Here is a 53,166-nt window from a genome sequence, read left to right on the forward strand (position 1 = left end):
TCGGCGACTGGGTGATCGCGATCGGCAATCCGTTCGGGCTGGGCGGCACCGTCACTGCCGGCATCATCTCCGCACTGCACCGCGTCACGGGCCAGGGCGGCGCCTATGACCGCTTCATCCAGACCGACGCGGCGATCAACAAGGGCAATTCGGGCGGGCCGATGTTCGATTTGAGCGGCAACGTCATCGGCATCAATTCGCAGATTTTCTCGCCTGGCGAGGGCTCGGTCGGCATCGGCTTCGCCATTCCCGCCGAAGAGGCCAACCCGATCGTCGCGACGCTGATGAAGGGCGGCGCGATCAAGCGCGGCTATCTGGGCGTCGGCCCCCAGCCGGTCGACGACGACATCGCCGCGTCGCTCGGCCTGACCAAGGACCAGGGCGAGATCATCCGCAGCGTCGAGCCCAACCAGCCCGCGGCCAAAGCGGGGATCAAGCAGGCCGACGTGATCCTCAAGGTCAACGGCAAGGACGTCAACCCCGACCAGACGCTGAGCTACCTCGTCGCCAACATCGCGCCCGGCGCGACCGCGCGGCTCGACGTCATCCGGGACGGCAAGCCGATGGTGATCAACGCCGTCGTCGGCACGCGCCCCTCGGAAGAGGAACTCGCCGCCCTGACCGATCCCAACCGCGGCAACGGCGAGGTGCCCGGCGGCCCTACCCAGAGTGGTCCGCAACAGCACGCCGCGACGGACCTGCTCGGCATCCAGGTGATGGCGATCACGCCGCAGATCGCGCAGCAACTCGGCCTCGGCACCGGCGTGACCGGCGTGGTGGTCACCGGGATCGACCCGTCGAGCGATGCCGGTGCCAAGCTCCAGCGCGGGGACGTCATCTCGTCGGTCAACCGCACCGCCGTGACCACGCCGACGCAGGTGGAGGCGGCGGTGCAGGCAGTCAAGACGCAGGGCCGCACGTCGGTGCTGCTGTACGTCACGCGCCCCCGCCAGGGCGCGCAATATGTGCCGGTGAAGTTCAAGAGCTGAGCCGGCGCATTGATCGAGCGGCGGCCGGTTGCTTGCCGGGCCGCCGCTTTCGCGCCATATCGCCGCGTGATTACCGCAAGGGGCGCGCATGACCGATCTGACGAGTATCTTCATCGGCGCCGGGCCGGGCGGCGCCAAGCCGCAGGCGCTCGAACTGAAGCGCGCCAACCGCCACGGCCTGATCGCGGGCGCGACCGGCACCGGCAAGACGGTCACCATCCAGGGCTTGATCGACGGGCTCTCGGCGGCCGGCGTGCCGTGCTTCGTCGCCGACGTGAAGGGCGACCTGGCCGGGCTGGCGATGGCGGGTTCCGCGACCGCCCGGACCCACGACATCTTCGCCGCGCGCGCCGGGGAGATCGGCGACACCGCCTGGACATATCGCGACAATCCAGTGCAGTTCTGGGACCTATTCGGCGACCAGGGCCACCCGATCCGCACCACCGTCAGCGAGATGGGGCCGCTGCTCCTGGCGCGGCTGCTCGACCTCAACGAGGTGCAGGAGGGCGTGCTGACGATCGCCTTCACCGTCGCCGACAAGGACGGGCTGCTGCTGCTCGACCTCGACGACCTGCAGGCGATGCTCGCCGAATGCGCCGCCCGCGCGGACGAACTGACCATTACCTACGGCAATGTGGGCAAGCAGTCGGTCGGCACCATCCAGCGCTCGCTGCTCCAGTTGCGCAGCCAGGGGGGCGACCACTTTTTCGGCGAGCCGGCGATCTCGATCCAGGATTTCCTGGGGGTCGACGACAAGGGCCGCGGGATCGTCAACATCCTGGCCGCCGACAAGCTGATGCAGAGCCCCAAGCTCTATTCCACGTTCCTGCTGTGGCTGCTCAGCCAATTGTTCGAATCGCTTCCAGAGATCGGCGACCCCGACAAGCCGAAGCTCTGCTTCTTCTTCGACGAGGCGCACCTGCTGTTCGACGACATCCCCAAGGCATTGGAGGACAAGATCGAGCAGGTCGTCCGGCTGATCCGATCGAAGGGCGTCGGCGTCTATTTCATCACCCAGAATCCGATCGACATCCCCGATACCGTCGCCGGCCAGCTGAACAACCGGGTCCAGCACAAGCTCAACGCCTTTACCCCGCGCGACCAGGCGGCGGTGAAGGCGGCGGCGACGACGTTTCGCGCCAATCCGGGGGTCGATGTCGCCACCGTCATCACCGAGTTGAAGGTCGGCGAAGCGCTGGTCTCGCTGCTCCAGCCCGACGGTGCGCCGGCCCCGGTCGAGCGCACGCTGATCGCGCCGCCTGCCAGCAGGGTGGGGCCGATCACCCCGGACGAGCGCAAGACGATGATCGAGACCGACGCGATCGGCACCAGATACGACAATCTGGTCGATCGCGAATCGGCCGAGGAGCTGCTCAAGGCCAAGTCGAGCGAAGCCGCCGCCGCCGCCGCCGAGGCCGCCGCCAAGACCCAGGCCGGCAAGGATGCCGCGGCCAGGGCCAAGGAGGATGCGCGCACCGCCAAGGAAGCCGAGCGCACCCGGATTGCCGGCGAACGCCAGGCCGCCGCCGAAGCCAAGGCCGCGGCCAATTCGCCATGGAACCGCGCGATCACCTCGGCGACGCGCTCCGCCTCGTCGGCCGCCGGTCGCGCGGTGGCGAATGAGGTGTCGAAGGCGGTGTTCGGATCGTCGCGCAATGTCGGCGGCAGCGTGATCGGCGGGCTGGTGCGCGGCGTGCTGGGCGGCCTGTTCAAGGGGCGGTGACCCTCGCCCGCATCCTGCGCAGCATCGGCGCCGTTCTCTGCGGGTTTGTCGCGGTGATCCTGTTGTCGCTTGGCCTCGACGAGGCGATGGGGGCGAGCGGCGTCATCCCGCGCGGCGCGATGGTGGCGCCCGCGCTCACCGTGCTGGCGCTCGCCTGTCGCGGCGTGATCACGATCACCGGCGGCTGGCTGACCGCGCGGCTGGCCCCCGCCGCTCCCCTGCGCCACGCGCTTGTGCTGGGGATGACTGTCGCAGGTTTCGCGACGTTGGGCGTGTTCGTCACCTGGAACATGGCACTGGGACCGCATTGGTATCCCATCGCGCTGGCCGCGACCGCGGTGCCGCTGACGCTGTTCGGCGGCTGGTTGCGCGCGGCGCGTTGGTTCCCGAGGGAAACGGGTCTAGGATCGGGGCGATAGGAGACGCCGCATGGACTCGTTTGCCCCCCAAACCGACTGGACCGCCGCCAGCGAAGCCGAACTGGACGGCGTCGTCGAGCTGCGCCGCGCAATCCATCGCGAGCCCGAAATCGGGCTGCACTGCCCGCTGACCACGGCCAAGATCAAGGGGGCGCTTGCCGGCCTGCCGCTGGAAATCCACGACAGCAAGACGACTACCGGCTTCGTCGCGATCCTGCGCGGCGGCGACAGCAACGGGCGCACCGTGCTGCTGCGCGGCGACATGGACGCACTGCCGATGCAGGAGGAGACCGGCCTGCCGTTTGCCTCGACCATCGCCAACGCCATGCACGCCTGCGGCCATGACGCGCACAGCGCGATGCTGGTCGGCGCGGCGCGCGCCTTGTGCGCTCGGCGCGATCAATTGCCCGGATCGGTGGTGTTCATGTTCCAGCCCGGCGAGGAAGGCTATCACGGCGCGCGCTTCATGATCGAGGACGGCCTGCTCGACATAAAGCGGTCCGATGGCGCCTTTGCACTCCACATCATGCCCAACGCACCCGCCGGGCAGATCGTCAGCCGGGCAGGCCCGCTGCTCGCCTCGACCGACGCGCTCAACTTCACCGTGCGCGGCAAGGGTGGGCACGCCGCCATGCCGCACGACGCGATCGATCCGATCCCCGTCGCGTGCGAGATCGTCACCGCGCTCAATACCTTCGTTGCGCGCCAGATCCCGGTGACCGACCCATGCGTGCTGTCGATCACCCGGATCAGCGGGGGATCGGCGTACAACATCATCCCCGATGCGGTGACGATGCTCGGCACGCTGCGCACGCTGTCGGCAACGACGCGTGCGCGTGCGCGTGATGGACTGCAACGCGTCGCCGAACTGGTCGCGATGGCGCATGGCTGTTCCTGCGAGGTGCGGATCGACGACGGCTATCCGGTGACGATGAACGACCCACGCGCGATAGACCTGGTCCGCGACATCGCGATCGGGCTGGGCGGCGAGGACGCGTGGCAGACGATGCCAACGCCAATGATGGGCGGCGAGGATTTTTCCTACGTGCTGCGGGAAATGCCCGGCGCCATGGCATTCATCGGCGTGGCCCCGGCGGGAGCGGACGATGTCGGCGTGCGTCCGCCGCTCCACAATACGCACATGACGATCGACGAATCGGTGATGGCGCGCGGCGTGGCGATGCATTGCGCCTTTGCCGAGCGGTTCCTGGATGCCGGATTCGGTTGAGTGTCCGTTTGCAAACTCGCTAACAGCGAGTTTCGGTAGTCAAACGCGCTCTCAACGCGTTTCAAACAGGCTCCTGGGTCGTCCCGTATCGGGTGGCAGTCCATTGTCAGATCGATGCGCTGGCGGAACTACCATCGGGCGAAAACGTATTTACCCCGGACAGCGGCCACGGGCGCCGCTGGTTTGGAGGAAGCAGCATTTTTCTGCTCCCTTGGGCAACAGGAGTATGTGAAATGGGCCTAATCATCCTTCTCATCGTCGGCGGCGTCATCGGCTGGCTGGCCAGCATCGTCATGCGGACCAATGGACAACAGGGCATATTCCTGAATGTCGTGGTCGGCGTCGTCGGCGCGGTTCTTGCCGGATATCTGATCTCACCATTGTTGGGCATCGCGCCGATCACCAGCGACGGCCGGCTGGTCGGATCGATCCCGTCCCTGCTCGTATCGTTCCTGGGCGCGGTCGTCCTGCTGGCGATCGTCAACCTCGTTCGTCGCGGATCGATCCGCTAATCTTGCCACATCATCGTAACGGAACGGGCGGTCCCTGGCGGGGCCGTCCTTTTCACGTTCAGGCGATCTGTGTCAGGCTCGCATAGCCGAGAGCCAGCAAGCCCAGCGCGCCCGAGGCGCCGCACAGCAGATAGCCGACATATTCGACGCTTCGTGGATTGGGTCGCTGCAGCCGCTGGTTGCGCGAGGCGCTGCTCAGTACGAACGAGGTCAGCAACCCATATGTGAAAACCGCAATCTCGGCCATGTTCCACTCGCTCTTTCACCAGGAGCCCGCTCCTGTTACCGCATCGCAGCAAAAACCTACCGGCGCTTTACTGACAAGTGGTTACCGCCCTCGGCGCGATGACCGGTGGCCCCGATCCGGCGATCGGAGCGGAATACCCCTGCAAAAATCCACTGTTACGGACAGCACTTTTTGTGCCACCGTACCGCATGATCCGCCACCGTACACACCCAGCCGCATCCTCTTCCGCCCAGCAGCGGCGGTGACTATGCCCTCGCGCCTCATCGCCGCCGAACTGACGCTGCGCGGCATAGCGCTTGGCGGCATCATCACGTTGCTGTTCACTGCCGCCAATGTCTATCTCGGACTAAAGGTCGGGCTGACCTTCGCGACGTCGATTCCGGCCGCCGTGATCTCGATGGCGATCCTGCGCTATCTGCCGGGCGCGACCATCCTGGAGAACAACATCGTCCAGACCGTCGCGAGCGCGGCGGGCACGCTGGCGGCGATCATCTTCGTATTGCCCGGCCTGGTGATGATCGGCTGGTGGCACGGATTTCCCTATTTCCAGACCGCGCTGATCACCGCGACGGGGGGCATTCTGGGCGTGATGTTTTCCGTGCCGCTGCGCCGCGCGCTCGTCGTCGACACCGATCTGCCCTATCCCGAGGGGGTTGCTGCCGCCGAGGTACTGGAGATCGGCGCCGGAACCCGCGAGGGTCAGGAGGAAAGCCGGCGCGGACTGCTGGTGCTGGTGTGGAACAGCATCGCCTCGGCCGGATTCGCGATCGCCAGCCAGACCAAGCTGGTGACCGACACCGCCGCGACCTATTTCCGCGTCGGGGCAGGCGTGACCGGTGTTTCCGGCAGCCTGTCGTTTGCCTTGCTCGGCGTCGGGCATCTGGTCGGCATCTCGGTCGGGATGGCGATGCTGCTGGGGGTGGCGATCGGCTGGGCGGGGCTGCTGCCGGTCTTGACCGCCTACCAGCCACAGGCCGGCGACCTGGCCGCCTGGGCCAATGCGGTCTTCCGCAAGGACGTGCGCTTCTTCGGCGCCGGGGTGATCGGCGTATCGGCGATCTGGACGCTGGTGAAGATCGCCGGGCCGGTAATCGGCGGCATCCGGTCGGCAATGGCGGCCAGCGCCGCGCGTCACGCCGGCGAGGCACTGGCGCTGGAGGAGCAGGATTTGCCGATCAGGACCGTGGTCGTCGTCTCGGGACTGGTATTGCTGCCGATCATCTGGCTGCTGTGGGACGTGCTCAGGGGCGGTGCGCTGGCTGGGTCGGCGGTGATCCTGATCGCCGGCGCGTTGCTGTTCATCCTGGTCATCGGCCTGATGATCGCGGCGGTGTGCGGCTATATGGCGGGGCTGATCGGGGCGTCCAATTCGCCGGTATCGGGGATCGGCATCCTGTCGGTGCTCGCCTCGGCGCTGCTGCTGGTCGGGCTGTTCGGCCAGCATCCCGGCGCCGATACCACAGCCGCGCTGATCGCCTATGCGCTGATCGTCACCGGCATCGTGTTCGGCGTGGCGACGATCTCCAACGACAACCTTCAGGATCTCAAGACCGGGCAATTGGTCGGCGCGACGCCGTGGAAACAGCAGGTCGCGTTGATGATCGGGGTGGTGTTCGGATCGATCATCATCCCGCCGGTGCTCAACGTGCTCAACAGCGGGATCGGTTTCGTCGGGGCACCGGGCGCCGGGCCCAACGCGCTGGCGGCACCCCAGGCGGGGCTGATCTCGGCACTGGCCAAGGGCGTGCTGTCGGGCGACGCCAATTGGACGATGCTCGGCTGGGGCGCCGCCGCCGGGGTCGCGCTGATCGTCCTGGACGAAATACTGGGGCTGCTCAGGCTGCTGCGCCTGCCGCCGCTCGGCGTGGCGCTGGGCATCTATCTGCCGATGGCGGTGATCCTGCCGACGGTGGTGGGGTCGGTGCTCGGCTGGTCCTACGATCGCTGGGCGCGGCGGACCGCCAATCCGGAAGCCGCGCAGCGCATGGGCACGCTGACCGCGACCGGGATGATCGTCGGCGAGAGCCTGTGGGGCGTCGCCTTCGCGCTGATCGTGTGGCTGACCGGCAAGGACGCGCCGCTCGCGCTGGTCGGCGCCGAGTTCGAGACGGTGGCGCTGTTCGGCGGAACGCTGGTGTTCGCGGCGATTGCGGCGTTGTTGTACCGCTATGCGCGCGTGGCGGCGCGATAGGCCGGCGGCACCTGCAGCGAGTCAGCCCGGCGCCCCGGCTTTCAGCGCCTCGACCAGTTCGCCGATCGCCACGAACGCGAACGCGACCGAGCTGTCCGCGACGCCATAGGGCAGGAACAACACGTCGCCGTGCCGGATCGCGCCGCACGAATAGACGACGTTGGGCACATAGCCTTCGCGGTCCTGGTTCTTGGCCGCCAATAAGGGATCGACCGTCCGTCCGATGACCTTGGTCGGATCGTCCTTGTCGAGGAGGACCGCGCCGATCGAATATTTGCGCATCGCGCCGACGCCGTGGGTCAGCAGCAACCAGCCCTCGTCAAGTTCGATCGGCGGCCCGCAATTGCCGATCTGGACCAGTTCCCAGGGATAATGCGGGGTCAGGATGCGGACCCCCTCCTCCCAATGCGTCAGCCGGTCCGAATCGAGCAGGTACAGATTCTCTCCATCCTGCCGCCCGATCGCCAGATAGCGGCCATTGACCTTGCGCGGGAACAGCGCGATCCCCTTGTTGCGTGCGGCGGGACCCGTCATCGGCACCAGGTCGAACGCGCGGAAATCCTTGGTCCGCATCAGTTCCGACTGGATCACCGAACCGTTATAGGCGGTGTAGGTCCCCAGCCATTCGGTCGTGCCGTCCTCATGCGCGAACTGCACCAGCCGCAGGTCCTCCAGCCCCTTTGACTGGGCATCGGTGATCGGGAATATCACCGTTCCCGACAACGTCGAATCGCGGTGGCGATGGACCGTCACGGGGCCGGCGGGGACATGCTCCTCGTCGCTGCCGCGAACGTCGGCGGCGGTGGCGAAGGGCGGCTCGGGGGCAAGCTTGAATTCATTCTCGGAGGTGATGATGCCTTCGCGGAACGCGACCGACGAAATATGCCCCTCGCCCACCGCGCGCAGCGACATCAGGATCCGCATAGAGCCCTTGGGCATGCCGGTCTGGTCGAAATGCGGCACCGCGCTGGGGTTCATCAGCGCGGCGGCGGCATAGCTGTATTCGTGGCAGAAATAAGCGCCGATCAGCTGGCGCTTCTCGTCGCCGATCTTGCTGCCGTCGAGCTTCATCTGCCCTTCGACCTCGTCATAACGGGTCATGAAGACGCGCCGCGTCTGCCAGTGCCGCGCCTCGAAATCCTTGAGCACGATGTCCAGCTCGTCGCGCGTTTCGGCGGGCGACATTCCCATCACTTCACCGATCAGCCGTTCGGTCCTGCTCGATGCGCCGTTGGGTCCCCAGCCGATATGAAAGGGACGAACGACGACACGCGACGGATCGGCATGCAGCCGGAGACTGTGGTGGTAAATTTCAAGCAACGGACGCCCCGCTTGTAACCCTGGTTCAAGCGGCGGCGCGAGCGAGGCTACGCGACGGCGCGGCCTTTCCCTGCCACGGTTCCGGCGCGCTTTCCAAGGGCAGAAATGGCACAGGAAGCCAATTGCAGCGCCAAAATGGACTCCGCGCCCTGATTGCGATTGACGCCCCCGGGCATCAACCCGTCGAAACAGCCGCCATCGGTGCCGCTGGCGAGCGGCAGGTCAAGATCGTTGCCGCCCAGATACCAGCGATAGGCGCGCGCCGCCTCGTCGACCCAGCGCCGGTCGCCGGTCGCATCGAACGCGGCCGCGCATGCCTCGATCGCCGCTTGCGCTTCCAGGGGCTGCTGATCGAACGGCAAGGGGTCGGCATAGGAACGGCCGAAGCTGTCGGTGCCGACGGCGCGGAACCGACCCTCGGGCGACGTCTGTCGCGCGGTGATCCAGGCCAGCGTGTCCAGCCCGACGGCGGTCCAGTCGGGACGCCGCATCGCCATGCCGGCGCGGATCAGCGCCTCGGGCAGGCGCGCATTGTCATATGCCAGGACGATCTCGAACCATTCCCATTGCGGCCGCCGCGCGGCATCGACCAGCGCGACGAGCTGATCGCCGAACCGCTCGAGGATCGGCCGCGCCCGCCGGTTGGCCGGATCGGTCTGCAGGATCGCGGCGGCGCCCAGCATGGAAAAGGCATGTGATCGCGGACTGCCCAAGGCAAAGGCAAGCTCGGCGGTCTCGTCGAACAGGTTACGCGCCCAGTCGCGATGCTTGGCCTGGATGGCGTCGCGCGCGGTGATGCCGAGCGCCCACAAGGCGCGGCCGTTCGAATCCTCGGATCCGCAATCCTCGCACCAGCTACGATCGAAATTCATGAAGTTGCGGAAGCGTCGCACGTCCGGATTCCAGGCATATTGGACGAACGATGCATAGACCGTCGTCCACCGGTCGCGCACCGGCTCGGCAATCCCCTGGGCCTGAACCATCAGCATCAGCGCGCGCGCATTGTCGTCGATACAATAACCGTGGCGGCGATCCGGCACCGAATAGATCGAATGCTGGAGGATGCCGGTGCCGTCGCTCATCCGCTCGACTGCCGTGATGTTCACCGCCAGGGGCGCAAAGGGGCTGGGCAGCGCGGATCGGCGCGGCCGTGCGGCGACGATACCATCGATCGCCTCGACCGCCGCCTCGACCAGACGTGGCCAGATCATCGTCCGGCCGCGATCATAGGCCCGCGACGACAAAGCATGGCGCTCCGCGTCATCAACCAGCAGCCGGCCGATCTGCCACGCAAAGCCGGCGACGTCGCCGAAATCGACGATCACGCCGCAGCCGTCGGCCAGGATTTCCGTCGCGTGGATATAGGGGGTCGATACCACTGCCTTGCCCACGCCGACGGCGTAGGACAAGGTCCCCGAGGTGATCTGCGCCGGATTGGTATAGGGCGTGACGTAAAGGTCGGCGGCCTGCAGATAATCGAGCAGTTCGTCATGCTCGATGAAGCCATCGATGAAGCGGACATGATCGGCGACCCCCAATTCGGCGGTCAGGGCCTTCAGCCGGTCACGATATGCCTCGCCCTCCTGCGCGATAAGGTGGGGATGTGTCGCGCCGAGCACGACGTACAGCGCGTGCGGATTGGCCTCGACGATCGCCGGCATCGCCGAAATGACCGCTTCGATCCCCTTGTTCGGGGCGAGCAGGCCGAAGGTGAGCAGCGTCTTGCGCCCTTCCCAGCCGAACTGCCGCTTCATCGCGTCCGGTTCGACCATTGCCCGGTCGGGTACGCCGTGCGGGATCATTATCACGGTGCGCGGATTCGCATCATAGACCCGGATCAGGATCTCGCGGCCACGCTCGGCCATGACGATGACCTTGGCCGCGCGGGCGAGCAATCCCTCCATCACCCGACGCTCGTCGGCATTGGGATGTTCGAGAATGGTATGCAGCGTCACGATCAGCGGCACCGACACGCGATCGGCCAGATCGAGGATATACTCGCCCGCCGGTCCACCAAAGATGCCGTATTCGTGCTGCACCCAGATCGCCTGGACGCCGCTCGCCTCGATTTCGCGCGCAATAGCCAGATAGGCGGCGCGGTCCTGCTGGACGATCGTTCCGGTGACCTGGGGAGGATAAGGATAGCTCTCCGGCCGGTCGTCCATAGCATAGACGTCGACGGCAAGGTCGGGGAAGCGATCGGCCAGTGCGAAATAGGTATCGGTGGTATAGGTGGCCAGGCCGCATTGACGAGGAAGGAAGTTACCGATCAGCGCAATGCGTTTTACCGCGGGATTAGCCACCTTCGCGCTCATTTCCATTCCTTCGACCAAGTTCGTCCCCAAGCGTGCAGGTCACGTTCGGGATAACGACCTAGCATCGATATGGTTGCGGGAATGCTGCGCTGCAATAAGATATGTGCCGACGTGCGTCATTCCGAGCGGGTTTCAGCCCCGTCCGCGATATCCCGGTACATCCTGTGCAGGCAGCCACATTCCCTCCGGGGGCGGCCCCGATTGCCAGAATATGTCGATCGGCATACCGCCGCGCGGATACCAATAACCACCGATTCGCAGCCAGATTGGCGACATCTCCGCGACCAGGCGTTCGCCGATGCCGACCGTGCAATCCTCATGGAAGGCGGCGTGACTGCGAAAGCTGCCGAGGAACAACTTGAGCGATTTGGATTCGACGATCGTCGCCGCAGGTGCGTAATCGATTACCAGATGCGCAAAATCCGGCTGGCCGGTCACCGGGCACAACGAGGTGAATTCAGGCGCGGTGAACCGGACCATATATGGGCGCCCGGGGCGGGGATTGGGGACATAATCGAGGACCGCCTCGGCTGGAGTGGCGGGCAGCGTGCTGGGTCGGCCGAGATATTTTGGCGTCGTCATGGACGGCATATAAGCCGTATCGCCCGGCGCGTCACCGGCGGTGCCGGGGAACACAGCACGACTTTTGCGGCATGGATGCTCGTCCCGCTCGACGGTCTCGTGGCGTGGGGCTAGAGCGCTGTCGCCATTCCGGGGCATGCCGCGTTGAGCCATCAGGGAATGCCGCGTTCGGCAATCAATGGGAGAATTTCATGGACGCGCTGGTAACGACCGAATGGCTGGCGGGCGAACTGGGCGCAGGCGACCTGCGGGTGGTCGACGCGACCTATCTGCCGGCGCTGCCCGGCGGCCCGAACGACGATCCCGCGACCGATTACGCAGCGGCGCACATCCCGGGCGCGGTGTTCATGGACCTCGCCGACCTGGCCGACACCAACACCGATCTGCCGTCGATGCTGCCGCCACCCGAAAAGTTCGCCAGCCGGATGCAGTCGCTCGGCCTCGGCGACGGCAGCCGCATCGTCCTTTACGACAATTCGCTTTATCGCACCGCCGCGCGTGCGTGGTTCATGCTGCGGACATTCGGCGCGCACGACGTCGCCATCCTCGACGGCGGCTTCGCCAAGTGGCAAAAGGAGGGACGCCCGGTGGCCGCCGGCCGGGATCAGCTGCGCCATCGTCACTTCACCGTCTGGGCGGACCGGAGCGGCGTGCGCGACCTCAACCAGATGAAGGCGAACCTCGACAGCGGCGCCGAACAGGTGGTCGACGCTCGCTCGCCCGCGCGCTTCAGCGGCGAGGAGCCCGATCCGCGCCCGGGAACCGAGGCCGGCCACATTCCGGGATCGAAGAACCTGCCTTATGGCACGCTGTTCAACGATGACGGGACGTGGAAGACGGGGGAGGCGCTGAAGGCCGAATTCGTCGCCGTGGGCATCGACCTGGCCAAGCCGGTCGTCACCACCTGCGGCTCGGGCATCACCGCATCGGTGCTGGCGTTCGGCGCCCATCTGCTGGGCAACGAGGCGGCGGTCTATGACGGCAGCTGGTCCGAATGGGGCGCCGATCGGTCGACGCCCAAGGCGACCGGCGCGGCATGAGCCATCCCGCATGAAAGGCGACGGGCGGGACGATGATCGCGACGCGACGCGGGTCGTCGTCGCGGGGCGCCGACCGGAATGGACGGGCGGCATCGTCAACACGCCGGTGTGGCGGGCGTCGACGATATTGTTCGACACCGTTGCCGACCTGCGCGCCGCCGGGCGCCGCGACACCGATCGCCAGCTGATCTACGGCCGGCGCGGCTCGCCGACGCAATGGACGCTCGCCGATGCGCTGACCGCGCTGGAGCCCGGGGCGGAGGGCACGTACCTCTATTGCTCGGGAATGGCGGCGGTGGCGGCGGCCTTGCTGTCGGTAGTGTCGGCGGGCGACGAAGTGCTGATGGTCGACACGGCCTATGACCCGACGCGGGCGCTGGCCGACGGGCTGCTCCGGACGCTGGGCATCACGACACGTTATTACGATCCGCTGATCGGGGCCGGGATCGCCGACCTGATCGGCGAGCGGACCCGCGCGATCCTGATGGAGAGCCCGGGCAGCCTGACCTTCGAGGTTCAGGACGTGCCGGCGATCGTAGCCGCGGCAAAGGCGCGGGGGGTAGCCACGATCCTCGACAACACCTGGGCCACGCCGCTGCTGTTTCCGGCGATCGGCCGGGGGGTCGACCTGGTCGCGCTGGCCTGCACCAAATATGTCGTCGGCCATTCCGACGCGATGCTCGGCGCGGTCATCGCGGGACCGGGTTGGTATCGTCGCCTGCGGCGGATCAGCTATCAGATCGGCCAGTGCGCCAGCCCCGACGACGCCTGGCTCGGCGCGCGCGGGCTGCGCACGATGGCGGTGCGGCTAAAGCAGCATGGCGACAGCGCGCTGGCGGTCGCCCGCTGGCTCGCCGGCCGGCCGGAGGTCGCGCGCGTCCTGCACCCCGCTCTGGCCGATTGTCCCGGCCACGAGGTGTTCGCGCGCGATTTCCGCGGCGCTTCGGGGTTGTTCTCCTTCGCGCTCAAGGACGGCGACGAGGCCAGCCGCGCCGCCTTCATCGACACATTGCGGCTGTTCGGCATCGGCTATAGCTGGGGGGGCTTCGAAAGCCTGGCGCTGCCCGTCGATCCGGCCAGGTTCCGCACCGCGACGAAGCGCGATTTCGGCGGCGCGCTGGTCCGGCTTCACGTCGGGCTGGAGGACGTTGCCGACCTGATCGCCGACCTTGACGGCGGTCTTGCCGCGTTCCGGGCAATACTGGCGCAAAGATCGTGATGCCGGCCGGCCGCTGACCGCAGCAAGGCCCTCCACTGTGGCCGCGGCGCAACATCGTTGCGCTATCGCGACGATTACGGATCGTTTGGTGTTGTACATTGCATGGTGTCTTGTCAAAGGGCCTCGCGGTGACTGGATTGACGGCCCGGCCGACATATGGCGTCGCGGACAGAGGCTGGACACGCACCGAGGCAGGAGGGGCGACGACGCCATCTTCCCGTTCGAAAGGAATACCATGCGCTTTTTCCATATCAGCCTCGGCGTGATCGCGGTTGCGATCGCCGCTCCCGCCATGGCGCAGGAAGAAACCGCGCCTACCCCGACGTTCACTTTTACCGGGAACGTCACCGCAATCAGCGACTATCGCTTCCGTGGCCTGACCCAGACCAACGAGGATCCGGCCGTGCAGGCGACGGTCAACATCAACCACAAATCGGGCCTGTATGCCGGCGTCTGGACCTCGACGATCGATGGCGGCCGCGACGGCAGCACGCCTGCCTTGACCGGCTATGGCGGCGCCGAGGTCGATTTGTATGGCGGCTTCACGCGGACGCTGAAGGGCGGCCTGGGCTTCGACGTGGGTCTGCTCTATTATTATTATCCGGGCGGCGTGAAGACCCTCAACACCGACTTCTTCGAACCCTATGCCTCGGTCAATTACACGATCGGCCCGGTCAACGCCAAGGTCGGCGCGGCCTATGCCTGGGGCGGCCAGTCGGGCCTCGACTTCACCTCGGGCAGCGATGACAACATCTATGCGTACGGGGAACTCGCCGCCGGCATTCCGACCACGCCGCTGACCCTCAAGGGCCATCTCGGCTATACCAAGGGCTCGCTCGGCCTGGTCAATTTCGTCGGCAGCGACGACAGCTATTTCGACTGGTCGGCGACCGCCGAAGCCGCCATCGGCCACGTCAAGGTCGGCGTCAGCTATATCGACACCGACATTTCCAGCGCCACCGGGACCTTCACCAAGGGATCGCGGACCGGTTCGGTGCGACGCTTCGACCGGTTCGACCAATTCTACGGCCGCGGGTCGACGGTGCTGGGCTATGTCGGGCTGACTTTTTAAGCGTTCTGCTTGAAATGTGCTGCGGCACGTTTTGCGGTGCCGGCCGCTCCCCCTCCCGGCCGCCCACATGGTATCCTGATGGGCGGCCGGGTGGGGGAGCGGGCCGGCACCGCACGAACCTCGCTCTTCCGCGAGTTTCCAAAAAAAGTCGGGGCGGCCTCGCCGCCCCGATATCCCCATCTTCGGCGAGAGCGGCCAGGACACCGGCCCAAGCGAGAGGTAATGTTGTATCCTCTTGTCGTTGCGGCTAGATCAACCGCGATGACTGCGATGATTCGCCCTTTCCGCATGGCGCTGCTCGACCGGTATGCGATCGGCCTGTCGGGGCTCTGCGCGGTCCATTGCGTGGCCAGCGCGGTGCTGGTCGCGCTGGCGGCCTCGGCGGGCGGCCTGTTGCTCCACCCTTTGTTCCACGAGGTCGGGTTGACGCTGGCGATCGGGCTGGGCGCCGTGGCGCTGGGGCGCGGGGTGGTGCGACACGGCGCCATGATGCCCGCGGTCGCCGGTTCGCTGGGGCTGGGCATGATGGCGGGAGCGATCAGCCTGCCGCACGGCGATCCGGGCGAAACCATGTGGACGATCTTTGGCGTCGCGCTGCTCGCGCTCGGCCATGAACTGAATCGTCGCGTGGCCCGCTGACCTGCCGCATCGGGACGGCGTCCTCGGTCGCCTTATTGCCTCAACGCGCGTGAGCGCCTAAATCATTGCCGTGACTGCCCACCATCATCACCGCGAACCGTCCGGTGTCCAACTGGCGACCGTGGCGCAGGCGACGCTTGAACGATCGGGCGAGCAATGGACGCCGATGCGCGCCAGCATCTTCGGCGCGCTGGCCGCGTTCGATCGCCCCGCCTCGGCCTATGACATCGCCGAGGCGGTCTCGAAGATCGAGGGGCGCCGTGTCGCCGCCAACAGCGTCTATCGCATCCTCGACCTGTTCGTGGGCACAAACCTGGCGCGGCGTGTTGAAAGCGCCAATGCCTATATCGTCAACGCCCATCCCGATTGCCTGCACGACTGCATCTTCCTGGTGTGCGATCATTGCGGACAGACCGTGCATATCGACGATGATCGCATCGCCGGCACCGTGCGCCGCGCGGCCCAGGCGACGGGCTTCCTGCCCGAACGGCCGGTGATCGAGGTCAGGGGCAAATGCGCCGATTGCAATTGACGCGGCTTTCGTCTCCTGGGGCAGCCGATACCTGATCCGCGTCCGTGAAGGCGCCGCCGGCCTGGTTCAGCCCGCTGGATCAGGCGCCAACGCCTTGCCCATGCGTACCCCCGGCACCGCCACGCCGCGATCGGCCATCTTGTCGACCCGCTCGATCGGCCGATAGCCGCATGCGATGTAAAGCGGCTCGCCCGCCAGCGTTGCCATCAACTCGGCGCGCATGAAACCGGCCTCGCGTGCGGCGGCTTCGTTCGCCGCCAGCACCAGGCGGCCGATGCCGCGACGAACATGGTCGGGATCGGTATACATCGCGCGGATCCGCGCCGCGTCGCGCGCCGGATCGAGCAATGCCGCATCGCGCAATGCCGAATTGTGGTCACCACCATACAGCGTCGCGCGATAGCTCCAGCCGCCGCAGCCGACGATCCGCCCGGCGCCGTCCTCGACCACGACATAGGTCCGGTCGGCGATCAACTGGGTGTCGAGACCCATGCTGAAGCGGCTGGCCGCCACCTGCTCCGGTGTCAGGAACGCGTGCTGCAGGGTGAAGATCGCGCGATCCATCAGCGCGGCGATCGCGGCAACATCCTCCTGGGTCGCGATGCGGACGACAAACGTCACTGGCGTATCGACCTCGCAATCATCAGCCTGCACCCCAAACAGCCTGGCCAGCTTTTTCCAATGATCAAGCGGCGCCGCGGGTCTTTGTCGGCGCTTCCGCCGCCGCCTCGCTGGTCACCGGATCGTTCCGGTGGGGCGGGCGCGTCGTCAATATCCGGTCGGGTGCTGCGTCCATCGTCCGGCACACCACGTCGAACATGTCGCCGTCGATCCGGATCTCGTTGATCGCAGGCGGGCTGGTCCTGATCCGCTCCGACAAGGTCCCCGCCCCGATCATCCGCACCGTGCGGCCATTGACCGGGTGAGCGATGTCGAACGGGTCATGGACGTGCCCCGTCAGCACGGCGTCCACCCCGACCGCCGCCAGCGCCGCGAACGCCTCTGCGCCGCGGTGCGTCTGCGCCGACATCCGGGTATGCGGCTCCACGAGCGGATGGTGACAGGCGACGAACACCAGCCGATCCTTCGGCACCGCTTCGACCAGCGCGAGCGTTTCGGCCAGCGCATGCCGGCTGACATAGCCCTTCGACCAGTTGAGCCGCCATTGCGCGCGCGCCGTGGTCTTGAGCGGGACGATCGATACACCGGGCAGGTCGAGCGGCCTTTCGACCAGCCGCTCGACATCCTCGAACCGGCGATAGGGATGGAACATGCGTGCTATCGGATTGAAATAGGGCAGGTCGTGATTGCCGACCTCGACCGTAACCGGCCGCTCCAGCCCACGCAGCCAGGCGAGCCCCGCGGCGAATTCGCGCCGCCGGGCACGCATGGTCAGGTCGCCCGTCATCACCACCGCGTCCGGCGCCTCGGCGGCGACCAGCGCGTCGAACCAGGCGATCGCCGCGACATCCTCGCGTCCGAAATGAACGTCGCTGACATGGAACAGCCGGGTCATGGCGCGTCCTTTCGGGTGGCGATGAACTGCTTGCCCGTACGCCCGGTGGCAATCGTCGTGCCGGGCGCGAGGTCGATCGGTTCGCCGTCGAACAACGCGAGCACCGGTTTCTTTTCGGCGATGCGCAATTCGGTCGCACGCACTTCTGTGACCGATCGCGCCGCCACCCAGTCGCCGGTCATCCAGCTCCAGCCCAGTTCGGCGATCGCGCGGAAATCGCGCGCGTCGATCGCGGCGACCTCCAGCCCGTCCGCGTCGGCGCGGACCAGCACCGCCTGGGCATGATGGGTGAGGCCGGGCGCGCCGGTGACGCGGATGCCGTGGCCGAAAGTGCGGCGCCAGGCCCCCCGCATCGACGCGAACAACCCCTTGATCTTGCCCTTGCGGACGATTTCGCGCGCGCGATACCAGCTTGCCGCCGGGCCCAGGATCAGCCCGACCAGCGCGCGGTGCGGCCCGGCCTCGACATAGGGGAGCGCAATCCGCTTGCCCGCGGCATGCGCCAAGCCGACGATCTCCGCCGGATCGAGCGACTCATGGAGCATTCTGGCCAGCATGTTCATCGTGCCGCCGGGCAGGATCAGGATCGCGCCGTCCCATTCGGCCAACGCGCAGACCGCGGCGTTGATCGTGCCGTCCCCGGCAAACAACAGCACCGTATCGGCGCCCGCCTTGTCCAGCGCGGCCGGCTTGGGTAGCGTGTCGTCGGGAAAATCGGTGCGGCCGACCATTTCCAGCCCCGCCTCGATACAGACGGCGACGATCGCCTCGGCTTTCTGCGCGTCCGACGAGCCCGAATGGGGATTGGTGATCAACCACAGCTTGTGCATCATCCGGCAACGCACGACGCGGCCGATCGCCCCTTTGTCAATCGGGAATATCCAGCGTCACGCGCGTGCCCGTTGCGTCGCTGACGGAGGAGAGCGTCCCGCGCGCCTGCTGGGCGAATGCCTCGATCAGGCGCTGGCCAAGACCGCCGTCACGCCGCGACGCCGGCTGACGCTCGGGCATCCCGACGCCGTCATCGGTCACCATCAGCCGCCAGCCCGCGCCGCTTTCATGCCGTCGCCAGGATACGCCGATCGTGCCGCTATCGCGCCCGATGAAAGCGTGCTTGGCCGCATTGGTGACGAGTTCGTTGATTACCAGGCCCATCGACACTGCCCGGTCGCGGCCGACCGGCGCCTGGTCGGCGTCGCAGGTCAGCGTAACGCCGCCGCGCAACAACAGGGCGTCGGCCAGCGCCCCGCATAATTCGACCAGGTAATCGCGGATGTCGACCATCTCCGCCTGGCCGTTGCGATAGAGGTGACGGTGGGCGCGCGCGACGCTCTCGACCCGCATCAGGGCCGAAGTGAGGGCCTCCGCCGCCGCCGGCTCGGTCACGCGCCGCCGCTGGATATCGAGCACCCCTGCGACGATCGCGAAATTGTTCTTCACGCGATGATCGAACTCGGCGAGCAACAGGTCGCGCTCGGCGATCTCGCGGTCGCGTTCCTGCGTGGCGCGCCGCACCGCACGGCGGAACAGCTCCGCCAGCGCCACGGTCAGCATCGCCGTCGCCAGGATGGCGAACAGCGTCGACGATGGGCTGGCGACCGCGGCGGCGGCCGGCGTCCCTCGATAGGCGGCGAAATAGGTGTAGAAGACCGTGATCGCGGTGGTCAGCAATCCGGATTGCCATCGCCCGAACAGGGTGGCGACCATGATCGCGGGAAAGACGAGCGCGAAAATCGCCGATCCAGGCGCAATCGCATTGATGACGATACGGATGATCGTCGCCGCAGCGGCGCACAGCAACGCAAAGGACAATTGCGTCACCCAGCGCGGCACGGTCGGCGCCAGCCGGTCGGGCAGGTCGAGCTCGCCAATCCTTGCCATGCCGGAAGGGGACATCGCCGTACCGCGCACAGTCAAGCCGGGAAAGCTCGATCTTGATTCCGATCAATCAAATGAATGTTCCGGGCCGATTTTCCAGCGAGGTCGACGATATATTGCCACGCCACCCGGCCCGAGCGCGCGCCGCGCCGCGTTGCCCAGCCGACTGCATCGGTGGCATCGAACGGCAGGTTGAACGCGCGGGCATAACCCTCGACGATGGCCAGGTAGGCGTGCTGGTCGACCCCATGGAATCCCAGGCTCAGCCCGAACCGGTCCGCCAGCGCGAGCTGATCGTCCACGCTGTCGCGCGGGTTGATGGCGCTTTCCTGTTCGGTGATGTCACGCGGGACGAGGTGGCGGCGGTTGGCGGTGACGACCAACCGCGCATTGTCCGGCCGCGCCTCCGCCCCGCCCTCCAGCAGCGAGCGCAACGCGCGGGCCTCGCCCGCCGTGTCGAACCCGAGATCGTCGAGAAACAGCACGAAGCCGCGGTCGATGCCCGCGATCCGGTCGAACAATCCGCGCAGGTCGCTCAGCGCGCCGACCTCGATCAGCGCGATGGCGCCGCCGGCCGCCTGGGTCGCGGCGACCGCGCTCTTGACCAGCGCCGACTTGCCGGTGCCGCGCGCGCCCCATAACAGGATGTCCTGGGCGGCATGTCCCGCGGCCAGCCGCCCGAACTCGGCGAGCACCGCCGCCTTCTGCGCCTCGACGCCCAGCAGCAGGTCGATCGGCAGCGGCGCGAAATGCCGCGCGGCGACCAGCCCGCCGTCGCGCGACAGATAAGCGCGATGGGCAGCCGGATCGGCGTCGGGCGGCAGTGGCGGCGCGATCCGCTCAAGCGCGGCGGCGATACGATCAAGCGGGTCGCTCATCGCGTCCGCCTCTGGCATGCCTGCCGCCTGCGGGCAATCAGCCGAGCGTCCCCAGCAACGCCTTGGCCGCAGCGCGATCGGCAAAGCCGGGATCGGCGAGCGCCACCCCGACCTGCGCCTTCGCCTCCGCCTTGCGGCCCAGATCGGCGTAGATCTGCGCCAGGTGCCAGCGCAGCCCGGCATGGTTCGGCGCCAGCTTTACCGCCTTCTCCAGCAGATCGGCGCCACGAACATTGTCGCCCGACACGTACAGCGCCCACCCATAAGCGTCGGTCGCCACCGGGTTGAGCGGGGCAAGGCCATAGGCCGCCTCGGCATAGCCCAGCGCGTCGTCGACATCGCCCGCGCCGAGATGGGCATAGGTCAGCTCGGCCAGCATCCCGGCATCGCGCGATCCGATCCGCGAGCGCAAATTCTCCAGCGTGTCGATCGCCGCCGCCCAGTCGCCGGCCGCGATCTGCCAATGCGCGGCCAGCCGCAACGCGGCGACGTTTTCGGGATGCTGGTCGAGGAACAGGGCGAGCACCGTCGCTGCCTCGGGCCGGCGCCCGGCATGGTCGAGCGCGTCGACCGCGCGGAGCATCGTCGCCTCGTCGAAACGGATGTCGGCGGCCTTGCGATAGGCGTCGGCGGCCGCGGCATAGCGGCCCATCACCATCAGCGTGTCGCCGACCAGGAGCTGCGCGGCCGGCGCGCCCGGCCCGGCATCGCTGAGCGCCGTCGCGGTGCGCAGCGCGTCGTCGAGCTTGCCGGCATCGATCAGCCCGCGCACCAGGTTGACCGCCGCCGCCGGATCGCCCCGCTTTACCGCCACCGAGCTGGCCAGCACCGCCAGGCCGTCGTCGGTGCCGAACGGGGCGGCGCCGTCGCGCAGCGGCCAGGCCGAGCGGTCGAGGTATCTCGCCGCCCAGTCGCGTTCGCCGGTCGCCTCGAACGCGCGGCCGACCAGTGCCAGCGTATAGCTGTCGGCATCGCCGCGCAGCGCCACCGGCCGCAGCACGTCGAGCGCGCCGCGCGCATCCCCCGATCGCAGCAAGGCGGCCCCCAGCAGTCGCCGCGCGGTCACGTTCATCGGCTGGCGGCCCACCAGCTCGCCCCATTTCTCGATCGCCGCCTCATCGCTGCCCGCCGCGAAGTCGAGCGTCCCGCCGAGCAGCAGCGCGCCGGGCAGATGGTCGATCGCGCCCCCGGTCCGCTGCATCAGGCTGCGGGCGAGGTCGTACTTCTCCGCCCGCGCCGCCAGCACCGCCTGGAGGTAGAGCGCCTGCGGGCTGCCCGGCCGCGCCGCCAGCGCGCGCCGCGTCGCGTCGAGCATCTCCGGATAGCGCCCCAGATCGCCGAGCGTCGCGGCATATTCGATCAGCGCCGGATGGTAATAGGCATCGCGGTCGAGCGCCGCGCGGAACCACGGCAGTGCCCCGGCCAGCCCGAACTGATCGCGGATCAGTTCGCCGCGCAGCGTCAGCGCCGCCGGATCGGCCGGATCGATCGCCACCGCGCGCTGCGCCGCGCCGGCGGCGCCATCGACGTCGCCCAGCGCATAGCGCACCCGGCCGAGATCGCACCACGCCGCCGCGTCGCCGGGTGCTGCGCGCACCAGGTCGCTCAGCAGCGCCAGCGCCTGCGGCTTTTTGTCCAGCGCGGACAGCGCACGCGCGGCGACCCGGATGGCATAGCCGCCAAACCGCGGATCGGCCTTTGCCGCTTCGGCCAGGGCGCGGCGATTGTCGCCCTGGAGCAGCCAGGCATGGGCAAGCAGCTGGTGCCCGCGCTTCATGTCGAATCCGGTCGCCCCGGCGCGGTTTAGCTCGGCCTCCGCGCCCAGGCCGTCGCCCAGCGCCAGGAAATCGCGCGCGAGCACGGCATGCGCCAGGCCCCAGCCCGGATCGGCGGCGACCGCGCGCTGCGCATGCGCCCGCGCGGCGTTGTAATTGCCCGATTTGAGCAGGCCCAGGCTGATCGCCAGCTCGGTTCGCGCGGTGGCGGCATCGGCCCGCGCGGGGCCGGCCAGCCCGATCGTCAGCGCTGCCGCGGCGGCGACCGCGATGGCGGCGGCGGCCAGGGTGGTGAGGCGTTCATGCATGGAGATCATAGCTCTTCAGGAGGTCGTAGAGCGTCGGGCGGCTGATCCCGAGCAGCTTGGCGGTATTGGAGATGTTGCCCTCGGCCCGCGCCAGCGCGTGGCGGATCGCCTTGCGGTCGGCGATCTCGCGCACCGCCTTCAGGTTGATCGGTTCGGGCGCGCCGCCGCTCTCAAGGTCGAGGTCGGCGGCGGTGACCAGCTTGCCGTCGGCCATGATGACCGCGCGCTTCATCCGGTTTTCCAGTTCGCGGACATTGCCTGCCCAGCCCCAGCCGTCGATCACCGCCAGCGCGTCGGCGGACAGGCCGGTGACCGGCCGGCCCATCGCCTTGGCGTGCCGGTGGAGGAAATGACGCGCCAGCAGCGCCGCGTCGCCCGGCCGTTCGGCCAGTCCGGGGATGCGGACGACGATCTCGGCCAGCCGGTAATAAAGGTCCTCGCGAAACGACTGGGCGGCGACCATCGCGTCGATGTCGCGATGCGTCGCGCACACGATCCGCGTGTCGATCGCGATCGCGCGCCGGCCGCCGATCCGCTCGATCACGCGTTCCTGCAGGAACCGCAGCAGCTTCACCTGCAACGACAGCGGCACGTCGCCGATCTCGTCGAGGAACAATGTGCCGCCATCGGCCTGCTCGATCTTGCCCTCGATGGTCTTCACCGCCCCGGTGAACGCCCCCTTTTCGTGGCCGAACAACTCGCTTTCCAGCAGCGTCTCGGGAATCGCCGCGCAGTTGATCGCGACGAATGCGCCCTTGCGCCCGCTCGCCTCGTGCAATCCGCGCGCCAGCACTTCCTTGCCCGTGCCCGATGCGCCCAGCAGCATTACAGACACGTCGGCGGCGGCGACCCGCTCGATCATCCGCGTGACCTTCAGCATTTCGGGCGCGGCGGTGATCAGCCCGGCAAAGGCGGTGGTCGCGGGCGTCGCCAGCCGGCGATTCTCCGCCTCCAGCGCGTGGACATGAAAGGCGCGGCTGACGATCAGGCCCAGCGCGTCGATATCGATCGGCTTGGCATAGAAGTCCCAGGCGCCGGCGCCGATCGCGTTCAGCGCGCTTTCGCGCGCGCCATGGCCCGACGCGACGATCACCTTGGTATCGGGCTTGAGCTGGAGGATCTGGGCGAGCGTGGCGAACCCCTCGCTGGTGCCGTCGGGGTCGGGCGGCAGGCCCAGGTCGAGCGTCACCACCGCCGGCTCCTCGGCGCGAACCGCGTCGATCGCCGAGGCGCGGTCGTGCGCGCCGACGACGTCATAGCCGTCATAGGCCCAGCGCAACTGACGCTGGAGCCCCAGATCGTCCTCGACGATCAGCAGCTTCTGCCCGTTCATGCCGCCTGCTCCAGCGGCGGCGCCGCCGCCCCCGCCGTCGCCCCCGCCAACGCCAGCGCCAGCGTCAGCGTGAAGCGCGTGCCTTGTCCCTCCGCGCTGGCTACCTCCAGAATGCCGCCCATCGCCTCGATCAGCTGGCGCGCCTCGAACGCGCCGATCCCGAACCCCCCGGGCTTGTTCGATACGAACGGGCGGAACAGGCGATCGCGGACGAACGCCGCGCTCATCCCCAGGCCGCGGTCGCCGACCTCGATCAGCAGGCGGCCCGGGGCCTCGGCCACGCTCAGCGTCACCGGCATGTCGGCGGCGCTCGCCTCGATCGCGTTCTGCACCAGATGGCCCAGCGCCTGTTCAAGCCTGGCCGGATCGGCGATGGCGAACAGGTGATGCGCGCCGGAAACGATGACCGGATGCGGCCGCCGCCGGGCCACGCATTCCAGGAGCGGCACGATCTCGACGGCGACCGGCGGGTCGACGCGACCCGCATGATGCTGCGAAAGACGCGCGAGCAGGTCGTTCATCCGTCCCGCAGATTCCTGCAGCGTGACGACCATGTCGGCGCGGAACGCCGGGTTGTCGGCATGGCGTTCGGCATTGCGCGCCACCAGCGTCAGCTGGCTGACCAGGTTCTTCACGTCGTGCATGATGAACGCGAAACGCCGGTTGAACTCGTCGAACCGCTCGGCATCGGCCAGCGCGTCATGCGCGCGGGCCTCCGCCAGATAGCTCGCTACCTGGCGACCGGCCATGCGCAGCAGGTCGTAATCCTCCCAGTCCAGCGCGCGGTCGATCGGCGGGCGGGCCAGGACGATCGCCCCGATCAGCTGGTCGAGATGGATCAGCGGCACGATCGCCCAGCTCGCCGGCTGGTCGAGGATCCATTGCGGGATCGCGCTGCGCTCGGCGGGGTCGCCACGCCCCGCGCGCAAGGGGTCGAGTTCGACGATCCGGCCGTCGCCGGCCAGCCGCCGGGCAAGTTCACCGCCACCGGCCGGCGATGGCGGGGCCGCGTCCCACCGCCAGCCGGCGCCCGGCACCAGCGTCGCCCCGTCGGCGACCAGCAACAGCCCGGCGGGTGAATAGGTGACGTCGGCCACCGCCTTGACGATACGCTCGTCGAGCGGCGCCGCGCCCTCGCCCGGCGCGCCCAGCGTCTCGGTGAAGCGGGTCCATTCGGCACGATAGTCATAGCGGTGGCGGAACAGGTGCTTGGCAACCTTGACCTTGACCCATGCCTTGAGCTTGGGGGTCGACAGCAGGGCCAGCAGGGCGGCGGTCGAGCCGAACACGAATGCCGCCTCGATCTGGCGCGCATGGGCGCCGCCGACCGCATCGATCGTCGACAGGATCGCGATCGTCGCCAGCGCATAAAGACCGAACCCGGCGATCGACAGCGACTGCCACGCCACCGACCGCGACAATTTGAGCGTCCAGTCGCCGTTGCGATGTGCGGCCACCGCGAACAACGGCACCGACGCCACCCGCGCCAGCCCGCGCAGGGCGATGACGTCGGCTGGCCGGACATGGGTAAGGTAATTCGCCGCGCCCACTGCAAGATCGCTGGCCCACAATATCGCAAGCGCCCCCAGGGCCAGGGGAATGCCGCTGCGAGCCTGGGGCCGCACGGCCATGTAAAGGTGGTTGACCAGCACCAGCGCGCCGACCGCGACCATCATCTTCAGGGCCAGCCGGGCGTCGCCGATCGCGGTCGCCGCGGCATCGCCGGGAAAGGCGGTCTCGACAATGGCAAGCGCCATCGCGGTGATCTCGACGGCCACGACCACGCCATAGATCATCGCGATCGCCTGGTTGCGCCGCTCGCGCTCGGCGCGCCGGAACAGGGCGAACATGAAGCCCAGCCACGCCAGCTGGCGCAGCCCGTCGATCAGCCGCGTCGCCAGGTCCTGCTGGTCGATTCCCGCCACCGCCAGCGCCGACAGCGCCGACAGCGCAAGCGCCAGCGTGAACGCCAGCCGCGGCAAGGTCGTCGTCGCCTGGCGCAATTGTGACAGCGCCAGCACGGCGAACAGGATCGCGGCGAGCGCATGGCCCCACAGGATCAGTCCGTCGACCATTTCAGCGCGCCCCTTCCGGCCACAGGACGACGCGAATCGTCTGCAGCAGGATCAGCAGGTCCAGGAACGGCGAATAATTCTTGGCGTAATAGAGGTCGTATTCCAGCTTTTGCCGGCTGTCCTCGATCGACGCGCCATAGGGATAGTTGATCTGCGCCCAGCCGGTGATGCCGGGCTTCACCATGTGGCGCTCGGCATAATAAGGCAGCTGCTGCTCCAGGTCCTCGACGAATTGCGGGCGTTCGGGACGCGGACCGACAAAGCTCATCTCGCCCTTCAGCACCGACCAGCATTGCGGCAGTTCGTCGATCCTGACCTTGCGGATGAACCGGCCGATCCGCGTGATGCGCGGATCGTCCTTCTCGGCCCATACCGCCCGGCCGGCGACCTCGGCGTCCTGGCGCATCGACCGCAGCTTGATGCAGTCGAACCCGGTGCCATAGCGCCCGACGCGGCGCTGGCGATAGAAAGCGGGACCCCTGCTCTCCAGCTTGATCGCGATCGCGATCACGGCGACCAGCGGGGCCAGCAGCGCCAGCAGGGCCAGGCTGGCCGCGACGTCGAACAGGCGCTTGAAGATGCTCGACAGCATTCGCCCCGACGAGAAACCGTCGGAAAAGATCAGCCAGCTGGGGTTGACGCTTTGCAGGTCGACGCGGCCCGTCTCGCGTTCGAGGAAGCTCGATATCTCATTGACATGGACCCCGGTGGTCTTGATCCGGAGCAGATCCTTGAGCGGCAGTGCATTGCGCCGCTCCTCCAGCGCCAGCACCACCTCGCTGGCATTGAGCAGGACGACATGGTCGGCCAGATTGTAGATCGCGTCGCGCGCAATGGCTTCGGGGATGACGCGGTTGGCTTCGCTCATCGAGACATAGCCGACGACGACGAAGGCCGATTGCGGCTGCGCGGCGAGCGCCTTCAGGCGCGCCGCGCGCATGCCCGCGCCAAGCACGACGATGCGCCGCTTGAACACATGGCTGCCCAGCATCTTGCCCAGCAGGATCCGCAACCCGATCATGGCGGCAGCGGCGAATCCCATCGCGTATAGCAGGTTGGACCGCCAGAAACTCAGCATCGGCGACAGGAAATAGACGGCGGACAACAGGATCACGCCCAACGATATCGCCACCAGCAACCGCGCGGTGGCGCGGCGCAGCGACTGCAGCGCATCCGCCCCATAGACCCCGACCGCGATCATCGCGACTTCCAGCGCGGCGGCGAAGATCAGCAATTGCGGCAGCCGGTTGCCGATCGGGTCGACCCTGCTGCCGAGCTGGTGCAACCGCACGACATAGCCCAGTTCCGCCGCGCCGAAGAGCAGCAGGATGTCGAGCAGTCCGAGGAACAGGACCGCATAGGGGACGTAGTGCTTGAACAGCCTGATCATCGCCCTCGCCCAGCCGACACGCGGTGCGTGTAAGGATTTCCGACACGGTCATCGGCGGTGTCGCAGCAATTGACAAATAAAGCCTGAACGCATTCTGGTGGCGCCGCGTTGGCCCTCCCCCCCAAGGCGGCCCGCCTCATCCTGCGCCGGGCGACAGAGGATTTCAGATGACCGATGCCACGCCGATCATTCCCGTCATCCTGTCCGGCGGGTCGGGCACGCGGTTGTGGCCGATGTCGACCCCCGAACGGCCCAAGCAGCTGCTCGCGCTGACCCACGAGCTGACGATGCTCCAGCTGACCGCCTCGCGGGTCGCCGGGGAGCGGTTCATGCCGCCGATCGTCGTCGCCAATGCCCGTCACGCCGACGAGGTCGAAAGCCAGCTGGCGTCGGTCGGCAGCCCCGCGCAGGTGCTGATCCTGGAACCCATGGCACGCAACACCGCGCCCGCCATCGCGCTCGCCGCGCTGGCGGCGGGCGATGGCGCCGCGGCGCTGCTGGTGATGCCGTCCGATCACGTCATCGCCGATCCCGATTCCTTCCATGCCGCGATCCATGCCGCGCTGCCGATGGTCGAGCAGGGCTGGCTGGTGACCTTCGGGATCGATCCGCAGTCGCCGGAGACCGGCTATGGCTGGATCAGGATCGGCGAGCCGATCGCGCCGCGCGTGCACCGGGTCGCCAGCTTCGTCGAAAAACCGCCCCGCGACCGCGCCGAGGCCATGCTGGCATCGGATGATCATGCGTGGAACGGCGGTATCTTCCTGTTCCGCGCCGACGTTTATCTGAATGCCCTGTCCACCCACGCCCCCCCCCTCCTGGCGGCGAGCCAGCGGGCGATGGCGGGGGCGCGGCACGAAGGATCCCGCCTCTATCCCCAGGCCGAGGCGTTCGCCGCCTCTCCGTCTGATTCGATCGATTATGCGGTGATGGAAAAAGCCGAGCGCGTGGCGGTGGTGCCCGTCGCGATGGGCTGGAGCGACCTCGGCAGCTGGGATGCGCTGCACCAGATCAGCACCTGCGACGCGGCCAACAACGTCTGCCGTGGCGATGTCGTCGCGATCGAGAGCGAGGGCTGCCTGGTCCAGGCGGACGGCGTCCGTGTCGCGCTGGTTGGCGTCACCGACCTGATCATCGTCGCCAACGGCAAGGATGTGCTGGTCCTGCCGCGCGGCCGCAGCCAGGAGGTCAAGAAGCTGATCGAGGCGATGAAGGAATGACGGCGGCATCCGGCACGATCACCGCAAGTCCGTCGATGATCGTCACCCGTCCGGCCAGCGCGCCCGATGCTCGACCGTCAAGCAGGACGTAGAGCCGAGATCGATCGATCCGGCCCGCGCGGAACGCCGCGGCATCCGCATCCAGGCGCGCGGCCACCGCCGCCGGTTCGCGCGAGGCATAGAAGTACCGCAAGAGCACCGGACGAGGCGCGGTGATCGCCCGCCATGCCAGTTCCTCCACCACAGCCTTTTCGCGATCGGAACGGATCGGGTAAAACTCTATCGCAGATGCCCGGTCGATTATCGACTGCCAGCGCGGATCGCGCGTCCGCAGGTAAAGTCGATGGTCGTCGGCGCGCGCGCTGGTCGCGCGCACCGCGGCCAGCATCGGCGCAAGGTCGATTACCTGGAGAGCCAAGGCGCCCCCGATCATCAGCGCGCCGCGCGGCAGGCGCGCAACGATCACGACCGCTGTCAACGCGATGACATAGCCGACCGGCCAGAACAGGCGGCCGGCGGCGCGCACCGGATCCAGAGCGTCGCGCAATCCAGCCGCCACCGGGATCGACGCGATCACCTGTCCGCGCCAGATCAGATGCGGTCCGATCGCGATCAGGGCAAACGCGCCAAACGCCGGAATCAGCCACGTCAACGACAGGCCGGCGGACCGGCCGCGCCCGAAAAGAAGGGCGATCACAGCCAGGGCGACAAGCACGAGCATACCGGCCCCGAGATAGTTGAACCCCTCGAAACCCTGCGCGGGTGAGGCGGCCACGCCCGGCAGCAGTGCGGAATAATCCGGGTTACCAGGGTTCCACAGCCCATCCAGCGCAATGCCAAAGCGGCCGTAGGTGCCGCTCGATACCAGGGACTGCCCGATCAGCCCAAGCCACCAGGCAATTGCCAGGACGGATGCCGCCACTGCGCCCGCCGCGATCATGATCGATGACCGATCGCGGTGAAGGATGATCAGGCGAATCACGGCGCTGGCCCAGATCGCGCCGGTCATCACCGCCAGATAGGGATGGATGAGCAGAGAGACGCCGATGACCGCCATCCACCAGGCGGGCTGCTTTGCGCGGGTTTCGTCGACGAAGATCCATAACGCCCACAGGATCGTCCAGTGCGCACAGAGATTGACGTGGCCGTAGCGCGCAATCAGCGTGGGACTGAACGATACCAAGGCGGTACCCAGGAACAACGCAAGTGGATCGGCGACATGACGTCGGAGCAGAGCGTTGGCGAACGCCACCTGCAGCACCACGCAGACCAGCAGCCACCACCCGATGACTTGCCAGTCGGCCGGCAGTCCCAGCGGCCTGCATAACAACCCGAGCAAAGGATTGCTGTCGGTCAGCGACAGCGGCAATCCTTCGGGTGCCAGCAGCAAGGGATTGTGCAATGCCGGCCACGATCCGCCGCGCAGATAGGCCGCCAGTCCGATTGCGGTCTGGCCGCGGTCGCTGCCGTCGAGCAGCCACCCGACATTGCGCACATCCAATATGGCCGGGTGCATCCATGCCACGAAGATGACGGCCGCCAGCGCGGCTAAGGACAATTGCCGGGCGGCGAAACGATCAATCGCCATGAATAACGTCATTCGCGCGCCAACGCACCGCGCTATCCGACGAGCGCCTCGCACGCATCAAGCGTCTCGCGAAAGCGCTGGATGATCGCCTGGTACGGTGCCGAAACTGCCATATCGAGCCCGGCCCGCTTGAGAACATCGTACGGATAATCGGACCCGCCCGCCTTGAGCACGCTCAGATAATTGTCGCGCTCCTTCGCGCCGCCCTTCAGGATCGATCGCGCGAAATAGGACGCCGCAGAGATACAGGTGGCGTATTGATAGACATAGAAGCTGTTATAGAAATGCGGGACATACGCCCATTCCGAGGCATAGGTGTCGGACACCGCGACGTTCGGCCCGTGATAACGCTTAAGTAGATCAAGATAGATCGTACTGAACTTTTCGCCCGACAATCCCTCCCCCGCTTCCGCCTTGTCGTGCACGGCGAGCTCGAATTCGGCGAACATGGCCTGGCGGTAAAAGGTGCCGCGAATGCTCTCCAGCTGCTGGCCGAGGTAGAACAGCTTCTCCTGCTTGGTCCTGGCATTCGCCACCATGTGGATGGCGAGCAGTTCCTCGTTGCAGGTCGAGGCGATTTCGGCGGTGAAGATCGAATAGTCCGACTTTTCATAGACCTGGCTCTGGTTGGCCAGCAATGTGTGCATCGCATGGCCCCATTCATGGGCATAGGTCGTCATCCCCTCATAATTCTCGCCCAGGTTGAGCAGCAGATAGGGATGGACGTCATACGCCGCGCCGGGGTTCATGTACGCACCCGATTTCTTGCCCGGACGGGGCAACGGGTCCATCCATTTACCCGCGGTCACCTTGGCGAACAGCGCGCCATATTCAGGACCGAGCGGCTTCACGGCCTCGATCGTGGTGGCCCGCATCTCGGGCACCGTCACCTTCCTGTCCAGCGCGACCAACGGCGGGTAGATGTCGTAATAGGCCATGTCGGGCAGCCCCAGGAGCTTGCGGCGAAGCTCGAAATAGCGGTGCAGTTCGGGCAAGCCCTTGTTGGTCTCGGCGACCAGCGTGCGATAGACCATCTCGGGCACGTTGTTGCCCGACAGCGCATGGGCAAGCGATGTCGGGTAACGGCGCGACTTCGCCTCGAACACGTCGGCTTTGACATGGCTGAGATAGGCGGCGCCCAGCGAATGCTGGAACTTGCCGTATTCGGCCCAGAACGTGTCGAACACCAGCTTGCGGTCGGCGCGGGCCGGCGCGTCGCGGTTGAGCGTATAGGCCTGGTCGTCCAGCCGCACCTGCTTGCCGGTCGACAGCGTGACCGTCGGCCAGGGAATATCCGACGCAACCAGTTGCTCGCGGATGTCGCTCGGCCCGCTGAACGGCGCGCCGGTTCCCGCCATCAGCAACTCGCCCTCGGGGGACAGGATATGGGCCGACAATCGCGCGATGTCGCGCAGCATGAAATCGAACCGGCGCCGCAGCGTGTCGTTGACCGCGATGAAACCCTCGATCCTCGGCTTGCCGAGCGCCAGCAGCTCCGGCGCGGCCCAGGACGCCGCCTCGCCCAGGGCAGTGAACATGTCGATCGCCTGCGCCTGCCGTTCCTGGTTGGCGGATATGCGGAGATCGGCATCGGCGTTCAGGCTGGCATAGGCATAGATCCGACTGGCGGCGCGCTGCAGGTCGGATTGCGCGGCAAGGAACCTGGCCAGCGTATCGGCACCGGCGCCCAGCCTGCCCTTATAGGCGGCGAGCGTGGGTAGGTCCGCAAGCACCTTGCGCCGCGCTGCGTCCCAGGCGGCGTCAGTGGGATAGAGGTCGGCAAGATCCCATTGGGCGCCGCCAGCGCTGCTCTGCGCCCAAGCCGGTATTGCCGTGAACGTGCCGGCCAGGATAATGGCGGCGATCGTTTCGCGACGGGAAAATTGGGGCATGGACGGACTCCGGATCAACAGGAGTCCAACTCATCGCAATCACCCCGACGCGCGGCAAGAGCTAAAGTCCCGCGGTCAGATCGCCCATGCGATCAGCGCCGCCACGACAACCCACATGGCGAGCGCCACGACGGATCCGATCACTAGGCCACGCATCACCTTGGTCGATCCCATCCGGCGAGCCAGCGAAACGCGGCCGGCATGAAGTGGCTCGGGCGTTTTCAGCGAGTAGCTGGCTGGCGGGGCAAGATGACCATGAAGCTCGGCGTTGCTTACCATGCGACCTCTCCTTAACCGGTCGTTAATTGACCTCGATCAACACGACGCTTGGCAGCGACGGTCGTTCCATAAGGACGCGATCGGCCGCTATTCCGTAGCGGCAGCCTTGCGCCGTCCGCGCTTTGGCGCAGCCGCAGCCGTTTCCTCGGTCGCCGCCGGCGCGGCCGTGGCTGTCCGTGGCTTGCGGCCCAGGCCAATGCGCTTGGCCATGTCACGCCGTGCCGCTGAATAGTTTTCCGATACCATCGGGTAATCCGCACGCAGATTGTAGCGATCGCGATATTCTTCCGGGGTAAGGCCATGACCCGAAAGGTGACGACGCAAGGTCTTGTAGGGCTTGCCGTCGATCATCGAGATGATGTGATCCTTCGAGCTCAACGATTTCCGGGCCGAGACCGCCGGGGTGAACTCCGCGGCAGGACCAGCCTCCGGAGCGGGTGATTGCGGGTCGCCGGTCAGGCCGGACACCGCGGCATGCATCTGCGCCAGGAAGGTAGGAACATCTTCGGCGCTTGCCCGAGTATTGGGGTTGGACAGCCATGCGATGGTCAGCTCGGTTGCCAGTTCGACGGCATTGGCACTGGTTGTTTCGTCCACGGTCATTTCCTCTATGCTGGACTCGCGTTAGAGCCAGGATTGTTTGCGGTCAATCACCCAGAAATGAAAAGCGCCGTAAATATATTCTGCGTCGTTACTATAGACGATAGCCTTGTAAGCAGCCGCGCTTTCGATCTGCACCAACCGGCCAAGATGCCAACCTTTGGTTCACCTGCCACGCCGGCAACACCATGACCTGCGGACTGGTTTTCGACCTTTTCAACCCAGCTTCCCGTCAACGCCACTTTCTGTTGACGCAGCCTAGCCGGCTTCCTAATAGATGCAAACGCGAATCACTCGCATTAGCGATGGGAAAGATGATGGATGGTGCGGCACAATCTGGTGTCGAACTAGCGTGGAAGGGACTTGCCTCCGTTGTGCTGATCGCGGCGCTACCGAGCGGCGTGGCGGAGACCGGCTCCGCCTCGGGCGAGCGGCTGATGGAATTTGCAGACGAGGTTCAGGCCGGCAAGCTGACCACCACCGCCGCTATCGCGAAGGCGCGCGCAGTAATCGTGGAAGTCACCGGTTGATCCGTGCCGCCAGCAGGAGAACGTCATGTACGATTTTGTCGATCGCCCGGTCGGCGCGCTAGACACGGGGGGCGCCCTGTTCCTCTGTTCGATGCGGCGATGGGTGGCCGCCATGGCCGCGCGCACCTGCCCGCCATATGCCATCGGTCCCGGCTTCGCCGCGGCGAGGGTGATGCCTGCCCTGCCGCATTTTCACATGGCGATGATGCTACTCAACAGGGAAGCGCGCGAGACGCTGCATTTCGCTTTGGGCGGATGCTCGCCTATCGCCGAGGACGAGGCGGTATTGCTGGAGATCGTCGGCAAGGTCCGGATCATATCGTCCTCGCGCACGCTCGCCACGCTCGGCATGATCATGCAGGAAGATGCCGTCGCGCCGTTGGCTGCCGCGCTGGCGGGGGTGGCCGAGTGCTTCACCCAGGCCGGACTGGGCCTTGGTCTTGCCTCGCGCCCTCGACGGGCCGGGAAGCGGTCAACCAATGAGTGACCGGATCGCCATGCTCCCGCAACTGGCGCCATCGTCCAGCCTGACCGTCGAGACCGTGTGCGGGGTGCGCCACTGGAACGACCATCTGTTCAGCTTCGCGATCACCCGGCCGCCGAATTTCCGCTTTCGGTCGGGGGAGTTCGTCATGCTTGGCTTGCCCGGGGCCCAGCGTCCATTGTTGCGTGCCTATTCGATCGCGAGCCCTGCTTATGCCGACGAACTGGAGTTCCTGTCGATCAAGGTCTGCGATGGTCCGCTGACCTCCCGACTAGCTCAGATCCAGCGCGGGGATCAACTGTTCCTTGGCCGCAAGCCGACCGGAACGTTGGTCGCCGATGCGCTGCTGCCGGGCCGGCGGCTGTTCCTGCTGTCGACCGGCACCGGCCTGGCGCCGTTCCTCAGCATCGTGCGCGATGCGGACATCTATGAACGGTTCGTGCAGGTCCAGGTGGTTCACAGCGTCCGGCGCGTTGCCGACCTGGCGTGTCGCGAGGTGCTCGAAACGCATTTGGCGGGTGATCCGCTGGTCCAGGATCAGGCGCTGCTGCAACTGTCCTACCTTCCCACCGTCACGCGCGAACCGTTCCAAACGACCGGCCGGATCGGGGCCCTGATCGAAAGCGGCGCACTCTTCACGGGCCTGGCAGGCCCGCGCCGGCTCAACCCGGAGATCGATCGCGTCATGCTCTGCGGAGGCATGGCGATGATCCGAGAGCTTGCCGGGCAACTCGACGAACTCGGCTTCATGGAAGGGTCGAATGCCCATCCCGGTCATTACATCATCGAACGCGCGTTCGTAGGATGAAGACACGTCACCCATTGACGCCGCCCAGGCCCTTGCCCGTCCCGCACGCCACGCCGACGTGCTTGCACTCGCCCCCCGCCTGCTTGTAGAGGCCGTTCCAACAGCAAGGCACCCGGCAATACGGGGCCGAACAGGGGAATGAGGATGCCGATCATCTATGCGGCCATTGTCTGCGGCCTGATCGCCGTCGTCTATGGCTTCGTCACCAGCCAGCAGGTGTTGCGCGCGCCCGCCGGCAACGCCCGGATGCAGGACATCGCCGCCGCCATCCAGGAAGGGGCGAAGGCCTATCTGGGCCGGCAATATACCACCATCGCCATCGTCGGGGTGATCGTCGCGGTCATCCTGTTCTTCACGCTCGGGCTGATCTCGACCGTCGGGTTCGTGATCGGCGCGGTGCTGTCCGGGGTGGCGGGCTTTGTCGGCATGAACATCTCGGTGCGCGCCAACGTGCGGACGGCGGAGGCGGCGCGGATGTCGCTGCAGGGCGGCCTGACGATGGCGTTCCGCTCCGGCGCGGTTACCGGCATGCTGGTCGCGGGCCTCGGGCTGCTCGCAATCGCCGGCTTCTTCTGGTATCTGGTCGGCCCGGCGGGGCATCTGCCCAACGACCATGTCGTGACCCAGGCGCTGACCGCGCTGGCATTCGGCGCGTCGCTGATCTCGATCTTCGCGCGGCTCGGCGGCGGCATCTTCACCAAGGCCGCCGATGTCGGCGCCGACCTGGTCGGCAAGGTCGAAGCCGGCATCCCGGAGGACGATCCCCGCAACCCGGCGGTCATCGCGGACAATGTCGGCGACAATGTCGGCGATTGCGCCGGCATGGCCGCCGACCTGTTCGAGACCTATGTCGTTACGCTGGGCGTGACGATGGTGTCGATCGCCCTGCTGGTCCGCGCCGACGCGCCCGAGCTGATGCGGCTGATGAGCCTGCCGCTGATCGTCGGCGGGGTGTGCATCGTCACCTCGATCATCGGCACGTACATGGTGCGGCTGGGCAAGGGCTCGATCATGGGCGCGCTGTACAAGGGGTTCTTCACCTCGGCGATCCTGTCGGTGCCGGCGATCTTTTTTGCGACCAGCTGGGTGATCAGCGACCTGAACGCGCGGATCGGAGGCGCCGGGTTCCTCGACGCGGCCACCGATACGGTGACCGCGCGGGCGGGTGCCGGGGCCGGCGTGGCGTTCACCGGCATGGACCTGTTCTGGTGCATGATGATCGGACTGGCGGTCACCGGGCTGCTCGTCTGGATCACCGAATATTACACCGGCACCAACCACCGCCCGGTCAAGTCGATCGCCAAGGCGAGCGAGACCGGCCACGGCACCAACGTGATCCAGGGCCTGGCCGTCTCGCTGGAGGCGACCGCGCTGCCGACGTTGGTCATCGTCGTCGCGGTCATTGCCGCCTATCAGCTGGCCGGGGTGATCGGCATCGCGTTCGCGGCGACCAGCATGCTGGCGCAGGCGGGGATGGTCGTGGCGCTGGACGCTTATGGCCCGGTCACCGACAATGCCGGCGGCATCGCCGAGATGGCGGGCCTGCCCGACGACGTGCGGCACAAGACCGACGCGCTCGACGCGGTCGGCAACACCACCAAGGCGGTGACCAAGGGCTATGCGATCGGCTCGGCCGGGCTGGCGGCGCTGGTGCTGTTCGGCGCGTACACCACCGACCTGACCACCTATTTCCCCAGCCTGACGGTCGATTTCTCGCTGAGCAATCCGTACGTCATCGTCGGGCTGCTGCTCGGCGCGCTGCTGCCCTATCTGTTCGGCGCGTTCGGGATGACCGCGGTCGGCCGCGCGGCGGGCGCGGTGGTCGAGGAAGTGCGCGAGCAGTTCCGCACCAACCCGGGCATCATGCAGGGCACGTCGCGCCCCGATTATGCGCGCACCGTCGACCTGGTGACCAAGGCGGCGATCCGCGAGATGATCGTGCCCTCGCTGCTGCCGGTCGTCAGCCCGATCGCCTTGTATTTCATCATCACCGCGGTGGCGGGCCAGGCGCAGGGCTTTGCGGCGCTGGGCGCGATGCTCCTCGGGGTGATCGTCTCGGGCCTGTTCGTCGCGATCTCGATGACCTCAGGCGGCGGCGCCTGGGACAATGCCAAGAAGTATATCGAGGACGGCAATCACGGCGGCAAGGGCAGCGAGGCGCACAAGGCCGCGGTCACCGGCGACACGGTCGGCGATCCCTATAAGGACACTGCGGGCCCGGCGGTCAACCCGATGATCAAGATCACCAACATCGTGGCGTTGCTGCTGCTGGCGGCGCTGGCCGCGCATGCGGGGACAGGTTGACGACTCTCCTGCACGCGTCGGCGGCGTCAGGGTTGACGAGCGTGATCCAATGACCAATGGTGATGATCGACGCGGCCGCATCATGTGATGCGGCCGCAGTGACTCGCGGGGAGATCTATCTTGGCCACGGTCCTCAGCCGTATCGCCGCCGATTCCGGCGGGGAAGCTATTTCCGTGGGGCCGCAACCGGATTATGACGCCGACGCGCTGAAGACCTTGCTCGCCCGGCGCACGTTCAAGCGCGGCGCCTTCACCCTGGCGTCGGGCAATCGCAGCCGCATCTATTTTAACATGAAGGCGACGATGATGACCCCGCAAGGCGCGGCGCAATGCGCGCGCGGGTTGTTCCAGATCATCTCGGCGCTGGACGCCGATTATATCGGCGGCCTGGAGATGGGTGCCGTGCCGTTGCTGGGAACGGTTGCCGCGCTCAGCTGGGAACGGGGCGCGCCGGTCAGCGCGATCTTCGTCCGCAAGGCCCCGAAAGCGCACGGCACCGCGCTGATGATCGAGGGACTTGACGACGACGGCGGCGAAAACCTGTCCGGCAAGCGCGTCGTGCTGGTCGACGACGTGGCGACCAGCGGCGGTTCGATCATCAAGGCGGTGGATCAGATCGTCGCGGCGGGCGCATCGGTCGCCGACGCGATCGTCATCCTCGACCGCGAGCAGGGCGCGACCGCGACCCTGGCGGCGCGCGGCATCGCGCTCCACGCGCTGTTTACTGCAAGCGACCTCGGCGTGACGGATGCCGACCGTTTGCCGCTGGACTGAATCCGTCTATCCACGCAGCGGTGACATCGTCTGGTAAGCAGCGGCTTCACCGAGTTTCAACCTTCCCGGTCCAGGCATAGGCCCAGATGACCCCGCCGCCCGCTCCCTGGTCCGCTATCGCGCGTTATGCGCAACGTTGCCCCAGCCCGCACAACACCCAGCCGTTCCGGTTGCGCATCGTCGACGCGCGCCGCGCGGAAGTCGTGTTCCTGCCCCGCCGGGGGCTGCCCGTGGCCGATCCGCTGGGACGTTTCACCTGGCTGACGGCGGGGATCTTTGTCGAGATATGCAGCATCGCCGCGCATGCGATGGGCCATGAACTCGCGGTCGATTGGGATCACTCGACGATGTACGCCGGCGGCGATGTGGAAACGCCGCAGGTCGTCGCTCGGCTGACGCTGGCGCCAGCCGGCGCGGCGGTGCCCGATCTCGACGCGCAGCTGATCCTCGATCGCCACACCTCGCGGCTGCCCTATGACGGATCGCCCGCGCCCGCCGAAGCCATTGCCGAGATGCAGGCCGAGGCGGTTCGCCTGGGTCACCGGTTCGAGACGCGCAGCGATGCCGGGGCGATCAAGCAGGTCGTCGAGCTCAACAGGCAGGCGCTGTTTCACGACCTCGACGATGACGGTCTGCGCACCGAACTGACGAAGTGGCTGCGGTTCGACCGGCGCGAGGAGGAGTTGATGCGCGACGGCCTGTCCTCGCGCTGCCTGACGTTCAACGCGACCTTGTTCCGCAGTTTCTTCACCCGGCACCGTTTCTGGACGATGCCCGGCGTCCGCGACATCGTCGGCGCGGTCTATGGCGCGACGATGAAGGGAATCGGGACGATCGGCTGGCTGCGCGGCCGTTATGTCGACAGCGCCGACTGGGTCGCGGCCGGGCGCGTGATGATCCGGCTGTGGCTGATCCTGACGCGCCACGGCGTCTATTGGCACCCCTATGGTTCGGTCATTACCAGCGAGGCCGCGCGCACCAACATGATCCGCTATCTCGATTTGCCTGAGGAAGCCGGCGGGGAAGACATGGTCTGGCTGCTATTGCGGCTGGGCCGGAGCGCCGCACCGCCGCTCAGCCACCGTCTGGGGATCGAGGAGATCACGCTGTGCAGTGGCTGAGATCGCTCGTCCGCCTGCCCCCGCTGGCCGCCGTGGTCGCGGTCGACGCGGTCGAGCGGCTGCTGGCCGGGTCGGGCGGACTGTATCGCGTGCTGCTGATACCGGGGTTCGAGGGCACGCGCTGGCGGCTCGGCACCTGGCGCGCGTGGCGTAGCTTCTATCAGGCGCATCGCACCGTGCCGGCCTATCGCGACTATGTCGCGGCGCATGGCGGGATGCCGGCGATCCACTTGCGGGGCGACCTGACCCCCGATCTGTCGGCGATCCCGGAGATGGACAAGGCGAGCTACGTCAAGGCCTATCCGCTTGAGCGCCGGGTCAAGCGCGGGCGCATCCCGCGCCGGGGCGTGATGGTCGACGAGAGCTCGGGCTCCAGCGGCCAGCCGACCAGCTGGGTGCGCGGCCCCGTCGAACGCGCGATCACCAGCCAGATGATGCGGCTGAGCTATCACCAGTCGGTCGATCGCGAGCGGCGCGTGTTCATCCTCAACGCCTTCGCGCTGGGCGCGTGGGCGACGGGCATGAACGTGTCGCTCTCGCTGTCACCCAGCACCATCCTGAAATCGACCGGGCCGAACATCGACAAGATCGTCAACACGATGATCGAGTTCGGCCCCGATTTCCATTATGTCGTGATGGGCTATCCGCCGTTTCTCAAGACGCTGGCGGACGATCCGCGGATCGACTGGTCCCGGTACGTGGCCGATGCCGGTTACGGGGGCGAGGGCATCTCCGAATCGCTGCGCGACTATCTGGCGCGCAAGTTCAAGCGCGTGGTGGGCAGCTATGGCGCGTCCGACCTGGAAGTGAACATGGCGATCGAAACCGACCTGTGCATCCGGCTGCGCAAGGCGGTGATGGCCGATGCCGACCTGCGCGAGGCGATGGTCCGCACCGATTATGGCGTCACGCCGATGATCTTCCAGTACAATCCGCTTGCCTATTTCGTCGAGACCAATGCCGCGGGTGAATTGGTGATGACGATGTCGCGACCGTACCATCTGGCGCCCAAGGTCCGCTACAACATCCACGATCGCGGCCACGTCCTGCGCTTTCCGGCGCTGACGGCGATGCTGCGGAAGGCGGGACGGCTCGACCTGCTCGACGGACTGGCGCAGGCCGGCGACCTGCCGCTGCTGTTTCTCTACGGCCGATCGGACATGTCGATCGATTATTACGGCGCCAACGTGACGCCCGATGCGGTCCGCGAGGTGCTGTACGGGATCGATGCGCTGGCGCCGGTGCTCAACACCTTCCGCCTGCTGTCCTACGAGGACGACGCGCACAACAAGCGGATGGATATCGCCGTCGAACTGATCGAGGGCGCGGCCGTCCCCGCGGGCCTGCCGGCGCTTGCCGAGGACGCGTTTGCGCGGCTGGCAAAGATCAACGGCGACTTCTTCAACGCGCTCTACAAGACCGCGCCGCCGGACAATCCCCCGCTGCTGACGCTGCATCCGTTCGAGACCGGCCCGTTCGCCGGCGGCCAGCGCAAGCTGAAGAACGAATATGTCGCGACCGACCTGAAATACGACAAGCTTTGACGCCGTCCGGCAAAGCTGGCCTGGTCGTCAATGAACGAACCGCGCCACCACATCGCGATAGCTGCGGCTGACCTTCACCTGGCTGCCCGAATCGAGCACCAGGAAGCATTCGCCGTTGGTGTGCGGCTTGACCTGGCGGACGAGATCGAGGTTGACGATCGTCGAGCGGTGGACACGTTGGAAGCGGCGCGGGTCCAGGCGTTTTTCCAGGTCCTTCATCGTCTGGCGCAGGATCAGCGTGTTGTCGCCGGTCTTGATGCACATATAGTCGCCCGCCGCCTCGACGATTTCGATCGAATCGACGTCGACCCGGAAGATCTTGCCGCGATCCTTGATGTTGATCAGCTTTTCGAAACGGTTGGCGGCCATCGTCTCGCCGTCGCCGGCCATTTCCTCGATCGCGTCCGGGGCAAATTCGGCAAGCACTTCCTTGAGCTTCTCGACCTCTCCGACGCCGCGTTTCTCGCTCATCCGCTGGCGGACACGGTCGAGCGTGTCGGCCAGCCGCGATTCCTCGACCGGCTTGACCAGATAGTCGACCGCCTGTGCCTCGAACGCGCGCACCGCATGGTCGAGATAGGCGGTGACGAAGACGAACAGCGGCGGCTCGACCTCCATCAGGCCCTGGATGACCTGGAACCCGTCGAACCCCGGCATCTGGATGTCGAGAAAGACGAGGTCGGGCTTGTGCGTCTTGATGCTGCGGATCGCCTCGCGGCCGTTGGCGCATTTGTCGATGATCTCGACATCGTCATGCGTCCTCAGCCGCAGCTCGAGTCCCTGGATCGCAAGGGTTTCGTCGTCCACCAGGATGGTTCGGATTGTCATGCGGCCTCTCTGCTCGGTTCTTCTGCCTGGTACGGAATTTCGATTTCGACGGTAAAGCCGCCCCCGGCCATCGACCGCGTGTCGAAACGATAGTCAGGCCCGTATGCCTGCGCCAGCCGATCCTTTATATTGGCGAGCCCGACGCCGGTTGAAAGGCTCGGCGGGAACGGTGTGTTGATCAAGCCGGCACCGCTGTCGGATACGGCAATCTGGACGCGTTCGCCGACCAGACGTGCGGAAACCGCGATTTCCGCCCCCTCCTCGCTTGGCGTCACCGCATATTTGATGGCGTTCTCGACCAGCGGCTGGAGCAGCAGCGACGGCAGGCGCGCGCGTTCGGCATGCGGGTCGATCTCGAACCGCGGGCGCAATCGTTTCTCGAAGCGCATCTTCTCGATTTCGAGATACAATTTCAGCGTCGCCACTTCCTGCGCCAGCGTGACCAGCGCCGTCGGCTCGTAGACCAGGGTGAAGCGCAGGAAATCGGCCAGCCGCGACAGCATCGCATTGGCCCGCTCGGTCTCCTTGAGCAGCACCAGGGTCGAGATCGAGTTGAGCGTGTTGAACAGGAAATGCGGGTTGAGCTGATAGCGCAGCATCGCCAGCTGCGCGCTCGACGCCTGGCTTTCGAGCACCAGGAGCTGATCGTTCTGATGCTCGACGATCAGGTAGAAGTTGATGCCGAAATAGAGCGCCGACCAGCCGGCCAGCACCGTGAAGTTGAGGAAGATCGTGCCCAGCACGAGGTTGAGGTTGGGGCCCGGATTGTCCAGCTTGATGAAGCTGAACGAGAAGGCATCGAGCACGGCGTACAGGAACGTCGCCGCCGCCAGCGTGACGACGCACAGCAGGACACCCCTGATCCGCGGCAGTGTGCGGTAATAGCCGTACAGCGTCGAGAGCAGCAGCGTGACGCAATAGCCGATGATCGATTCGATGATGCCCGAAACGATGACCTCGGCCGACTTGCTGTTGGACAGCGACGACACGCTGCGCAGCAATAGATAGCCCGACCAGCCCGCCGCCTGCAGCGTCCAGAAGGCGCGCGCCTTTTCCTCGAAGAACGGGCGGCGAAAGATCGCCGGCGTCCAAAAGCGCGGGCCAGGCGAACCAACCGCCGGATCGGCGGGCACGGGCGTGGAGGCGGGGATGCTGGCCATGGACATGCCACCTTACGCCGCTGACGATGCGACGAAAAGGAGTGGCGTGGGAAAGCGATGCAAGCGGCACCGACGCCGGACGCGGAACCGCCGCCCCTGCAAAGGAAAACCGCCACCCCGTCACCGGGGCAGCGGTCTTCCTGTTGATGCGATCGCCGATCTCAAAACGAGAAGATGAGTGAGCCCGTGATTGAGCGGGGCGTGCCGATGACGGCATTGCCGACGGTATAACGGTTCGGCAGGCCGACAAAGCCGCTCGAGCCGCTCAGGCCGCCGATATAGACCTTGTCGAACAGGTTGCTGACGTTGAGCTGGAAGAACGTCTTCTGGTTGTCGCCCATGAGGCGGCCCAGGTTGAAGCGAAGGTCGAGATCGACGATCGTGTAGCCTGGGATCTTCGCCCCGTAGATCTGGTATTCCTGCGCGCCGGCGACGACGTTGGCGGTCGGCACGTTCGCCGCTGTCGGACAGAGGCTGCCCACGGTGCCGACGGTCGCACCCGTGGTGCCGTTGACGCAGGTGAAAACCGGCAGATTCTCGTCATTGACGAAGCGCGCCCCGGTGTACTTTACCTGAACGCCCAGATCAAACAGCCCCACCGTCCCCTGCAGACGCCCACCGAGCGTGAAGTCCGGCGAACCGCCTTCGCGCTTGCCGGCAGTCTGATAGAATGTCGTGGCATTTGTCGTCGGGATACGCCCCGCCTCAATGTTGGTCTGGATCTTCGAGTGCAGGTACGACCCGAAAACGTAAATCAAGACATCCTTGATCGGCTTGTACGATAACGACGCGTCGATCCCGTACTTATCGACCGTGCCGAGGTTGCGATAGACGCTCGTATCGCTCTCGACGTCATAGACCGACGCCGTACGATTGTGGAACTTGGTGTACCAGCCGGCAAGCAGCGCCTGGACCTTGCTCGTCGAGTAGCGGAAACCGAGATCGAACGCGTCGGTCGTCTCCGGTGCGGGGGTCGCCTGGGGCGAGCCCGCCGCATAATAGAACGAATTGTAGAGATTGTCCGTGCTCGGCACCGACAGGCCCTTGGCATAGCTGACGTAAACGCTGGCAGCATCGGTCAGGTTGAAGGTCACGCCGACGTTCGGCAGAACGCGGTTGTACCTCAGCACTCGATTCTGTGGCGGAGAGAAACCAACGACGCACGCCGCCGTCGTCACGGCGCACGACCCAGTGGCTGGACGCGTAACAGCGCCCACAGTCGTCACGCCAGGCGCAAAATAAGTGTAGGGGTTGGCCGCCCCATAGGCGGCAGTCTGGCTTGGCGAGACGCACGACACATTGCCGTTGGCCTGAACCGTGAAGCAATTCTGGGTCAGGTCGCGCCTGAAGAACGGCGCGCGAACACCGAGCACCACGGTCAGCTTGTCGTCGTCGAACGTACCGCGATACTCGCCCGACACCTGGTTCAGGATTGCGAGCGAGCGACGGTCGCGCTTTTCAATCAACGCGCCGCTGCCGTCGCGGAGGCCGCCGTTGATCGGGAAAACATCGAGCGGCTCGCCATTGATCCCGACGAGGCCGACTTCGCCGGTCTGGCGGTGACGGCCATAATCGAGCGTATAGTTCAAGCGGACGCGGTTGTTGTCGTTGAGATCATAGGCAAGTCCGGCCGAACCTTCGAAGCGGCGCGTGCCGGTCTGGCTCGGCGCGATGCCCAGCACCGACGTATTGGGGGTGATGACGCCGTCGCCGTTGAGGTCACGGCCGGTATAGTAAGCAAAGCCGCCCGGTGAACCGTTGCCAGTATTGCCGGTGGTGTTGATCACGCCGGTGAAGGTGCCGGTGGTGCACGCGACGCGGTTCGTGTTGCCGGTGGCGCCGCACCCTTCGTACAACGTCACCGTGCCACCGCCATTGGCCTTCACATACTGATAACTGGCATCGAGTGTGAAGACGAGCTTGTCGGTAAGCGTGAAGCGCGAACCGAACCGGATGTTGCCGGTGTTGGACGGATTGTAGCGACGATCGAACTCGGTGCCGCAAGCCGCCCCCGCGGTCGGCTGGGTCGGCGTCGCGCCGGTGGTCAGGCACGGATAGTTGATCGAATAGAAGCGCTCCGCTGCGGTCAACGGCGAGCGGTTCGCCGAGTTAGGCCCGACGATACGTGCCACGGGCGTCGCGACGAACGGCGTCTGCGTCAGATCGGTGCGCAGCGGCACCGAGCCGAGGAAGTTGTTGCGGTTCTCGTTCCACTGACCCGCCAACGATATGAAGTCGCCATTGGAACCGAGTGGCTTGTAAAGGCGCGCATTGTACTGCGACTTGCGCAGCTTGCTGTAGTTGTTGAAGGGGTTGTCAGCTTCTGTACGCGACGCCGTGACGAAGGCGCGAATTCCCGTCTTCAAGATGTCGCCGGTATCGACCGATCCATAAATTCGGAATATCGAGCGGTTCAACGGATCGTCGTTGCCAGCATATTGACCATACGTGCCGCTCATCATCGCGCTGAAATTCTCGGTCGGAACGCGCGTACGAATATTGACGGTGCCACCGACTGCCGAGGCGGTCGGGCTGTCGACGTCAGTCGTACCCAGATTAACGGTGACCGACTCGAGTGTTTCGGGATCCTGCTGCTGGTTCGAATAGATCGCATAGTTGCCGGTGTCGTTCAGCGGGATGCCGTCAAGCGTCTGCGAAATGCGGGACGAGTCAAAACCGCGGATCGTGAACGTACCGCCAGCCGCGCCGGTCGCGTCATTGTTCTGGAAGCTGACACCCGGCAGCAGGTTGATCATCTCGTTAACGGTCTGGCCCGGCCGCTGGCGGCCAATCAGCTCGGCGCCGATGCCGACACGCGACTTGGGCACGTCCGGGATGATAATCGTGGTATCGGTCTGCCTGCTTGCCGTGACGACGATGTCGCCTTCGAAGTCGGTCGAGCCGGTCGACTGCGCCATCGCCGCCGCCGGCATCAGGATCGCAGCCGCGGCTACGCCGACGAAAAGTTGATTGCGCATAAATTCCCCCTTTGGGCGCGAGTCGCTCTGGCGCGGCGATTCTCGCCGTCTGCGGGTGCCCTTGGAGCCGGATTATTTCGCTTCAATGACAGTACCAAGCGCTCGGTGGCAATGGTTAACGTTTCGGCAATGCCGCGTTGCAAAATGGCATCACCGCGCAGCGGCGGCGATCGCCGCCCAGCCCGCTTCGTCGATCACCTCGATACCCAGTTCGGCGGCCTTCTTCAGCTTCGATCCCGCCCTCGGACCCGCCACGACCAGGTCGGTGCGCGTCGACACCGATCCCGCCACGCGCGCGCCGAGCCGCTCGGCCTGTGCCTTGGCCTCGTCGCGGCTCATCGTCTCCAGCGTGCCGGTGAACACGATCGTCTTGCCGTTCACACGCGACTCGCGCCGCTCGACCACGAAGCGCGGCGGGTCGACCTCGGCCAGCAGGTCGTTCCAAACGAGGACATTGTGGAGCTCGTGGAAGAAATCGCCCAGGGCGGCGACCACGGACGGCCCGACCCCGTCGATCAACGCGAACTCGGCGAGCGCCTCGGCGCCCTCGTCGTCGCCGTCGCGGGCGCGGTCGGCGGCGGCGCGGAGGGCGGGAAGCGTGGCAAATGTCTTCATCAAGTCGCGCGCGGTGATCGCGCCGACGTGACGGATGCCCAGCCCGAACAACAAGCGCGCGGCGTCGGGCCGCCGCTTCGCCTCGATCGCGGCGAGCAGGGCGTCGACCGACGTCTCCTTCCAACCTTTCATGGCTAGGAGATCGTCGCGATGGGCCGCGAGGCGGAAGATGTCGGCCGGCTCGGTGATCCAGCCGAGGTCGAGGAACAGCTTGAGCCGCTCGACCCCCAGCGAATCGATGTCGAGCGCGCCGCGCGCGACGAAATGACGCAGCCGTTCCAGCCGCTGCGCCGGGCAGATCAGCCCGCCGGTGCACCGGATGTCGACCTCGCCGGGCTCGGCCACCGCCTCGCTACCGCATTCCGGACAATGGTCGGGAAAGCTCCACGGATCGCGCGGTTGGTCGCGCGTGAGATTCTCGACGATCTGCGGGATGACGTCGCCGGCGCGTTGCAGCAGCACGCGGTCGCCGGGCCGCACGCCGAGCCGTGCGATCTCGTCGGCATTGTGGAGCGTGGCGTTGGTCACGACGACGCCACCCACCGTCACCGGCGCCAGCCGCGCGACGGGGGTCAGCTTGCCGGTCCGGCCGACCTGGATGTCGATCGCGTTGAGGATGGTCTGGGCGCGCTGGGCGGGAAATTTGTGCGCCAGCCCCCAGCGCGGCGCACGGCCGACAAAGCCCAGCCGCGCCTGCCAGTCGAGCCGATCGACCTTGTAGACGACGCCGTCGATGTCGAAGCTCAAGTCGGCGCGCACCGCCTCGATCGCGCGATAGGCGGCGAGCATGTCGGCCGGCGGCGCACCCGCCCGGAACTGGCCGGCGACGGGGAAGCCCCAGGAGCGGATCGCCGCGATCACCGCCGACTGGCTGTCGCCGGGCACCACCGATGCCTCTCCCCAGCCCCAGGCGAAAAAGGCGAGCGGCCGCGACGCGGTGATGCCGGCATCCTTCTGGCGCAGCGACCCGGCGGCGGCGTTACGCGGGTTGGCGAACTGGCGCGCCTTGGCCGGGTCGTCGGCCTCGGCGAGCAGGCGCGCGTTGAGAGCGGCAAACGCGGCCTTTTCCATGTAGATCTCGCCGCGCACCTCGAACAGGTCGGGCGCGTCGGCGGGCAACTCGGCGGGGATCGCGGCGGTCGTGCGGACGTTGGCGGTGACGTCTTCGCCGACCTGGCCATCGCCGCGGGTCAGCGCGCGGACCAGCCGCCGATCCTCATACCGCAGCGAACAGGACAGGCCGTCGATCTTCGGCTCGGCGGTGAACAGCAGCTCGGCGTCCTCGGGCAAGTGGAGGAACCGGCGCACGCGCATGACGAACTCGCCGACCTCGCCATCGCCAAAGGCATTATCCAGGCTGAACATCGGCCGGGCATGCGCGACCTTGGCGAGGTGTGCGGCGGGGGCGGCGCCAACCTGCCGGCTGGGGGTATCGGCGCGGATGAGGTGCGGGAACGCCGCCTCGATCACGTCGTTGCGGCGGATCAGCCCGTCGTAATCGGCGTCGGCGATCTCCGGTGCATCGTCGGTATGATAAAGGCGGTTATGGCGCGCGATCTCGGCCGCCAGCACCGCCAGCTCGGCGGCGGCCTCGTCGTCGGTCGCGGGCATGGCGGGCAAGGCGGTCATGCCGGACAGCTACCCGGCATCACGCGGCCTCAAGCAGCTTGTCTGCCTGCGCGCGCGCCTCGTCGGTGATCGTCGCGCCCGACAGCATCCGCGCAATCTCCTCGCGGCGCTGATCCTCGTCGAGTTCGGTGACGCCGGTGCGCGTGACGATGCCGTCGCTCGACTTGGCGATGAAGAAATGGTGCGTGCCCCGCGCCGCAACCTGCGGGCTGTGGGTGACGACCAGCAATTGCGTGCCCTCGGCCAGCCGCGCCAGCCGCTCGCCGATCGCGCTGGCTACCGCGCCGCCGACACCACGGTCGATCTCGTCGAACACCATCGTCGCGGCCGCCCCGCGCTCGGCCAGCGCGACCTTCAGCGCGAGGATGAAGCGCGACAATTCGCCGCCGCTGGCAATCCTGGTCAGAGGCGCGAACGGTGCGCCGGTATTGGTCGCGATCTCGAACTCGACGCGGTCCTTGCCGCCCGCGCCCCATTGTTCCGACGGCAGCGCGGCGACCACCGTGCGGAACCGCGCGGCATCCAGCCTGAGCGGCGCCAGTTCTGCTGCGACCGCCGCATCGAGCCGGCCGGCGGCGGCGTGGCGATCGGCGGACAGCGTGTCGGCGGCGCGTTCATAGCCGGCGCGCGCCGCCTCCGCCGCATGCTGCAGGCCGGCCAGTCCCGCCGCGCCCGCGTCGATCGTCGCTAGCCGCGCCGCCATGTCGTCGGCCAGGGCTGCCAGCGCATCGGGCTGGACGCGATGCTTCCTGGCCATTGCGCGCAGATCGAACAGGCGCGTCTCGTCCTGTTCCAGCGCGAGCGGATCGAAGGTCAATGCGCCGCGCGCCTCGGTCAGCGACTGGTCGGCCGCGGCTGCAGCGTCGATCGCGCGGTCGACCGCCGCCAGCGCCTCGGCCAACGCAGCATGCGCGTCGGCGATCCGTTCCAGCTGGCGCGCCGCCTGGCGAAGGCGCGCTAGGCCGCCCTCGGCGCCCGAAAGCTGCTCTTCGATCGTCGTCAGATCCTCGGCGATCCGTTCGGCGCGCTGCATGGTCCGCCGCCGCTCGGCCAGCGCATCTTCCTCGCCGGGCTCGGGGGCAAGCTGGACCAGTTCGGCGACCGCGTGCGCCAGATATTCGCGGTCGCGATCGGCGGCATCGACCTGCGCGTGCGCATTGGCCAGCGCGTCCTCGGCCTCGCGCCAGGCGTGATGCGCCCGCGCCGTCGGCCCCGCCGACGCCCCGGCGAACGCATCGAGCAGCGCGCGATGGCCGCGCGGGTTGAGCAGCCCGCGATCGTCATGCTGGCCGTGAACCTCGACCAGCAACGGCGCCAAGGCACGGAGCAATCCGGCCGATGCCGGCTGGTCGTTGACGAACCCCCGGCTGCCGCCATCGGCCTTGACGATCCGGCGGATCAGCAGCGGCTCGCCGGGCTCCGGCTCCAGCCCGTTCTGGGCGAGCATCGAGGCGATCGGCCCGCCGCCGGGGGGAGCATCGAAGGTCGCGATCACAAGCGCCTGCGCCGCGCCGCGCCGCACCAGCCCGCTGTCGGCGCGCGCGCCCAGCGCCAGCCCCAAGGCGTCGAGCAGGATCGACTTGCCCGCGCCGGTTTCGCCGGTCAGCACGCCCAGCCCCACACCGAAATCGAGGTCCAGCGCCTCGATCAGGACGACGTCGCGAATGGTCAGCGCGGTCAGCATGGCTGGGCTCTTAACGCCAATCGCCGCGCCACGAAATCATGCGGATCGGGTCGGACCGATCATCTCGGCTGGGTGCCCGCCCCGCCGGTATTGCTCGAACCGCTATTGTCGGTCTTCTGGTCCTTGGGCGCGATCGAGGTCGTGCCGGGCGCGGTCGGCCTGGCGCCCGCGATGAAGCCGACCGGGATCACCGCCGTGCCCGCGGGAACCGGCGCCACGGCGGCGACCGGATGATCCTGCATCAGCTTGTAAGCGCGCTTGTACCAGTCGGTGCCGGGATAGTTCACGCCTAGGACCGCAGCCGATTTCTGCGCCTCCTCGGGCACGCCGAGCGCGAGATACGTCTCGGTCAGCCGCATCAGCGCCTCGGGCACATGGGTCGTCGTCTGATAGTCGTCGATCACCTTGCGGAAGCGCATCGTCGCCGCCAGCCATTGCCCGCGCGTCTCGTAGAAGCGACCGATCTCCATTTCCTTGCCCGCCAGATGGTCGCGCACCAGATCGATCTTCAGCCGCGCGTCTGACGCGTATTTGGAACTGGGGTAGCGCCGTGTCAGCTCGCCCAGCGCGTCGAGCGCCTGGTTGGTGATCTTCTGGTCGCGAGTCACGTCGGCGATCTGCTCGTAATAGCCGAGCGCGATCAGGTAATAGGCATAAGGCGCGTCGCGGTTGCCGGGATGGATCGACAGGAAACGCTGGGCCGACTGGATCGATGTCGGGTAATCGCGGTCGAGATAATAGCTAAACGCGCCCATCAGCTGCGCGCGCCGCGCCCAGACCGAATAGGGATGCTGACGCTCGACCTCGTCGAACAGCGCCGCCGCCTCCTTGTAGCGGCCGGCGTCGAGCCGGCGCTTGGCAAGCGAGTAGAGCGTCCCGACATCGCGCGCGACATAGGGCAGGTCACCCTTGGCGCGGCCGGCGTTCCTCGCGCAACCGGCAGGAATGATCAGGGCGGCGACCAGCGCCAGCGCGAGCGGACGATACGGAGGAATACGCATAGGCGCGAAGCCTTAGCGCAGCCGACACGGGCCGAACAACGATTTTCGCCCGGCGGGTTTTTGCAAAGGCCCTGCGGAGCGGATCGCCTCGACCGACCGTTCAGGCTAGGGTGCAGACCCCCGTATGCCCTTCAGGAGAGACTCAGCCCATGACCGCAACCCTGCTGGCCACCAAGCGCGTCGAGAAGCCCTGGGGGCGCCATACCCTGTGGCCGGGCTTCAGCGATCCGGCGCCCAGCAGCGACCCGATCGGCGAAGTCTGGTTCCAGACGCCCGATGCCGGGACCCCCGACCTGCTGATCAAATATCTGTTCACCAGCGAGCGGCTGTCGGTGCAGGACCATCCCGATGACGCCACCGCGCAGCGGGCCGGCTATCCGCGCGGCAAGGACGAATGCTGGCTGATCCTGGCCGCCGAGCCCGGCGCGACGATCGCGCTGGGCACCCGTACGCCGACCACGAAGGAGGCATTGCGCGCCGGCGCGCTCGATGGTTCGATCGTCGACATGCTCGACTGGAAACCGGTCACGGCGGGCGACTTCCTCTATTCGCCGGCGGGCACGGTGCATGCGATCGGCGGGGGCATCACGCTGATCGAAGTGCAGCAGAATGTCGACCTGACCTATCGCCTGTACGATTACGGCAGCGATCGCGAGCTCCATCTCGACTCGGGCATCGCGGTTGCCGACCCCAATCCGTTCGTCCCCCGGCCGGTCGTTGGCCAAGTCGAGGAGGGACGGACGATCCTGGTCGAAGGGCCCAAGTTCGTGCTTGAACGCTGGGCCGGCGGCGAGCGCGACGTCAGCCTGCCCGACGGCGTCACCGGCTGGCTGGTGCCCATGCACGGCGACGGCGTGGTCGGCGGGGTCGCGTGGCGGGCCGGCGAATGCGTGACGGTGACCGGCGACGCCATCGTTATCGCCGGCGCCGGCGCCGACCTGTTGTTCGCCTATCCGGGCACAACACGGATCTGACCTGGCGAACGGCTAGCGGTCGTTAACCATAGTGCGCCTAATAGGGAGCGCGATGCTCCGCGTGCTGACCCTGTCCTCGCTGTTCCCCGATGCGTCGCGGCGCAATTTCGGGGTGTTCGTCGAGCGCCAGACGCTGGGCCTTGCCGCGCATCCCGATGTCGAGCTGAAGGTCGTCGCCCCGATCGGCCTGCTGCCGTATCCGCTGGTATCGACGGCGCGGCATGCCGCGCTGGCGCGCCTGCCGGAAGTCGAGACCTGGCAGGGGGTCGAGGTCTTTCGCCCGCGCTTCGCCGCGTTGCCCGCAAGCGGCGGGCGATATCATGCCCGGCTGCTGACGCGGGCGCTGCTGCCGGTGCTGGCCGAGATCCGCCGCGACTTCGCATTCGACGTCATCGACGCCTCGTTCTTCTATCCCGACGGCCCCGCCGCGATCGCGCTGGGGCGCCGGGCCGGGGTGCCGGTATCGATCAAGGCGCGCGGAGCCGATATCCACCATTGGGGCGTCGCACCCGGCACCGCGCGCCAGGTGCTCCGGGCCGGCCTAGCGGCCGACGGCCTGCTCGCGGTGTCGATCGCGATGCGGCGCGACATGATCGCGCTGGGCATGCCGCCGGATCGGATACGCGTCCATCGCACCGGCGTCGACCTGAGCCAGTTCGCGCCGGTCGCGCGGGGGCCCGCAAAGACGAAGCTGGGCGTGCCGGGCACGTTGGTCGTGTCGACCGGCGCGCTGATCGCGCGCAAGGGCCATGACCTGGTAGTCCAGGCGATCGCGTCACTGCCCGGCGTCACCTTGCTGATCGCCGGCGAGGGCCAGCAGCGGGCGGCGCTGGAGGCGCAGATCCTGGCACTCAATCTCGGCAACCGTGTGCGGCTGCTAGGCGCCGTGCCGCATGCCGACATGCCTGCCCTGGTGGCCGCGGCCGACGTGATGGCGCTTGCCTCAGCCAGCGAGGGACTGGCCAATGCCTGGGTCGAGGCGCTCGCCTGCGGCACGCCGATCGTCATCACCGACGCGGGTGGCGCGACCGAGGTGGTGACCGAACGCGCCTACGGGCGGATCGTCGGGCGCAGCGCCGCGGGCATCGCTGCGGGGATCGCCGCGGTGCTGGGCGACCGCACCGCACCCGGGACGGTCCGCGCCGGGGCTGAGCGCTTTAGCTGGGAGGCGAACACCGCCGGGCTGTACGACCACCTGGCGGGATTGGTCGCACGTTATCAGCCCAGCGGGTAGAGTGCCGCCCCGATCCACCGGCCCTCGCCGCGCAGCACGCTCCACGTCCGGGCGGCGGCGCGGCTGTCCATCGCCTCGACGCCGATGCCGCACGCCTCTATCGCGCGGACTAGCGATATCCGCGGCCGCCGCAGCGCGGCCCCGGTGCCGAGCAGGATGAACTCGGGCGTCGGATCGATTTCCATCAGCGGCGCGAGCGCGGCCAGGTCGAGCGCATCGAGCGCCGGCGGCATCCACATAGCGGCGCGCAGCGGGGTCAGCGTCAGCGCGCGATAGAGATTGTCGTCGACCCGGAACGCGCCGCCGGCGATCCCCGACACGACCGGCCCCTCGGCGCGGTCGCGGTCGATCCGCATCAGCCGCGCTCGGTAGGGGTCACGCGCTCGGCGCCGGTCGCCGGGCTGGCCTTCACCGCGCGGTCGGTCGGCGGCTCGGCGCGCAGGCCGAGCGTGATCAGCAGAGACGACGACACGTAGATCGACGAATAGGTGCCAACGAACACGCCGAGCATCATCGCCGCGGTGAAACCGCGCAGCACGTGCCCGCCGAACAGCAGCAATGCGAGCAGCGCCAGGAGGATCGTCAGCGAGGTCATGACGGTGCGCGGCAACGTCTCGTTGACCGACAGGTTGATGATCTCGGCCATGTCCATCTTGCGAAACCGGCGCATGTTTTCCCGGATACGGTCGTCGATGACGATCTTGTCGTTGATCGAATAGCCGATGATCGTCAGCACCG

At 67.0% G+C, this 53,166-nt stretch carries 45 protein-coding genes and 1 pseudogene; 21 read left to right on the forward strand and 25 right to left on the reverse strand.

Annotated elements, in window-relative coordinates; all coding sequences use genetic code 11:
* The 5 genes from ACFE7K_RS11415 to ACFE7K_RS11435 all read left to right on the forward strand — a co-directional run.
* Positions 1 to 989: PDZ domain-containing protein (locus ACFE7K_RS11415; protein ID WP_375398317.1), on the forward strand; the 989-nt coding region annotated here is incomplete at its 5' end.
* An 88-nt stretch (positions 990 to 1,077) separates the two neighbouring features.
* Positions 1,078 to 2,712, forward strand: coding sequence for a helicase HerA-like domain-containing protein (locus ACFE7K_RS11420; RefSeq protein ID WP_375398318.1), 1,635 nt, complete (start codon positions 1,078 to 1,080; stop codon positions 2,710 to 2,712).
* A complete protein-coding gene (locus ACFE7K_RS11425) occupies positions 2,709 to 3,131 on the forward strand; it encodes a hypothetical protein (RefSeq protein ID WP_375398319.1) in 423 nt (140 codons plus the stop codon). The genes ACFE7K_RS11420 and ACFE7K_RS11425 overlap by 4 nt, the downstream gene beginning before the upstream one ends.
* Positions 3,132 to 3,141: 10 nt before the next feature.
* Complete coding sequence (locus tag ACFE7K_RS11430) at positions 3,142 to 4,359, forward strand: M20 family metallopeptidase (protein ID WP_375398320.1); 1,218 nt, start codon at positions 3,142 to 3,144, stop codon at positions 4,357 to 4,359.
* Positions 4,360 to 4,592: 233 nt separating this feature from the next.
* Positions 4,593 to 4,871 (forward strand): GlsB/YeaQ/YmgE family stress response membrane protein, encoded by a 279-nt coding sequence (locus tag ACFE7K_RS11435; protein ID WP_375398321.1) that lies wholly within the window; start codon positions 4,593 to 4,595, stop codon positions 4,869 to 4,871.
* Positions 4,872 to 4,929: 58 nt separating this feature from the next.
* On the opposite strand, the gene ACFE7K_RS11440 is transcribed toward ACFE7K_RS11435, so the two are convergent.
* On the reverse strand, positions 4,930 to 5,118 hold the full coding sequence (locus ACFE7K_RS11440; protein WP_375398322.1) for a hypothetical protein: 189 nt from the start codon (positions 5,116 to 5,118) through the stop codon (positions 4,930 to 4,932).
* A gap of 247 nt (positions 5,119 to 5,365) precedes the next feature.
* Between ACFE7K_RS11440 and ACFE7K_RS11445 the strand changes: the two genes are divergently transcribed.
* Positions 5,366 to 7,309: an OPT family oligopeptide transporter gene (locus tag ACFE7K_RS11445; protein WP_375398358.1), complete on the forward strand. Its 1,944-nt coding sequence runs from the start codon at positions 5,366 to 5,368 to the stop codon at positions 7,307 to 7,309.
* Between the two features lie 21 nt (positions 7,310 to 7,330).
* Here ACFE7K_RS11445 and ACFE7K_RS11450 read toward each other — a convergent pair whose 3' ends face one another.
* The 3 genes from ACFE7K_RS11450 to queF all read right to left on the reverse strand — a co-directional run bounded on the left by ACFE7K_RS11450 (position 7,331) and on the right by queF (position 11,535).
* Entirely contained in the window at positions 7,331 to 8,629 is a 1,299-nt protein-coding gene (locus ACFE7K_RS11450; protein ID WP_375398323.1) for a glycoside hydrolase family 130 protein, read from the reverse strand.
* A 47-nt stretch (positions 8,630 to 8,676) separates the two neighbouring features.
* Complete coding sequence (locus ACFE7K_RS11455; protein WP_375398324.1) at positions 8,677 to 10,944, reverse strand: glycosyltransferase; 2,268 nt, start codon at positions 10,942 to 10,944, stop codon at positions 8,677 to 8,679.
* A gap of 132 nt (positions 10,945 to 11,076) precedes the next feature.
* Positions 11,077 to 11,535 (reverse strand): preQ(1) synthase, encoded by a 459-nt coding sequence (gene queF, locus ACFE7K_RS11460; RefSeq protein WP_375398359.1) that lies wholly within the window; start codon positions 11,533 to 11,535, stop codon positions 11,077 to 11,079.
* Between the two features lie 182 nt (positions 11,536 to 11,717).
* Here queF and ACFE7K_RS11465 point away from each other — a divergent pair, with 182 nt between their 5' ends.
* The 5 genes from ACFE7K_RS11465 (at position 11,718) to ACFE7K_RS11485 (ending at position 16,028) form a co-directional block, all read left to right on the forward strand.
* Positions 11,718 to 12,566, forward strand: a complete 849-nt coding sequence (locus tag ACFE7K_RS11465; protein WP_375398325.1) for a sulfurtransferase — start codon at positions 11,718 to 11,720, stop codon at positions 12,564 to 12,566.
* 10 nt (positions 12,567 to 12,576) lie between these two features.
* Positions 12,577 to 13,785: a cystathionine beta-lyase gene (gene metC / locus ACFE7K_RS11470; RefSeq protein ID WP_375398326.1), complete on the forward strand. Its 1,209-nt coding sequence runs from the start codon at positions 12,577 to 12,579 to the stop codon at positions 13,783 to 13,785.
* Positions 13,786 to 14,020: 235 nt separating this feature from the next.
* The gene (locus ACFE7K_RS11475) at positions 14,021 to 14,857 is read left to right on the forward strand and encodes a TorF family putative porin (RefSeq protein ID WP_375398327.1); all 837 of its coding nucleotides are present in this window, start codon (positions 14,021 to 14,023) and stop codon (positions 14,855 to 14,857) included.
* A gap of 270 nt (positions 14,858 to 15,127) precedes the next feature.
* Positions 15,128 to 15,496 (forward strand): MerC domain-containing protein, encoded by a 369-nt coding sequence (locus tag ACFE7K_RS11480; protein ID WP_375398328.1) that lies wholly within the window; start codon positions 15,128 to 15,130, stop codon positions 15,494 to 15,496.
* Positions 15,497 to 15,560: 64 nt separating this feature from the next.
* Positions 15,561 to 16,028, forward strand: a complete 468-nt coding sequence (locus tag ACFE7K_RS11485) for a Fur family transcriptional regulator (protein ID WP_375398360.1) — start codon at positions 15,561 to 15,563, stop codon at positions 16,026 to 16,028.
* 66 nt (positions 16,029 to 16,094) lie between these two features.
* Here the strand turns inward: ACFE7K_RS11485 and ACFE7K_RS11490 are convergent, their stop codons facing one another.
* From ACFE7K_RS11490 to ACFE7K_RS11530, 9 genes are all read right to left on the reverse strand, one after another.
* The gene (locus ACFE7K_RS11490) at positions 16,095 to 16,592 is read right to left on the reverse strand and encodes a GNAT family N-acetyltransferase (RefSeq protein ID WP_375398361.1); all 498 of its coding nucleotides are present in this window, start codon (positions 16,590 to 16,592) and stop codon (positions 16,095 to 16,097) included.
* Between the two features lie 121 nt (positions 16,593 to 16,713).
* Entirely contained in the window at positions 16,714 to 17,544 is an 831-nt protein-coding gene (locus ACFE7K_RS11495) for a metallophosphoesterase family protein (RefSeq protein ID WP_375398329.1), read from the reverse strand.
* A complete protein-coding gene (locus tag ACFE7K_RS11500; protein ID WP_375398330.1) occupies positions 17,541 to 18,377 on the reverse strand; it encodes a diacylglycerol/lipid kinase family protein in 837 nt (278 codons plus the stop codon). Before ACFE7K_RS11500 ends, ACFE7K_RS11495 begins: the two co-directional genes overlap by 4 nt.
* Before the next feature lie 34 nt (positions 18,378 to 18,411).
* Positions 18,412 to 19,425 carry a sensor histidine kinase gene (locus tag ACFE7K_RS11505; RefSeq protein ID WP_375398331.1) on the reverse strand — a complete coding sequence of 338 codons (1,014 nt, stop codon included), beginning with the start codon at positions 19,423 to 19,425 and terminating at the stop codon, positions 18,412 to 18,414.
* A 32-nt stretch (positions 19,426 to 19,457) separates the two neighbouring features.
* The gene (locus tag ACFE7K_RS11510; protein ID WP_375398332.1) at positions 19,458 to 20,300 is read right to left on the reverse strand and encodes a DUF815 domain-containing protein; all 843 of its coding nucleotides are present in this window, start codon (positions 20,298 to 20,300) and stop codon (positions 19,458 to 19,460) included.
* A gap of 37 nt (positions 20,301 to 20,337) precedes the next feature.
* Positions 20,338 to 22,383, reverse strand: coding sequence for a tetratricopeptide repeat protein (locus tag ACFE7K_RS11515; RefSeq protein ID WP_375398333.1), 2,046 nt, complete (start codon positions 22,381 to 22,383; stop codon positions 20,338 to 20,340).
* Entirely contained in the window at positions 22,376 to 23,716 is a 1,341-nt protein-coding gene (gene prsR, locus ACFE7K_RS11520) for a PEP-CTERM-box response regulator transcription factor (protein ID WP_375398334.1), read from the reverse strand. The genes ACFE7K_RS11515 and prsR overlap by 8 nt, the downstream gene beginning before the upstream one ends.
* Complete coding sequence (gene prsK / locus ACFE7K_RS11525; protein ID WP_375398335.1) at positions 23,713 to 25,791, reverse strand: XrtA/PEP-CTERM system histidine kinase PrsK; 2,079 nt, start codon at positions 25,789 to 25,791, stop codon at positions 23,713 to 23,715. Before prsK ends, prsR begins: the two co-directional genes overlap by 4 nt.
* 1 nt (position 25,792) lies before the next feature.
* Positions 25,793 to 27,181, reverse strand: a complete 1,389-nt coding sequence (locus tag ACFE7K_RS11530) for a TIGR03013 family XrtA/PEP-CTERM system glycosyltransferase (RefSeq protein ID WP_375398336.1) — start codon at positions 27,179 to 27,181, stop codon at positions 25,793 to 25,795.
* A gap of 167 nt (positions 27,182 to 27,348) precedes the next feature.
* Between ACFE7K_RS11530 and ACFE7K_RS11535 the strand changes: the two genes are divergently transcribed.
* Entirely contained in the window at positions 27,349 to 28,401 is a 1,053-nt protein-coding gene (locus tag ACFE7K_RS11535) for a mannose-1-phosphate guanylyltransferase/mannose-6-phosphate isomerase (RefSeq protein WP_375398337.1), read from the forward strand.
* Here the strand turns inward: ACFE7K_RS11535 and ACFE7K_RS11540 are convergent.
* The 4 genes from ACFE7K_RS11540 to ACFE7K_RS11555 all read right to left on the reverse strand — a co-directional run bounded on the left by ACFE7K_RS11540 (position 28,370) and on the right by ACFE7K_RS11555 (position 32,763).
* Positions 28,370 to 29,989, reverse strand: coding sequence for a DUF6311 domain-containing protein (locus ACFE7K_RS11540; protein ID WP_375398338.1), 1,620 nt, complete (start codon positions 29,987 to 29,989; stop codon positions 28,370 to 28,372). The genes ACFE7K_RS11535 and ACFE7K_RS11540 overlap by 32 nt on opposite strands.
* 32 nt (positions 29,990 to 30,021) lie before the next feature.
* A complete protein-coding gene (locus ACFE7K_RS11545; protein ID WP_375398339.1) occupies positions 30,022 to 31,881 on the reverse strand; it encodes a M3 family oligoendopeptidase in 1,860 nt (619 codons plus the stop codon).
* 75 nt (positions 31,882 to 31,956) lie between these two features.
* Positions 31,957 to 32,160 (reverse strand): hypothetical protein, encoded by a 204-nt coding sequence (locus tag ACFE7K_RS11550; protein WP_375398340.1) that lies wholly within the window; start codon positions 32,158 to 32,160, stop codon positions 31,957 to 31,959.
* A gap of 87 nt (positions 32,161 to 32,247) precedes the next feature.
* The gene (locus tag ACFE7K_RS11555) at positions 32,248 to 32,763 is read right to left on the reverse strand and encodes a MucR family transcriptional regulator (protein ID WP_375398341.1); all 516 of its coding nucleotides are present in this window, start codon (positions 32,761 to 32,763) and stop codon (positions 32,248 to 32,250) included.
* Between the two features lie 302 nt (positions 32,764 to 33,065).
* Between ACFE7K_RS11555 and ACFE7K_RS11560 the strand changes: the two genes are divergently transcribed.
* The 7 genes from ACFE7K_RS11560 to ACFE7K_RS11590 all read left to right on the forward strand — a co-directional run bounded on the left by ACFE7K_RS11560 (position 33,066) and on the right by ACFE7K_RS11590 (position 40,325).
* Positions 33,066 to 33,290, forward strand: coding sequence for a hypothetical protein (locus ACFE7K_RS11560; RefSeq protein ID WP_375398342.1), 225 nt, complete (start codon positions 33,066 to 33,068; stop codon positions 33,288 to 33,290).
* A 103-nt stretch (positions 33,291 to 33,393) separates the two neighbouring features.
* Entirely contained in the window at positions 33,394 to 33,777 is a 384-nt protein-coding gene (locus tag ACFE7K_RS11565) for a hypothetical protein (RefSeq protein ID WP_375398343.1), read from the forward strand.
* On the forward strand, positions 33,770 to 34,582 hold the full coding sequence (locus tag ACFE7K_RS11570) for a ferredoxin--NADP reductase (RefSeq protein ID WP_375398344.1): 813 nt from the start codon (positions 33,770 to 33,772) through the stop codon (positions 34,580 to 34,582). Before ACFE7K_RS11565 ends, ACFE7K_RS11570 begins: the two co-directional genes overlap by 8 nt.
* A 144-nt stretch (positions 34,583 to 34,726) precedes the next feature.
* Positions 34,727 to 36,886: a sodium-translocating pyrophosphatase gene (locus tag ACFE7K_RS11575; RefSeq protein WP_375398345.1), complete on the forward strand. Its 2,160-nt coding sequence runs from the start codon at positions 34,727 to 34,729 to the stop codon at positions 36,884 to 36,886.
* A 120-nt stretch (positions 36,887 to 37,006) separates the two neighbouring features.
* Positions 37,007 to 37,660 (forward strand): orotate phosphoribosyltransferase, encoded by a 654-nt coding sequence (gene pyrE, locus ACFE7K_RS11580; protein WP_375398346.1) that lies wholly within the window; start codon positions 37,007 to 37,009, stop codon positions 37,658 to 37,660.
* Positions 37,661 to 37,746: 86 nt separating this feature from the next.
* Entirely contained in the window at positions 37,747 to 38,781 is a 1,035-nt protein-coding gene (locus tag ACFE7K_RS11585; protein WP_375398347.1) for a hypothetical protein, read from the forward strand.
* The gene (locus ACFE7K_RS11590; protein WP_375398348.1) at positions 38,769 to 40,325 is read left to right on the forward strand and encodes a phenylacetate--CoA ligase family protein; all 1,557 of its coding nucleotides are present in this window, start codon (positions 38,769 to 38,771) and stop codon (positions 40,323 to 40,325) included. Before ACFE7K_RS11585 ends, ACFE7K_RS11590 begins: the two co-directional genes overlap by 13 nt.
* Positions 40,326 to 40,352: 27 nt before the next feature.
* Here ACFE7K_RS11590 and ACFE7K_RS11595 read toward each other — a convergent pair whose 3' ends face one another.
* The 6 genes from ACFE7K_RS11595 to ACFE7K_RS11620 form a co-directional block, all read right to left on the reverse strand.
* Complete coding sequence (locus ACFE7K_RS11595; protein ID WP_375398349.1) at positions 40,353 to 41,153, reverse strand: LytR/AlgR family response regulator transcription factor; 801 nt, start codon at positions 41,151 to 41,153, stop codon at positions 40,353 to 40,355.
* Entirely contained in the window at positions 41,150 to 42,313 is a 1,164-nt protein-coding gene (locus ACFE7K_RS11600) for a sensor histidine kinase (RefSeq protein WP_375398350.1), read from the reverse strand. Before ACFE7K_RS11600 ends, ACFE7K_RS11595 begins: the two co-directional genes overlap by 4 nt.
* 161 nt (positions 42,314 to 42,474) lie before the next feature.
* Positions 42,475 to 45,246, reverse strand: a complete 2,772-nt coding sequence (locus tag ACFE7K_RS11605; protein WP_375398351.1) for a TonB-dependent receptor — start codon at positions 45,244 to 45,246, stop codon at positions 42,475 to 42,477.
* Positions 45,247 to 45,441: 195 nt separating this feature from the next.
* Positions 45,442 to 47,535, reverse strand: a complete 2,094-nt coding sequence (ligA, locus tag ACFE7K_RS11610; RefSeq protein ID WP_375398352.1) for an NAD-dependent DNA ligase LigA — start codon at positions 47,533 to 47,535, stop codon at positions 45,442 to 45,444.
* A 19-nt stretch (positions 47,536 to 47,554) separates the two neighbouring features.
* The gene (gene recN / locus ACFE7K_RS11615) at positions 47,555 to 49,219 is read right to left on the reverse strand and encodes a DNA repair protein RecN (protein WP_375398353.1); all 1,665 of its coding nucleotides are present in this window, start codon (positions 49,217 to 49,219) and stop codon (positions 47,555 to 47,557) included.
* A 59-nt stretch (positions 49,220 to 49,278) separates the two neighbouring features.
* Positions 49,279 to 50,220 (reverse strand): outer membrane protein assembly factor BamD, encoded by a 942-nt coding sequence (locus ACFE7K_RS11620; RefSeq protein ID WP_375398354.1) that lies wholly within the window; start codon positions 50,218 to 50,220, stop codon positions 49,279 to 49,281.
* 149 nt (positions 50,221 to 50,369) lie between these two features.
* Between ACFE7K_RS11620 and ACFE7K_RS11625 the strand changes: the two genes are divergently transcribed.
* Both ACFE7K_RS11625 and ACFE7K_RS11630 read left to right on the forward strand, forming a co-directional pair.
* Positions 50,370 to 51,194: a class I mannose-6-phosphate isomerase gene (locus ACFE7K_RS11625; RefSeq protein ID WP_375398355.1), complete on the forward strand. Its 825-nt coding sequence runs from the start codon at positions 50,370 to 50,372 to the stop codon at positions 51,192 to 51,194.
* A gap of 52 nt (positions 51,195 to 51,246) precedes the next feature.
* On the forward strand, positions 51,247 to 52,428 hold the full coding sequence (locus ACFE7K_RS11630; protein WP_375398356.1) for a glycosyltransferase: 1,182 nt from the start codon (positions 51,247 to 51,249) through the stop codon (positions 52,426 to 52,428).
* Here ACFE7K_RS11630 and ACFE7K_RS11635 read toward each other — a convergent pair.
* Both ACFE7K_RS11635 and ACFE7K_RS11640 read right to left on the reverse strand, forming a co-directional pair.
* On the reverse strand, positions 52,413 to 52,784 hold the full coding sequence (locus ACFE7K_RS11635; protein WP_375398357.1) for an MTH938/NDUFAF3 family protein: 372 nt from the start codon (positions 52,782 to 52,784) through the stop codon (positions 52,413 to 52,415). The genes ACFE7K_RS11630 and ACFE7K_RS11635 overlap by 16 nt on opposite strands.
* Positions 52,784 to 53,166 (reverse strand): annotated as a pseudogene (locus ACFE7K_RS11640) (protein translocase subunit SecF); the annotation flags it as partial. The gene ACFE7K_RS11635 and the pseudogene ACFE7K_RS11640, both read right to left, overlap by 1 nt.

The organism is uncultured Sphingomonas sp. (assembly GCF_964244265.1).
In the GTDB taxonomy this organism is placed as follows: Bacteria; Pseudomonadota; Alphaproteobacteria; order Sphingomonadales; family Sphingomonadaceae; genus Sphingomonas.

What these genes read in the sequence shown, in the direction of transcription:
- prsR (WP_375398334.1), bottom strand. Translation starts at nt 23,716, where the DNA reads ATGAACGGGCAGAAGCTGCTGATCGTCGAGGACGATCTGGGGCTCCAG.
- ACFE7K_RS11505 (WP_375398331.1), bottom strand. Translation starts at nt 19,425, where the DNA reads ATGGCAAGGATTGGCGAGCTCGACCTGCCCGACCGGCTGGCGCCGACC.
- ACFE7K_RS11420 (WP_375398318.1), top strand. Translation starts at nt 1,078, where the DNA reads ATGACCGATCTGACGAGTATCTTCATCGGCGCCGGGCCGGGCGGCGCC.
- ACFE7K_RS11475 (WP_375398327.1), top strand. Translation starts at nt 14,021, where the DNA reads ATGCGCTTTTTCCATATCAGCCTCGGCGTGATCGCGGTTGCGATCGCC.
- ACFE7K_RS11490 (WP_375398361.1), bottom strand. Translation starts at nt 16,592, where the DNA reads ATGGATCGCGCGATCTTCACCCTGCAGCACGCGTTCCTGACACCGGAG.
- ACFE7K_RS11620 (WP_375398354.1), bottom strand. Translation starts at nt 50,220, where the DNA reads ATGCGTATTCCTCCGTATCGTCCGCTCGCGCTGGCGCTGGTCGCCGCC.
- ACFE7K_RS11465 (WP_375398325.1), top strand. Translation starts at nt 11,718, where the DNA reads ATGGACGCGCTGGTAACGACCGAATGGCTGGCGGGCGAACTGGGCGCA.
- ACFE7K_RS11625 (WP_375398355.1), top strand. Translation starts at nt 50,370, where the DNA reads ATGACCGCAACCCTGCTGGCCACCAAGCGCGTCGAGAAGCCCTGGGGG.
- ACFE7K_RS11540 (WP_375398338.1), bottom strand. Translation starts at nt 29,989, where the DNA reads ATGGCGATTGATCGTTTCGCCGCCCGGCAATTGTCCTTAGCCGCGCTG.
- ACFE7K_RS11440 (WP_375398322.1), bottom strand. Translation starts at nt 5,118, where the DNA reads ATGGCCGAGATTGCGGTTTTCACATATGGGTTGCTGACCTCGTTCGTA.
- recN (WP_375398353.1), bottom strand. Translation starts at nt 49,219, where the DNA reads ATGCTGACCGCGCTGACCATTCGCGACGTCGTCCTGATCGAGGCGCTG.
- ACFE7K_RS11560 (WP_375398342.1), top strand. Translation starts at nt 33,066, where the DNA reads ATGGGAAAGATGATGGATGGTGCGGCACAATCTGGTGTCGAACTAGCG.
- ACFE7K_RS11605 (WP_375398351.1), bottom strand. Translation starts at nt 45,246, where the DNA reads ATGCCGGCGGCGGCGATGGCGCAGTCGACCGGCTCGACCGACTTCGAA.
- ACFE7K_RS11500 (WP_375398330.1), bottom strand. Translation starts at nt 18,377, where the DNA reads ATGATGCACAAGCTGTGGTTGATCACCAATCCCCATTCGGGCTCGTCG.
- ACFE7K_RS11555 (WP_375398341.1), bottom strand. Translation starts at nt 32,763, where the DNA reads ATGACCGTGGACGAAACAACCAGTGCCAATGCCGTCGAACTGGCAACC.
- ACFE7K_RS11510 (WP_375398332.1), bottom strand. Translation starts at nt 20,300, where the DNA reads ATGAGCGACCCGCTTGATCGTATCGCCGCCGCGCTTGAGCGGATCGCG.
- queF (WP_375398359.1), bottom strand. Translation starts at nt 11,535, where the DNA reads ATGCCGTCCATGACGACGCCAAAATATCTCGGCCGACCCAGCACGCTG.
- ACFE7K_RS11585 (WP_375398347.1), top strand. Translation starts at nt 37,747, where the DNA reads ATGACCCCGCCGCCCGCTCCCTGGTCCGCTATCGCGCGTTATGCGCAA.
- ACFE7K_RS11480 (WP_375398328.1), top strand. Translation starts at nt 15,128, where the DNA reads ATGATTCGCCCTTTCCGCATGGCGCTGCTCGACCGGTATGCGATCGGC.
- ACFE7K_RS11445 (WP_375398358.1), top strand. Translation starts at nt 5,366, where the DNA reads ATGCCCTCGCGCCTCATCGCCGCCGAACTGACGCTGCGCGGCATAGCG.
- ACFE7K_RS11455 (WP_375398324.1), bottom strand. Translation starts at nt 10,944, where the DNA reads ATGAGCGCGAAGGTGGCTAATCCCGCGGTAAAACGCATTGCGCTGATC.
- ACFE7K_RS11530 (WP_375398336.1), bottom strand. Translation starts at nt 27,181, where the DNA reads ATGATCAGGCTGTTCAAGCACTACGTCCCCTATGCGGTCCTGTTCCTC.
- ACFE7K_RS11550 (WP_375398340.1), bottom strand. Translation starts at nt 32,160, where the DNA reads ATGGTAAGCAACGCCGAGCTTCATGGTCATCTTGCCCCGCCAGCCAGC.
- ACFE7K_RS11515 (WP_375398333.1), bottom strand. Translation starts at nt 22,383, where the DNA reads ATGCATGAACGCCTCACCACCCTGGCCGCCGCCGCCATCGCGGTCGCC.
- ACFE7K_RS11570 (WP_375398344.1), top strand. Translation starts at nt 33,770, where the DNA reads ATGAGTGACCGGATCGCCATGCTCCCGCAACTGGCGCCATCGTCCAGC.
- ACFE7K_RS11545 (WP_375398339.1), bottom strand. Translation starts at nt 31,881, where the DNA reads ATGCCCCAATTTTCCCGTCGCGAAACGATCGCCGCCATTATCCTGGCC.
- prsK (WP_375398335.1), bottom strand. Translation starts at nt 25,791, where the DNA reads ATGGTCGACGGACTGATCCTGTGGGGCCATGCGCTCGCCGCGATCCTG.
- ACFE7K_RS11495 (WP_375398329.1), bottom strand. Translation starts at nt 17,544, where the DNA reads ATGACCCGGCTGTTCCATGTCAGCGACGTTCATTTCGGACGCGAGGAT.
- ACFE7K_RS11535 (WP_375398337.1), top strand. Translation starts at nt 27,349, where the DNA reads ATGACCGATGCCACGCCGATCATTCCCGTCATCCTGTCCGGCGGGTCG.
- ligA (WP_375398352.1), bottom strand. Translation starts at nt 47,535, where the DNA reads ATGACCGCCTTGCCCGCCATGCCCGCGACCGACGACGAGGCCGCCGCC.
- ACFE7K_RS11435 (WP_375398321.1), top strand. Translation starts at nt 4,593, where the DNA reads ATGGGCCTAATCATCCTTCTCATCGTCGGCGGCGTCATCGGCTGGCTG.
- ACFE7K_RS11635 (WP_375398357.1), bottom strand. Translation starts at nt 52,784, where the DNA reads ATGCGGATCGACCGCGACCGCGCCGAGGGGCCGGTCGTGTCGGGGATC.
- ACFE7K_RS11600 (WP_375398350.1), bottom strand. Translation starts at nt 42,313, where the DNA reads ATGGCCAGCATCCCCGCCTCCACGCCCGTGCCCGCCGATCCGGCGGTT.
- metC (WP_375398326.1), top strand. Translation starts at nt 12,577, where the DNA reads ATGAAAGGCGACGGGCGGGACGATGATCGCGACGCGACGCGGGTCGTC.
- ACFE7K_RS11430 (WP_375398320.1), top strand. Translation starts at nt 3,142, where the DNA reads ATGGACTCGTTTGCCCCCCAAACCGACTGGACCGCCGCCAGCGAAGCC.
- ACFE7K_RS11595 (WP_375398349.1), bottom strand. Translation starts at nt 41,153, where the DNA reads ATGACAATCCGAACCATCCTGGTGGACGACGAAACCCTTGCGATCCAG.
- ACFE7K_RS11575 (WP_375398345.1), top strand. Translation starts at nt 34,727, where the DNA reads ATGCCGATCATCTATGCGGCCATTGTCTGCGGCCTGATCGCCGTCGTC.
- ACFE7K_RS11630 (WP_375398356.1), top strand. Translation starts at nt 51,247, where the DNA reads ATGCTCCGCGTGCTGACCCTGTCCTCGCTGTTCCCCGATGCGTCGCGG.